Source organism: Pseudomonas sp. 57B-090624, from assembly GCF_003234055.1.
In the GTDB taxonomy this organism is placed as follows: domain Bacteria; phylum Pseudomonadota; class Gammaproteobacteria; order Pseudomonadales; family Pseudomonadaceae; genus Metapseudomonas; species Metapseudomonas tohonis.
The window spans coordinates 1-54,707 of the sequence record NZ_QKRU01000016.1 but is presented as its reverse complement, the minus strand read 5'-3'; the positions used below and the strand labels follow the sequence as shown (position 1 = coordinate 54,707).

At 67.3% G+C, this 54,707-nt stretch carries 54 protein-coding genes, 1 pseudogene and 1 riboswitch (1 of these 56 running past the window's edge); of the genes and pseudogenes, 28 read left to right on the top strand and 27 right to left on the bottom strand.

The annotated features are described in order from the left end of the window. From trbF to DMX10_RS32385, 5 genes are all read left to right on the top strand, one after another. Positions 1-152 carry the 3' portion of a conjugal transfer protein TrbF gene (gene trbF / locus DMX10_RS10200; protein WP_019043469.1) on the top strand. 553 nt of this gene lie to the left of the window's left edge, so 152 of the gene's 705 nt are visible here — the last part of the coding sequence; its start codon lies off the left edge, out of view; the stop codon is at positions 150-152. Next, complete coding sequence (trbG, locus tag DMX10_RS10195) at positions 149-1,153, top strand: P-type conjugative transfer protein TrbG (RefSeq protein WP_023083099.1); 1,005 nt, start codon at positions 149-151, stop codon at positions 1,151-1,153. The genes trbF and trbG overlap by 4 nt, the downstream gene beginning before the upstream one ends. 2 nt (positions 1,154-1,155) lie before the next feature. Beyond that, positions 1,156-2,433: a TrbI/VirB10 family protein gene (locus tag DMX10_RS10190; RefSeq protein WP_019043471.1), complete on the top strand. Its 1,278-nt coding sequence runs from the start codon at positions 1,156-1,158 to the stop codon at positions 2,431-2,433. Beyond that, the gene (locus DMX10_RS10185; protein ID WP_019043472.1) at positions 2,430-2,675 is read left to right on the top strand and encodes a DUF2274 domain-containing protein; all 246 of its coding nucleotides are present in this window, start codon (positions 2,430-2,432) and stop codon (positions 2,673-2,675) included. Before DMX10_RS10190 ends, DMX10_RS10185 begins: the two co-directional genes overlap by 4 nt. Before the next feature lie 93 nt (positions 2,676-2,768). Next, positions 2,769-3,296, top strand: a complete 528-nt coding sequence (locus tag DMX10_RS32385; protein WP_146602996.1) for a hypothetical protein — start codon at positions 2,769-2,771, stop codon at positions 3,294-3,296. A 128-nt stretch (positions 3,297-3,424) separates the two neighbouring features. Here the strand turns inward: DMX10_RS32385 and DMX10_RS10180 are convergent, their stop codons facing one another. From DMX10_RS10180 to DMX10_RS10130, 11 genes are all read right to left on the bottom strand, one after another. Further along, positions 3,425-3,748 (bottom strand): YkgJ family cysteine cluster protein, encoded by a 324-nt coding sequence (locus DMX10_RS10180; RefSeq protein ID WP_111260982.1) that lies wholly within the window; start codon positions 3,746-3,748, stop codon positions 3,425-3,427. A gap of 47 nt (positions 3,749-3,795) precedes the next feature. Beyond that, positions 3,796-4,305, bottom strand: a complete 510-nt coding sequence (locus DMX10_RS10175; protein ID WP_111260981.1) for a DUF2878 domain-containing protein — start codon at positions 4,303-4,305, stop codon at positions 3,796-3,798. Next, positions 4,298-5,569: a cyclopropane-fatty-acyl-phospholipid synthase family protein gene (locus DMX10_RS10170; RefSeq protein WP_111260980.1), complete on the bottom strand. Its 1,272-nt coding sequence runs from the start codon at positions 5,567-5,569 to the stop codon at positions 4,298-4,300. Before DMX10_RS10170 ends, DMX10_RS10175 begins: the two co-directional genes overlap by 8 nt. Continuing rightward, positions 5,556-6,356 (bottom strand): DUF1365 domain-containing protein, encoded by an 801-nt coding sequence (locus tag DMX10_RS10165; RefSeq protein ID WP_111260979.1) that lies wholly within the window; start codon positions 6,354-6,356, stop codon positions 5,556-5,558. The genes DMX10_RS10170 and DMX10_RS10165 overlap by 14 nt, the downstream gene beginning before the upstream one ends. Beyond that, entirely contained in the window at positions 6,353-7,600 is a 1,248-nt protein-coding gene (locus DMX10_RS10160; protein WP_111260978.1) for an NAD(P)/FAD-dependent oxidoreductase, read from the bottom strand. Before DMX10_RS10160 ends, DMX10_RS10165 begins: the two co-directional genes overlap by 4 nt. Next, positions 7,597-8,361, bottom strand: coding sequence for an SDR family oxidoreductase (locus DMX10_RS10155; RefSeq protein ID WP_111260977.1), 765 nt, complete (start codon positions 8,359-8,361; stop codon positions 7,597-7,599). The genes DMX10_RS10160 and DMX10_RS10155 overlap by 4 nt, the downstream gene beginning before the upstream one ends. Beyond that, on the bottom strand, positions 8,358-8,780 hold the full coding sequence (locus tag DMX10_RS10150) for a nuclear transport factor 2 family protein (protein WP_111260976.1): 423 nt from the start codon (positions 8,778-8,780) through the stop codon (positions 8,358-8,360). The genes DMX10_RS10155 and DMX10_RS10150 overlap by 4 nt, the downstream gene beginning before the upstream one ends. Then, the gene (gene phrB, locus DMX10_RS10145) at positions 8,777-10,207 is read right to left on the bottom strand and encodes a deoxyribodipyrimidine photo-lyase (RefSeq protein ID WP_111260975.1); all 1,431 of its coding nucleotides are present in this window, start codon (positions 10,205-10,207) and stop codon (positions 8,777-8,779) included. Before phrB ends, DMX10_RS10150 begins: the two co-directional genes overlap by 4 nt. Continuing rightward, positions 10,195-11,154, bottom strand: a complete 960-nt coding sequence (locus DMX10_RS10140; RefSeq protein ID WP_111260974.1) for a MerR family transcriptional regulator — start codon at positions 11,152-11,154, stop codon at positions 10,195-10,197. The genes phrB and DMX10_RS10140 overlap by 13 nt, the downstream gene beginning before the upstream one ends. Before the next feature lie 2 nt (positions 11,155-11,156). Then, complete coding sequence (locus DMX10_RS10135; RefSeq protein WP_111261005.1) at positions 11,157-12,122, bottom strand: 2-thiouracil desulfurase family protein; 966 nt, start codon at positions 12,120-12,122, stop codon at positions 11,157-11,159. A 194-nt stretch (positions 12,123-12,316) separates the two neighbouring features. Beyond that, the gene (locus tag DMX10_RS10130; protein ID WP_111260973.1) at positions 12,317-13,306 is read right to left on the bottom strand and encodes an NAD(P)/FAD-dependent oxidoreductase; all 990 of its coding nucleotides are present in this window, start codon (positions 13,304-13,306) and stop codon (positions 12,317-12,319) included. Positions 13,307-13,506: 200 nt separating this feature from the next. Here DMX10_RS10130 and DMX10_RS10125 point away from each other — a divergent pair, with 200 nt between their 5' ends. The 3 genes from DMX10_RS10125 to DMX10_RS10115 all read left to right on the top strand — a co-directional run bounded on the left by DMX10_RS10125 (position 13,507) and on the right by DMX10_RS10115 (position 16,924). Next, positions 13,507-14,418 (top strand): TIGR01777 family oxidoreductase, encoded by a 912-nt coding sequence (locus DMX10_RS10125; RefSeq protein WP_111260972.1) that lies wholly within the window; start codon positions 13,507-13,509, stop codon positions 14,416-14,418. Continuing rightward, entirely contained in the window at positions 14,415-15,440 is a 1,026-nt protein-coding gene (hemH, locus tag DMX10_RS10120) for a ferrochelatase (protein WP_111260971.1), read from the top strand. The genes DMX10_RS10125 and hemH overlap by 4 nt, the downstream gene beginning before the upstream one ends. 125 nt (positions 15,441-15,565) lie before the next feature. Next, a complete protein-coding gene (locus DMX10_RS10115) occupies positions 15,566-16,924 on the top strand; it encodes an MFS transporter (protein ID WP_111260970.1) in 1,359 nt (452 codons plus the stop codon). A gap of 56 nt (positions 16,925-16,980) precedes the next feature. Here DMX10_RS10115 and DMX10_RS10110 read toward each other — a convergent pair whose 3' ends face one another. Next, positions 16,981-18,258, bottom strand: a complete 1,278-nt coding sequence (locus DMX10_RS10110) for a uracil-xanthine permease family protein (RefSeq protein WP_111260969.1) — start codon at positions 18,256-18,258, stop codon at positions 16,981-16,983. A 3-nt stretch (positions 18,259-18,261) separates the two neighbouring features. Then, complete coding sequence (gene upp / locus DMX10_RS10105) at positions 18,262-18,900, bottom strand: uracil phosphoribosyltransferase (RefSeq protein WP_111260968.1); 639 nt, start codon at positions 18,898-18,900, stop codon at positions 18,262-18,264. A gap of 269 nt (positions 18,901-19,169) precedes the next feature. Between upp and DMX10_RS10100 the strand changes: the two genes are divergently transcribed. Both DMX10_RS10100 and DMX10_RS10095 read left to right on the top strand, forming a co-directional pair. After that, the gene (locus DMX10_RS10100) at positions 19,170-19,727 is read left to right on the top strand and encodes a hypoxanthine-guanine phosphoribosyltransferase (protein ID WP_021222255.1); all 558 of its coding nucleotides are present in this window, start codon (positions 19,170-19,172) and stop codon (positions 19,725-19,727) included. A 4-nt stretch (positions 19,728-19,731) separates the two neighbouring features. Next, positions 19,732-20,202 carry a WbuC family cupin fold metalloprotein gene (locus DMX10_RS10095; protein ID WP_111260967.1) on the top strand — a complete coding sequence of 157 codons (471 nt, stop codon included), beginning with the start codon at positions 19,732-19,734 and terminating at the stop codon, positions 20,200-20,202. On the opposite strand, the gene dauA is transcribed toward DMX10_RS10095, so the two are convergent. Further along, positions 20,190-21,914, bottom strand: coding sequence for a C4-dicarboxylic acid transporter DauA (gene dauA / locus DMX10_RS10090; RefSeq protein ID WP_111260966.1), 1,725 nt, complete (start codon positions 21,912-21,914; stop codon positions 20,190-20,192). The genes DMX10_RS10095 and dauA overlap by 13 nt on opposite strands. A 129-nt stretch (positions 21,915-22,043) precedes the next feature. Between dauA and DMX10_RS10085 the strand changes: the two genes are divergently transcribed. The 3 genes from DMX10_RS10085 to DMX10_RS10075 all read left to right on the top strand — a co-directional run bounded on the left by DMX10_RS10085 (position 22,044) and on the right by DMX10_RS10075 (position 24,324). Continuing rightward, the gene (locus tag DMX10_RS10085; protein WP_111260965.1) at positions 22,044-22,565 is read left to right on the top strand and encodes a hypothetical protein; all 522 of its coding nucleotides are present in this window, start codon (positions 22,044-22,046) and stop codon (positions 22,563-22,565) included. A gap of 63 nt (positions 22,566-22,628) precedes the next feature. Next, positions 22,629-22,916, top strand: a complete 288-nt coding sequence (locus DMX10_RS10080; protein ID WP_111260964.1) for a PA4642 family protein — start codon at positions 22,629-22,631, stop codon at positions 22,914-22,916. A gap of 100 nt (positions 22,917-23,016) precedes the next feature. Further along, entirely contained in the window at positions 23,017-24,324 is a 1,308-nt protein-coding gene (locus DMX10_RS10075; RefSeq protein WP_111260963.1) for a WD40 repeat domain-containing protein, read from the top strand. A gap of 137 nt (positions 24,325-24,461) precedes the next feature. Here the strand turns inward: DMX10_RS10075 and mqo are convergent, their stop codons facing one another. Further along, on the bottom strand, positions 24,462-25,985 hold the full coding sequence (gene mqo, locus DMX10_RS10070; protein WP_111260962.1) for a malate dehydrogenase (quinone): 1,524 nt from the start codon (positions 25,983-25,985) through the stop codon (positions 24,462-24,464). A 341-nt stretch (positions 25,986-26,326) separates the two neighbouring features. Next, positions 26,327-26,563: a hypothetical protein gene (locus DMX10_RS10065; protein WP_309296188.1), complete on the bottom strand. Its 237-nt coding sequence runs from the start codon at positions 26,561-26,563 to the stop codon at positions 26,327-26,329. A 170-nt stretch (positions 26,564-26,733) separates the two neighbouring features. Here DMX10_RS10065 and DMX10_RS10060 point away from each other — a divergent pair, with 170 nt between their 5' ends. Together DMX10_RS10060 and DMX10_RS10055 are read left to right on the top strand one after the other, a co-directional pair. Beyond that, the gene (locus DMX10_RS10060; RefSeq protein WP_111260961.1) at positions 26,734-27,318 is read left to right on the top strand and encodes a YajG family lipoprotein; all 585 of its coding nucleotides are present in this window, start codon (positions 26,734-26,736) and stop codon (positions 27,316-27,318) included. 179 nt (positions 27,319-27,497) lie between these two features. Beyond that, positions 27,498-27,785, top strand: a complete 288-nt coding sequence (locus tag DMX10_RS10055; RefSeq protein WP_111260960.1) for a hypothetical protein — start codon at positions 27,498-27,500, stop codon at positions 27,783-27,785. Positions 27,786-27,860: 75 nt separating this feature from the next. On the opposite strand, the gene DMX10_RS10050 is transcribed toward DMX10_RS10055, so the two are convergent. After that, a complete protein-coding gene (locus DMX10_RS10050; RefSeq protein WP_111260959.1) occupies positions 27,861-29,024 on the bottom strand; it encodes a 1-acyl-sn-glycerol-3-phosphate acyltransferase in 1,164 nt (387 codons plus the stop codon). A gap of 104 nt (positions 29,025-29,128) precedes the next feature. Between DMX10_RS10050 and DMX10_RS10045 the strand changes: the two genes are divergently transcribed. Genes DMX10_RS10045 through DMX10_RS10035 form a run of 3 tightly spaced genes read left to right on the top strand, consistent with a single transcriptional unit; the run spans position 29,129 to position 30,208 of the window. Continuing rightward, positions 29,129-29,311, top strand: a complete 183-nt coding sequence (locus tag DMX10_RS10045; RefSeq protein ID WP_021222266.1) for a CPXCG motif-containing cysteine-rich protein — start codon at positions 29,129-29,131, stop codon at positions 29,309-29,311. Continuing rightward, entirely contained in the window at positions 29,311-29,571 is a 261-nt protein-coding gene (locus tag DMX10_RS10040) for a putative signal transducing protein (protein ID WP_021222267.1), read from the top strand. Before DMX10_RS10045 ends, DMX10_RS10040 begins: the two co-directional genes overlap by 1 nt. A gap of 22 nt (positions 29,572-29,593) precedes the next feature. Beyond that, positions 29,594-30,208 (top strand): SOS response-associated peptidase, encoded by a 615-nt coding sequence (locus tag DMX10_RS10035; RefSeq protein ID WP_111260958.1) that lies wholly within the window; start codon positions 29,594-29,596, stop codon positions 30,206-30,208. 201 nt (positions 30,209-30,409) lie between these two features. On the opposite strand, the gene DMX10_RS33575 is transcribed toward DMX10_RS10035, so the two are convergent. Both DMX10_RS33575 and DMX10_RS33570 read right to left on the bottom strand, forming a co-directional pair. Beyond that, on the bottom strand, positions 30,410-31,252 hold the full coding sequence (locus DMX10_RS33575; protein WP_371877108.1) for a methyl-accepting chemotaxis protein: 843 nt from the start codon (positions 31,250-31,252) through the stop codon (positions 30,410-30,412). Positions 31,253-31,267: 15 nt separating this feature from the next. Further along, a pseudogene (locus tag DMX10_RS33570) lies at positions 31,268-31,468 on the bottom strand (HAMP domain-containing protein); the annotation flags it as partial. Positions 31,469-32,718: 1,250 nt separating this feature from the next. On the opposite strand from DMX10_RS33570, the gene DMX10_RS10025 reads away from it, so the two are divergent. Together DMX10_RS10025 and DMX10_RS10020 are read left to right on the top strand one after the other, a co-directional pair. After that, entirely contained in the window at positions 32,719-33,534 is an 816-nt protein-coding gene (locus DMX10_RS10025) for a M48 family metallopeptidase (RefSeq protein ID WP_111260956.1), read from the top strand. An 85-nt stretch (positions 33,535-33,619) separates the two neighbouring features. After that, positions 33,620-34,603: an NAD-dependent epimerase/dehydratase family protein gene (locus tag DMX10_RS10020; RefSeq protein ID WP_111260955.1), complete on the top strand. Its 984-nt coding sequence runs from the start codon at positions 33,620-33,622 to the stop codon at positions 34,601-34,603. Positions 34,604-34,644: 41 nt separating this feature from the next. Here the strand turns inward: DMX10_RS10020 and DMX10_RS10015 are convergent, their stop codons facing one another. The 5 genes from DMX10_RS10015 to DMX10_RS09995 form a co-directional block, all read right to left on the bottom strand. Beyond that, positions 34,645-35,091, bottom strand: coding sequence for a ketosteroid isomerase-related protein (locus tag DMX10_RS10015; RefSeq protein WP_111260954.1), 447 nt, complete (start codon positions 35,089-35,091; stop codon positions 34,645-34,647). A 113-nt stretch (positions 35,092-35,204) separates the two neighbouring features. Beyond that, positions 35,205-35,783, bottom strand: coding sequence for a TMEM165/GDT1 family protein (locus tag DMX10_RS10010; protein WP_111261003.1), 579 nt, complete (start codon positions 35,781-35,783; stop codon positions 35,205-35,207). Between the two features lie 81 nt (positions 35,784-35,864). Next, a riboswitch (yybP-ykoY riboswitch) is annotated at positions 35,865-35,996 on the bottom strand. A 50-nt stretch (positions 35,997-36,046) separates the two neighbouring features. Further along, positions 36,047-37,519, bottom strand: a complete 1,473-nt coding sequence (locus tag DMX10_RS10005; RefSeq protein WP_111260953.1) for an amino acid permease — start codon at positions 37,517-37,519, stop codon at positions 36,047-36,049. Positions 37,520-37,607: 88 nt separating this feature from the next. Beyond that, positions 37,608-38,603 carry a class I SAM-dependent methyltransferase gene (locus DMX10_RS10000; protein WP_111260952.1) on the bottom strand — a complete coding sequence of 332 codons (996 nt, stop codon included), beginning with the start codon at positions 38,601-38,603 and terminating at the stop codon, positions 37,608-37,610. A 49-nt stretch (positions 38,604-38,652) separates the two neighbouring features. After that, entirely contained in the window at positions 38,653-39,618 is a 966-nt protein-coding gene (locus DMX10_RS09995; protein WP_111260951.1) for a 2-hydroxyacid dehydrogenase, read from the bottom strand. Positions 39,619-39,695: 77 nt separating this feature from the next. Between DMX10_RS09995 and DMX10_RS09990 the strand changes: the two genes are divergently transcribed. Beyond that, positions 39,696-40,325 carry a LysE family translocator gene (locus tag DMX10_RS09990; protein WP_111260950.1) on the top strand — a complete coding sequence of 210 codons (630 nt, stop codon included), beginning with the start codon at positions 39,696-39,698 and terminating at the stop codon, positions 40,323-40,325. Between the two features lie 78 nt (positions 40,326-40,403). Here DMX10_RS09990 and DMX10_RS09985 read toward each other — a convergent pair whose 3' ends face one another. Further along, positions 40,404-41,186 (bottom strand): helix-turn-helix domain-containing protein, encoded by a 783-nt coding sequence (locus DMX10_RS09985; protein WP_111260949.1) that lies wholly within the window; start codon positions 41,184-41,186, stop codon positions 40,404-40,406. An 89-nt stretch (positions 41,187-41,275) separates the two neighbouring features. Between DMX10_RS09985 and DMX10_RS09980 the strand changes: the two genes are divergently transcribed. Continuing rightward, on the top strand, positions 41,276-42,460 hold the full coding sequence (locus DMX10_RS09980; protein ID WP_111260948.1) for an MFS transporter: 1,185 nt from the start codon (positions 41,276-41,278) through the stop codon (positions 42,458-42,460). A gap of 76 nt (positions 42,461-42,536) precedes the next feature. Here the strand turns inward: DMX10_RS09980 and DMX10_RS09975 are convergent, their stop codons facing one another. Then, the gene (locus tag DMX10_RS09975; protein ID WP_111260947.1) at positions 42,537-43,712 is read right to left on the bottom strand and encodes an acetyl-CoA C-acyltransferase; all 1,176 of its coding nucleotides are present in this window, start codon (positions 43,710-43,712) and stop codon (positions 42,537-42,539) included. A gap of 181 nt (positions 43,713-43,893) precedes the next feature. Here DMX10_RS09975 and DMX10_RS09970 point away from each other — a divergent pair, with 181 nt between their 5' ends. From DMX10_RS09970 to DMX10_RS09955, 4 genes are all read left to right on the top strand, one after another. Next, positions 43,894-45,576 (top strand): fatty acid--CoA ligase, encoded by a 1,683-nt coding sequence (locus tag DMX10_RS09970; protein WP_111260946.1) that lies wholly within the window; start codon positions 43,894-43,896, stop codon positions 45,574-45,576. 244 nt (positions 45,577-45,820) lie between these two features. Then, positions 45,821-47,689 (top strand): DUF1302 domain-containing protein, encoded by a 1,869-nt coding sequence (locus tag DMX10_RS09965; protein ID WP_111260945.1) that lies wholly within the window; start codon positions 45,821-45,823, stop codon positions 47,687-47,689. A gap of 25 nt (positions 47,690-47,714) precedes the next feature. Next, positions 47,715-49,082: a DUF1329 domain-containing protein gene (locus DMX10_RS09960; RefSeq protein WP_111260944.1), complete on the top strand. Its 1,368-nt coding sequence runs from the start codon at positions 47,715-47,717 to the stop codon at positions 49,080-49,082. 148 nt (positions 49,083-49,230) lie between these two features. After that, positions 49,231-51,969, top strand: a complete 2,739-nt coding sequence (locus DMX10_RS09955; protein ID WP_111260943.1) for a LuxR C-terminal-related transcriptional regulator — start codon at positions 49,231-49,233, stop codon at positions 51,967-51,969. Positions 51,970-51,973: 4 nt separating this feature from the next. On the opposite strand, the gene DMX10_RS09950 is transcribed toward DMX10_RS09955, so the two are convergent. Further along, a complete protein-coding gene (locus tag DMX10_RS09950) occupies positions 51,974-52,828 on the bottom strand; it encodes a hypothetical protein (protein WP_111260942.1) in 855 nt (284 codons plus the stop codon). An 89-nt stretch (positions 52,829-52,917) separates the two neighbouring features. Between DMX10_RS09950 and DMX10_RS09945 the strand changes: the two genes are divergently transcribed. Then, positions 52,918-53,583 (top strand): TetR/AcrR family transcriptional regulator, encoded by a 666-nt coding sequence (locus DMX10_RS09945; RefSeq protein WP_111260941.1) that lies wholly within the window; start codon positions 52,918-52,920, stop codon positions 53,581-53,583. Positions 53,584-53,653: 70 nt separating this feature from the next. After that, complete coding sequence (locus DMX10_RS09940; RefSeq protein ID WP_111260940.1) at positions 53,654-54,595, top strand: alpha/beta fold hydrolase; 942 nt, start codon at positions 53,654-53,656, stop codon at positions 54,593-54,595. Positions 54,596-54,707: the final 112 nt, after the last annotated feature.

Sequence of the window (54,707 nt, the reverse complement as noted above, 5' to 3'; positions counted from 1 at the left end):
CGACCGGGCTGGAGCGATGGACGGCGGTGGTGTCCATCGTGCAGCAGACCCCGCGCACCGAAGAACGCCTGCGCCGCAACCCGCTGGGCATCTACGTCAATGGCTTGTCGTGGAGCCGTGAACTGGATTCTTCTGAAGGAGCCAAACCATGAATGCACGTTTCCGTAAAACCGCATTGCCGGTGATCCTGCTGGCATCGACTGTCCTGTTTGCGGGCTGCGCCACGCAGGGCAAGCCGCCGCCGGTGATCTCGCTCGATGAGCCGGTGCAGGCTCAGCCATTGCCCGAGCCGCCCACGCCCATCGAAGTGGTGGCAGTGCCCGAACCGTTGGCATTGCCCGGACAGTTGAAACCGCTGCCGGACGTTGATGCGACCCCGGCTTCACCGGAGCCTGCCGACGAGAAGGTGCGCGTTTCGCGTGCCAATGCCGAGGCGCGCATTGCGCCGACCCGTGAGGGCTACGTCAATGCGATCCAGGTCTGGCCCTTCACTGACGGCGCGCTGTATCAGGTCTATGCGTCCGTGGGCCGCGTGACCGTGATCGCGCTCCAGCCCGGCGAGGAACTGGTGACGGTCGCTGCGGGCGATACCGTGCGCTGGATCGTGGGCGACACCTCCAGCGGCAGCGGGGCCGATCTGCGCGTCAATGTGCTGGTCAAGCCTATCCGTTCCGGGTTGAAGACCAATCTGGTCATCACCACCAGCCGCAGGACGTACCTGCTGGAACTGACTTCGACCGACAAGGCATGGATGGCGTCCGTGTCCTGGGACTATCCCAAGGATCGAATGCTGGCCTTGCAGCGCCAGGCCCAAGCCGCCAACGCTGCCGCGCCGGTCGATGCAGGCTTGTCGCTGGAGAACATCCGGTTTCGCTATGCAATCAGCGGCAGCAATCCACCGTGGAAGCCGCTGCGCGCCTTCGACGATGGCGAGAAGGTCTATATCCAGTTTCCTGCAGGCATCGCCCAGGGCGAGCTGCCGCCGCTGTTTGTCATCGGCGCGCAGGGCCATGGGCAACTGGTGAACTACCGCTTCCGCTCGCCGTACTACATCGTGGATCGGCTGTTCGGTGCGGCCGAACTGCGCCTAGGGGCCGACAAGGGCGACGTGGTGCGCATCGAGCGCACGGATGGCATTGCTGGGAGGAACTGAGCATGAGCCAGGACGATACCCCCGACCTTGACGCGCCGCAGGCGGACAAGGTGGCACCCGAGGCGGTGGCGCTGCGCGCCCAACCGCGCCCGGTCACGCGCCTGAACCGGCGCACGCTGGCCATCCTCTCCGGCGGGCTGTCGGTCGGCCTGATGGGCGCACTGATCTGGTCGCTGCAACCGCAGCAACGCAGCGCGAGCGAGTCTACCGAGCTGTACAACGTGGATCGCGTGTCCAAGTCGGAAGGGCTGGATGCGCTGCCGACGGACTATTCCAAGCTGCCAGCGCTGCCGCCCGACGTGCCGGAGCTCGGGCCACCGCTGCCGGGCGATTTAGGGCCAGCCATCGTCAATTCGCAGCAGCCAGTTGCCGCCACCTATGCCGCGCCCGGCTACGACCCCAACGATGCGCTACGCAAGGAAGAAGAAGCAGCGGCAGCTTCATCGGTGTTCTTCCGCACGGGTTCCCCGCAGGCTGCGCCCGTGGCGCAGTCGCAGGTCGCTGCCGCGGCAGGCTTCGCTGCCAATGCCGCTTTCGATCCGCTGGCCGCTGGCCCAGCCTCGACGGCGGCCCAGCCTGCTGATCCGACTGCCGTGCAGAACCGGCAAGACCAGAAAGAGGCGTTCCTGACAGGCGGCTCTAGGGAAACCCGTAACTCCGGCAACCTGCAAATGCCCGCATCGCCGTACCAAGTCATGGCAGGAACGGTGATCGCAGGTGCGCTGGTGACGGGCATCAAGTCAGACCTGCCGGGCGACGTGATCGCCACGGTGACGGAGCCGATCTACGACACGGCCACAGGCAAGTTCCTGCTGATCCCGCAGGGTTCGCGCATCCTGGGCAAGTACAACAGCCAGGTCAGCTACGGCCAGAGCCGCGTGCAGGTGGTGTGGAACCGCATCATCCTGCCGGACACGTCTTCGCTCACGCTCGACAACCTGATCGGCACCGACCCGGCGGGCTATGCCGGTCTGGAAGACGACGTGGACTGGCATTGGGATCGGATTTTTGCCGGTGCCGTGCTGACGACGCTGCTGGGCGTCGGTGCCGAACTGGCCGCACCCGAGAACCGCCAGGACGGTGATCGCGTCATCATCGCCGGGCGCGACAGCCTGCAGGACACGGTGAACCAAGTCGGCCAGGAAGTGACCCGGCGCAACCTCAACATCCAACCCACGCTGACCAGCCGTCCCGGCTTGCCAGTGCGCATCATCGTGAACCGCGATCTGGTGCTGCGGCCCTATCAGCCGCTGTTCTTCAACAAGGGGACTTCGCGATGAGCTCGACCAGGAAACTGCGGCTGGGGCCGCTGCCCAAGACCGAAAGCGTCAAGCTGACCTTCGCTTGCTCGGCCAGCTTGAAAGCCGATCTCGACCGCTACGCCGCGCTGCATGCGCAGGCGTATGGCGAGGCGGTCGATGCCTCGACGCTGATCCCGCACATGCTGGAGGCGTTCATGGCGGGGGATCGGGGATTCAGGAAAGGAAACGCCAACAAGTCCTTGCCGCCGAACCCAAGCTGAAGGTGCACCGGAACCAGATTGACCATCACTCGAACGCGCAGCCCAACGCTGCGCGTTCTTCGTTCTGGATAGGCTGCGAGGGAATGGGCTAAAGTGACCGAGCAGGCCTGCCAGTTCTTGGCAATCTCCATCGCTACAACGCGACTCGGCTTGCTTTCTACAGGCTCTTATGTGGCCCCCAGTCCACAACACCGCATCCCCTGCAAGCGGCATAAAACAGAGCTAACCTATTGCCCCATATATGGTTTCAAGCCTCCCGTGTTTTGCACGAAAGGCTTGACGCTGGCCATTTTTTATGGCCTGTGGATAACCCAGCACCTTGCCGGGCGAGTCCCTTTTAACAATCGCCGCAATGCCCAACCGCTTGAAAGGAACCCAAAGCGCTCGCCCCTGCACACGGGTCTGGCTTCGCCAGACTTCCCTCGCTCCATCGTCGTCACAGGTGCCCGGCGTGCCATCCCTGGCCTGCAGCGCTCAACCCCTGCAACGACGATTGCGCTCGGCCTCCTGAAAGGGGCGTTTGTCGTCGCCGGAGTCTTCATCGATGTGCGCTATACCCTCGGGCACAGTGGCTTGCGTAGGGTGGCGCAGAGCGAAGCGAAACCCACGCGGTGGGCGTGACAGGAGGTCATAAATACCCGGAAGGACCGAGGCTTCGCCTCACGTTCACATCAGCTAACCCAGGCAGAGCCAACACATTCGCGATTGTCCTGCTGCAGCCCGGAACCCTTCCGGGTGCCAGGTACCGGTCAGACCGCGCGCCCATAGGCGCTGTCGATGCCCCTGCGTTCTTCCAGGCAATCGGCCTCGCCCATCTCGAACTCGCGGCAGATCAGCGGGCGGTTCTCGTAGATGCTGCAGAGCATGGTGTCGCGGTCCAGCGCGGCGCACCAGCCGTCGTCCAGGCGCGCCATGACGTCGCCGCCCCACTCGTCCGTCTCGATGAAGCGCTCGGGCACGCCGGTGTCGGTGATCAGCATCACTTCCAGCTGGCAGCAGCACGCGGCGCAGGTGGAGCAGGTGACGGCGGGGGTGGCAGGCAACTGCCTGAGGGGAATGTGCGAGGAATTCATGGGCGCGCAGTCTACGGCAAAGGCGCCCGGCACGGTGGCCGGGCCGATCAGTTGCCCGCGTCGGGTCGTCCCAGGCGCCTCGCCAACTGGTGCAGCAACGGCAGCAGCGCCGCCCAGATCAGGGCCAGCACCAGCAGGCTGGGCAGTGTGCCGAATGGCAGGCCGACCCCCGCCAGGCGCGCGCCAGCCAGGTACGACAAGGGCCCGGCGATGGCGCCCAGCAGGGCGGCGAGCCACCAGGGGCGTGCGGTCCAGGCCAGGCAGTGGTTCAGCGTGGTGCCCAGCAGCGCCCAGAGCAGCGCCAGCCAGGGCGGGATCAGGCGCCCGCCATGGCCGAAGTCGAAGACCCCCAGGTTGAGCAGCAGGCAGTCCAGCAGGCTGCCGAGCAACGCCACCGCGATCACCAGACGCCCGTCCGCGGCCCAGCTGCCGATGCAGAGGAAGTGCAGCACCAGGATCGCCGGCGCCACCAGCAGCAGGAGCGGCTGCTCGGCGGCGAACAGGCAGGCGAACCAGCCCGCCTGGAACAGCACCGCATTGGCCAGGCGCCTAGGCATCCAGTTGGCCGAGCAGGGGCGAGGGGCGAGCGCCGGGCTTGGCGAGCAGCAACTGGGCGGTACCGATGGCGCGCTCCAGGAAGCCGCCCTCGCAGTAGCACAGGTAGAACTCCCAGAGCCGGTAGAAGGTCTCGTCGTAGCCCAGTTGCTCCAGGCGGCCCCGCGCCGCGCGCAGGTTGTCGTGCCAGTGGCGCAGGGTGCGCGCGTAGTGCAGGCCGAAGTCCTCCATGTGCAGCAGGTTCATGTCGCTGTCGCGGGTGATCACCTCCAGCATCTTCTGCACCGAGGGCAGGGCGCCGCCGGGGAAGATGTAGCGCTGGATGAAGTCGACGCTGCGCCGGGCCTGCTCGTAGCGCTGGTCGCGGATGGTGATGGCCTGCAGCAGCATCAGGCCGTCGTCTTCCAGCAGGCGCGCGCACTGGCTGAAGTAGGTGGGCAGGAAGCGATGGCCGACCGCCTCGACCATCTCGATCGAGACCAGTTTGTCGAAGCGCCCGTCGAGGTCGCGGTAGTCCTGCAGCAGGACGGTGACCCGCGACTGCAGGCCCTGCTCTTCGACGCGCCGGCAGGTGTATGCGTACTGCTCGCGGGACAGGGTGGTGGTGGTCACCCGGCAGCCGTGGTGGGTGGCGGCGTAGAGCGCCATGCTGCCCCAGCCGGTGCCGATCTCCAGCAGGTGGTCGTCGGGCTTGAGTTCGAGCTTGCGGCAGATGCGCGCGAGCTTGTTCAGCTGCGCCTGCTCCAGGCTCTGATCGGGGCTGGCGAACTGCGCGGCGGAATACATCATGGTCGGGTCGAGCATCTGCTCGAACAGGTCGTTGCCCAGGTCGTAGTGGGCGGAAATATTGCGCCGCGAGCCGGCCCGGGTATTGCGGTTGAGCCAGTGCAGGCCCTGCACCAGCGGCCGCCCCAGCGATGCCAGGCCGCGCTCCATGCCGTCGAGCACATCCAGGTTGGCGACGAACACGCGGATCACCGCGGTGAGGTCGGGGGTGGTCCAGTAGCCGTGGATGTAGGCCTCGCCCGAGCCGATGGAGCCGTTGGCCGCCACCAGCGGCCAGACCGCCGCGTCCTGCACCTCGATGCGCGCCCGGAGCTCGGCCTGGGCGTCGCCGTAGACCCGCTCCTCGCCGTCCTCCAGGATCGTCAGCTGGCCGTGGCGCAGCTGCTCCAGCTGGGCCAGCACCAGTCGGCGCAACAGACCGCCGGCCAGGCCGGTATTGCTGAACAGGCCCGGCTTGATGCCGAGGCTAGGGCTCTTCATGGATACGCTCCTTCGAATACGTGGTGGCGACGCGGTAGGCGCCGTCCGCCGCCTGGTGGGAGAACAGTGGCAGGCGTTTGAGCAGCAGGCGCAGGGCCTGCCAGTAGATGCCCAGGACGGTCTTGGCCGTCATCCAGGGAAAGCTGGCGAGGTAGCGGTGCAGGCTGGCGCGGTCGAGTTCGCAGCGCTCCAGGTCGAGGGTCGCGTCGAACAGCCGCGTCTCGCCCTGCCAGTCCTCCATGTGCACCGCCAGGCGCTGGCCCACCGGGCTGAAGGCCATGCGGTACTCCAGCTCGCGGGGCAGGAAGGGCGAGACGTGAAAGGCCTTGTCGACCCGCACCCGCTGGTGCGCCTCGCCCTGCACCGGCACCACGTAGTGGTAACGCTCGCGCCAGGGTGTATTGGTGACCTCGCAGAGGATCGCCATCAGCCGCCCCTCGGTGTCATGGCAGTAGAAGAACGTCGCCGGGTTGAAGGCCAGCCCCCAGCTGCGTGCCTGGGCCAGCAGGCGGATGGCGCCTTCGGGGCGCCGCCCCAGGGCCTCGCCCACGCGCTGCCGCACCGCCTCGGCGAGGCGCATGCCGGTGCGGGTGAACTGCGGCAGGAAGTCGCGCTCGCGAAAGGCGAAGGGCTTGAAGCGGCCGTGCCCGGCCAGGGGCGAGAGGCCGAGCACCTGCTCCTGTTCGTCCAGGTCCAGGTACAACAGGCCGATGCGGTAGCGGAAGGCGTGGGCCCGGGGCTGGTGCCGCCGGTGCCTGACCCAGCCGCTGTAGAGGGCACTGTTCACAGGGATTCCCCGAACTCTCGGGCCACGCGCAGGGCGCTGACCACGCCGTCCTCGTGGAAGCCATTGCCCCAGTAGGCACCGCAGAAGTAGCTGTGCTGCTTGGCGTTGATCTCCTCCCAGCGCGCCTGGGCGCGGACGCCCTCGAGGCTGAACTGCGGATGGGCGTAGCTGAAGCGGGCGAGGATGCGCGCGGGGTCGATGGCTTCGCCCTGGTTGAGGCTGACGCAGAAGGTTTCCGGCGCCTGGATGCCCTGGAGGATGTTCATGTTGTAGGTCACGGCCGCCGGACGCTGGCGGGGGCCGCCCAGGCGGTAGTTCCAGCTGGCCCAGGCCAGTGGCCGGCGCGGCAGCAGGCGGGTGTCGGTGTGCAGCACCACCTCGTTGTCGGCATAGGGCAGGGCGCCTAGCACCTCGGCCTCGGTTGCGCTCGGCTGGGCCAGCAGGGCCAGTGCCTGGTCGCTGTGGCAGGCGAATACCACCTTGTCGAAGCGCTCGCTGCCGGCGGCGCTGTGCAGGGTCACGCCCTCGGCGTCGCGCTCGACCCGGGTCACCGGGCAGGACAGGCGGATGCGGTCGGCGAAGCTGGCCGTCAGTGGCGCCACGTAGCTGCGCGAGCCCCCGCTGATCACCCGCCACTGCGGGCGGTCGTTGACCGAGAGCAGGCCGTGGTTCTTGAAGAAGCGCACGAAGAACTGCAGCGGGAAGGCCAGCATGTCGTCCAGCGGCATCGACCAGATCGCCGCCCCCATCGGCACCAGGTAGTGATCGCGGAAGCGCTCGCCATAGCCGCCCAGGCGCAGGTAGTCGCCGAGGGTGATGGCCGGGTTGATGCGGCCCGCGTCGAGGTCCGCCTGGGCGTCGTGGTTGAAGCGCAGGATCTCCCGCAGCATGCCCCAGAAGCCTGGGGAGAGCAGGTTGCGCCGCTGGGCGAAGAGGCTGTTGAGGTTGTTGCCGTTGTACTCCAGGCCGCTGGCGGGATCGTGCACCGAGAAGCTCATCTCGGTGGGCTGGCTGGCCACGCCCAGGCGCTCCATCAGGCGGATGAAGTTGGGGTAGGTCCAGTCGTTGAAGACGATGAAGCCGGTGTCCACGGCGTAGTCACGCCCGTGCAGGTGCACGTCCACCGTGTGGGTGTGGCCGCCGATCCAGTCGCTGGCCTCGAACAGCTGGATGTCGTGCCGGCGTGCCAGCAGCCAGGCGCAGGTGAGGCCGGAAATGCCGCTGCCGATGATGGCGACTTTCATTGGGGAGCTCCGTTACGGGCCAGGCGTCGGCCCAGGGCCAGGCGCAGCCGCGCCGGCAGTCGGGCGAGCAGGCGCAGGGCGAGGATGAAGGGGCCCGGGAAGGCGATTTCCAGCGGCCGCCGTGGCAGCCGCTGGACGATGTGGCGCGCGGCGCGTTGCGTCGACCAGCGCAAGGGCATGGGGAAGTCGTTGCGCTGGGTCAGCGGTGTGTCGACGAAGCCGGGGCTGACCAGGGTGACGTCGAGGCCTTCGTGGGCCAGGTCAACGCGCAGGGATTCCAGCAGGTAGCGCAGGCCGGCCTTGGAAGCGCCATAGGCTTCTGCGCGAGGCAGGGCGAAGTGGGTGACGGCGCTGACCACGCCGACCAGGTGCGGCCGTTCGCCCTTGCGCAGCAACGGCAGGGCGACCTCGATGCAGCGCGCCGGGGCGAGCAGGTTGGCCGCTACCACGCGCTCGACCAGGTCGGCGTCGAACTGCCCGGCCTCCAGGTATTCGCAGGTGCCGGCGTTGAGGATCGCGCAATCCAGCGCGCCCCAGTGCCGGGCGATGCGCTCGGCCATGGCCGTGACCTGGGCGGCGTCGGTCAGGTCGCCCGGTACCAGCAGCACCTGCTCGGGGAAGCGTTGCTGCAGCGCTTCGAGCGGGCCGCTGCGGCGGGCGCTGAGGGCGAGCCGGTGCCCGTCGCGGAGCAGCAGTTCGGCCAGTTCGGCGCCTATCCCGCTGCTGGCGCCGGTCAGCCAGATGCGTCGGGTCGTGTTCATCCCAGTCGCCTCTTGAGCAGTGCAATGGCCCCGCGCAGCAGCGGCACATGCTCGTAGAGCAGCGCGCCGGCATCGAAGTAATCGCGGTGGTAGTGCACCCGTTCGCCCCAGCGCAGGTGCGAGCAGCCCTCGACCGCGATGGGGCGGCCACCGTCCAGTCGCGGGTGGCGGTAGGTCATGGTCCAGCGCAGGTAGCCCTCGCCCTCGCCGACCGGATCGTAGCCATGGAAGCGGAAGCTCAGGTCGCTGACATTCTCGTAGAGCCCGGCGAAGTACCGGCGGATGGCGGGCAGGCCTTCGACGTGGTGCAGCGGGTCGGTGAACTGCGCGTCCTCGCTGTACAACGTGTCGAGCAGCGCGAGGTTGTCGCGACCCAGGCGGGCGAAGTCCTCGGCGAACCGGTGGAGGAAGGTGCTCATGCGGCCACCTTGGGCAGGTTGCGGAAGGCGGCGATGGCACGGTCGCGGCTGGAGGAAAGGTCGACCACGGGCTGTGGATAACCTGCCGGCAGGAACAGCCCGCCACGGGCCGCCGGGTCATGGATGTCCTTGGCGTCCAGGCCGGCCAGCTCCGGCACCCATTGGCGGATGAACACGCCTTGCGGGTCGAAGCGCTGGGACTGGCTGACCGGGTTGAAGATGCGGAAGTAGGGCGCTGCGTCGGTGCCGGTGGAGGCGCTCCACTGCCAGCCGCCGTTGTTGGCGGCCAGGTCGCCGTCGATCAGGTGGCGCATGAACCAGCGCTCGCCCTCGCGCCAGTCGATCAGCAGGTTCTTGGTGAGGAACATGGCCACCACCATGCGCAGGCGGTTGTGCATCCAGCCGGTGGCCAGCAACTGGCGCATCGCCGCGTCGACGATGGGGATGCCGGTGCGCCCCTGTTGCCAGGCGTGCAGGTCTTCTGGCGCGTCGCGCCAGCGCAGCGCCTCGGTTTCGGGGCGGAAGGCACGATGGCGGCTGACGCGCGGGTAGCCCACCAGGATGTGCTTGTAGAACTCGCGCCAGAGCAGCTCGTTGATCCAGGTGACGGCGCCGGCGTTGCCCGATTCGAACTCGCCCCGATTGCTGCGCAGCGCGGCATGCAGGCATTGGCGCGGCGACAGCACGCCCGCGGCGAGGTAGGGCGACAGCTGGCTGGTGCCGGGGCGGGAGGGGAAGTCACGTTCGTCCTGGTAGTGCTCGATCTGCTGGTCGGCGAAGGCTTCCAGGCGCTGGAGGGCGCGCGCCTCGCCGGCCGGCCAGAGTGCCTGCAGCGCGGTGGCCGGGGTGGCGAAGCCCTGGACCGAGGCGGGCATGGCGTCGCTTTCGATCCCCAGCGGGGCCTGCACGGCGGGCGTCGGCGCGGAGCCGGGCAGGGCGGCGTGCAGCCGTGCGTAGCAGACCTTGCGGAACTGGCTGAAGACCTGGAAGTAGCCGTCGCTCTTGGTCAGCACGCTGCCGGGCTTGAACAGCAACTGGTCGAGGTGGCTGCGCAGGCGCACCTCGTCCGCCTGCAGCCGGGCCTTCACCGCCGCGTCGCGGGCGCTCTCGTGGATGCCGTACTCCTCGTTGACGTGGACGGCGCCGACCTGGTGTTCATGACAGAGGCGGGCGACGGCTTCCGCGGCCTGGTCCCAGCGCTCGGCGTGGCGCACCAGCAACGGCACGTTGAGGCGTGCCAGCTCGGCCTGGAGCGCGACGAGGTTGCGCAACCAGAAGTCCACCTTGGCGGGGGCATCGTCGTGTTCCAGCCACTGCCCGGGGGTGATCAGGTAGAGAGCGAGGGTCGGCCCGGCCGCCATCGCGGCGGACAAGGCGGTGTTGTCCTGGACGCGAAGGTCGCAGCGGAACCACATCAATTGGCGCATGGAAGATCCTCATGCCTGGCCAGCAGTCCGAGGCTGGTCAGGGTTTGCAGGGCCGCGACCGGGTCGTCGGCGAGATGGGGGCGGATGCCCTGGCTGGCCAGTTCCTCCAGCTCGCGCTGATGGATGTGCACGGCGGGCCCGGCCAGTACCAGCGGGCAACCGGGGTCGGCCAGCAGGCGGGCCAGGCTCGTGCCGTTCAGGGCCTGCTCGGCATAGAGCAGCAGGGCGCGGGGTTCGATGCGGGCGATGGCCAGGGGCAGCTCGGCCGGTGGTATCGGCCATTCCAGTACCTCCACGGCGCAACCGGCGTTGCTCGCCAGCCAGGCGCTCAGCCACAGGCCGGGCGCCATGGGCTGTTCGCAGGGGTTCAGCAGCAGCAGCGGGGCACCGCCATGCTGGCGGTTGTTGTGGTAGATGCGGGCTCCCAGCTTGCTGCGCAGCCAGGCGTTGAAGAACACCCGCTCCAGGCGTGCGCCGTAGGCATCGCGCCAGCGCTCTTCCAGCGCTTCGAGCAGGGGCAGCAGCAACTGCAGGCAAAGGGTGAGCGGCGGGTAGATGGACAGTGCCGCGTTGAAGCGCTCGTCGAGGCGCCGTTCGGCCAGGGCGGCGATGGCTTCCAGCAGCTGGTGGCGCTGCTCGTCCCACAGCGACGAGGGGGCCAGGGCGGCATGCTGGCCACCACGCAGCAGGCCCTTCACCTGGCCCACGGGGACGCCGCGGTCGAGCCAGGTGAGCACCGCACGGATGCGCGCCACGTGCTCGGGCGCATAGAGGCGGTGGCCCTTGGCGGTGCGCTGGGGCAGCACCAGGCCGTAGCGGCGCTCCCAGGCGCGCAGGGTCACCGGGTTGACGCCGGTGAGGCGCGATACGTCGCGGATGGGCAGCAGGCCTCGGGCCAGGGCTTCCTGGAAGTCGCCGTCGAGTGGGGTGTCGTCGTGTTCGTCCATGGCTAGATGGCGTTGCGCAGGCTGAGGTCTTCGGGGTGCGGTTGCAGGTAGGCCTGCTGCGCGATGTAGGGGTCCGGATGGCGGGCGAAGTGATGCTTGAGCAGGGTCAGCGGCACCACCAGCGGCACGATGCCGTTGCGGTACTGCTCGATCAGGCGCTGCATCTCGGCCTTCTCGTCCCGGCCCAGGCTGCCCTTGAGGTAGCCGCTGATGTGCTGCAGCACGTTGCTGTGGGTGCCCCGGGTGGCGCAGCGCGCCAGTGCGGCCATGAGCTGGCGGAAGTAGGGCGGGCCGAACGCCTCCGGCGCGTGCTTGCCGATATCGCCCAGCAGGCGGCCGAGGGCGCGGTACTGCTGCGGGTCGTGGGCCATCAGCTGATACTTGTAGCGGGCATGGAATTCGAGAATGCCGCGACGGGTCAGGCCGCTGGCGCAGAGCGCCCGCCAGCGCGCGCAGGCGAATACGCGGGTGAGGAAGTTCTCCCGCAGCACCGGGTCGCAAAGACGGCCTTCCTCTTCCACCGGCAGCTCCGGGTGGCGCTTGCAGAACGCGTCGGTGAACAGGCCGCGCCCGCCTTCCTCGGCGGGGATGCCATTGGCCTGGTACACCTTCACGCGGTGCAGCCCGCAGGAGGGGGACTTCTGCATGAAGATGTAGCCGCACAGGTCGTCCAGCTCCCCGGCCATGCGTTCGCCGTAGGCGGTCAGCGGCTCGCTCAGGTCACGCGAGCCGTCGCGGTTGACGGCGCGCGGCAGCGCCGGATCACCTACCAGGCGAATGGCCTCGCGCGGCGTGCCCAGGCCGATGGCGACTTCCGGGCAGACCGGCACGAAGTCGAAGTAGCGGGCCAGGGTGCGGGTGCACAGGCGGGACTCCTTGTGACCGCCGTTGAAGCGCACCGGCTCACCGAGCAGGCAGGCGCTGATGCCGAGCCGGGGCTTGGGGGTTGCTGGGGCGTCCTGTGACATGAAAATGACCTCGGATGTTTTCTTGTACAAAGTGATGTTTATGTACAGGTAATTCCATCTTAGGCATGTAGTTGTACAAGTCAAATATCTTGTACAGGTTTTTGCGAGGGATCGAAGTCGGCTGTGGCCAGGGGAGGGGTCGGGAAAGGCAAGATATGCGCCAGGCCCCGCAGGCATCCGGCCTGGCGCGGGGGTTATCTACCGAGGTGTTCGATCAGGCGCCGGGCCGCTTCCTGGCCGCTCAGCCAGGCCCCTTCGACACGACCGGAACTGCACCAGTCGCCGCAGGCGTAGAGCCCCAGGTCGGCATCGGCCAGGGCGCCCCATTCGTGGCCCTGGGCCGGCCGTGCGTAGAGCCAGCGGTGCGCCAGGCTGAACACGGGAGCCGGTACCGCGCAGCCGATGAGTTCGGCGAAGGCGCCATGCAGCTCCTCGATCACCGCCTCCTTGGGCAGGTCCAGGTGCTGCTTGCTCCACGCGCTGCTGGCGTGCAGCACCCAGGTGTCGAGAGTGGTCTCGCGACCGGGCTTGGTGCGGTTGCGGGCCAGCCAATCCAGGGGGCTGTCCTGGACGAAGCAGCCTTCCACCGGGGTGTCCAGCGGTCGCTCGAAGGCCAGTGCGACGGCCCAGGTGGGCTCCATGGCGACGCTGGCTGCGGCGCCGGCGAGCTTGGGGGCCGCTGCCAGCAGGGCCGTGGCCTGGGGCGCGGGGGTGGCGATGATGACGTGGCTGAAGGGCCCGTGGCTCAGCCCCTCGGCATCCTGCAGGCCCCAGTGCTGCTCGCCACGGAAGACTTCGGTGATGCGGCAGGCGAAGTTGACCGGCAAGGCGCCGAGCAGGGCACGGGTGATGGCACTCATGCGCGGCGTGCCGACCCAGCGCACCTGCTCGTCCGGCGAGGGCGTCAGGCCGCCGTTGCGGAAGTTGTACAGGGTGGGCGTCCACTCGGCGACCCAGCCGCGGTCGCGCCATTGCTGGACGACTTCGGTGAAGCGGCGGTCGCGGGCGGTGAAATACTGCGCGCCGAGATCGAGCGAACCGGCGTCGCTGCGCTTGCTGGCCATACGACCGCCACTGCCGCGGCTCTTGTCGAAGAGCTGCACGGCATGCCCGGCGGCATGCAGCGCCTGGGCGGCGGAAAGGCCCGCGAGGCCGGTTCCGATGATGGCGATGGGAGTGCTCATGGTTACCTCTTTACCTTGTGCTGTGGCGACTGCTGATCAGGTGTTCGATAAACCTATACACTTTTGTTGCGTTGTACAGGGCTATCGGTTCCAATTCGAGTGCCGCTCATAAAGGTGTGACCATGGCGGACTCAACCCGTGCCCTGTCTTGATTCAGACTAGGGCGATATCTCCACTTAGCACCATGCGAGGAGGATGCCATGCACATATTGCTGACCGGCGGTACTGGCCTGATCGGTCGCGAACTCTGCCGGCTGTGGAGTGGGCAGGGCCACCAGGTCACCGTGCTCAGCCGCACACCGCAGCGTGTGGCCGGGCTGTGCGGGCCCGCAGTGCGGGCCATCGGCAGTGTCCATGAATATGGCGACGGCCCCTTGGACGCCCTGGTCAACATGGCCGGCGAACCGGTGGCCGGTGGGCTCTGGACCCGCGCCCGCAAGGCGAAGATCCTCGACAGCCGGGTAGCCTTCACCGAGCGCCTGCTGGCCTGGCTCGAGACCCGCGAGCAACGCCCGGCGCTGTTGCTGTCCGGCTCGGCGGTGGGCTGGTACGGCGATGCCGGCGAGCGCGAGGTGCGCGAGGATTCGGCTCCCGGCAACGGCGATTTCGCCAGCGCGCTGTGCATCGCCTGGGAGGAGACCGCGCAACGTGCCGAGGCATTGGGCATCCGCGTGGTGCTGCTGCGCACCGGCCTGGTGCTCGCCGAGCACGATGGCTTCCTGCGGGACATGCTCCGACCCTTCCGCCTCGGCCTGGGCGGGCGCCTGGGCAGCGGCCGCCAGTGGATGCCGTGGATTCACCTGCAGGATCAAATCGCCGCGATGGATTTTCTTTTGCATCAGGAGGGGGCCAGCGGTCCCTATAATGCGTGCGCTCCGCACCCCGCGCGCAATCGTGACTTCACTCGCAGCCTGGGCCGCGCGCTCGGCCGTCCGGCCATCCTGCCGGCGCCGGCATTCGCCCTGCGCCTGTTGCTGGGTGAGATGTCGATCCTCCTGCTGGGTGGCCAGCGCGCCTTGCCGACGCGTTTGCTGGAGGCGGGGTTCACCTTTCGTTTCACCGATCTGGATACGGCGCTCGCCGATGTGCTGAGGCCTAAGGACGTTGCATGACTGATCACGCGCTGCTGCTCGCCAACCTGGGTTCTCCGTCGTCCACTTCGGTGGAGGACGTGCGTCGCTACCTCAACCAGTTCCTCATGGACCCCTACGTCATCGACCTGCCCTGGCCGCTGCGTCGCCTGCTGGTCTCGCTGATCCTGATCAAGCGTCCGGCGCAGTCGGCCCATGCCTACGCCTCCATCTGGTGGCCCGAAGGCTCGCCGCTGGTCGCTCTCAGCCGCCGCCTGCAGGCCGCCACCCAGCCATTCTGGCCCCATGGCCCGGTGGCCCTGGCGATGCGTTACGGCGAGCCCTCCATCGAAAACACCTTGCAGGAACTGGTGCGCCAGGGAGTCAAGCGCGTGACGCTGGCACCGCTCTACCCGCAGTTCGCCGACAGCACCACCACCACCGTCGAGCAGGAGACGCGCCGGGTCATCGCCGCCCATGGTTTCAAGCTCCAGGTGCAGGTGCTCGACCCCTTCTACGACCAGCCCGAGTACCTCGACGCCCTGGTGGCCAGCGCCCGCCCGCACCTGGAGCAGGGCTTCGACCACCTCCTGATGAGCTACCACGGGCTGCCCGAGCGTCACCTGCACAAGGCCGACACCAGTGGCAGCCACTGCCTCAAGGGCGCGGATTGCTGCCAGCGTGCCGAGGGCCAGGTGCTCGCCCGCTGCTACCGTGCCCAGTGCTACCGCACCAGCGAAGGCTTCGCCGCGCGCATGGGGCTGCAGCCGGGGCAGTGGTCGGTGTCCTTCCAGTCGCGCCTGGGGCGTGCCAAGTGGATCGAGCCCTACACCGAGAGCCGCCTCGACGAGCTGGCGGCCCAGGGGGTGAAGAAACTGCTGGTGATGTGCCCGGCCTTCGTCGCCGACTGCATCGAGACCCTGGAGGAGATCGGCGACCGCGGGCGCGAGCAGTTCATCGCCGCTGGCGGCGAGGACCTGGTACTGGTGCCCTGCATGAACGACCACCCGCAATGGGCCCAGGCCCTGGCCAGCCTCTCCGGCAAGGCCCAGCGCCTGCTCTGAGCATCAGCCCGGGGACAGCCCGGGCATTCGCCTGGCCTATAAAGCCGCTGCTTCACCCCGCCTGCACCTAAGCTGGGCGCTTCTTCCACCGTCGTGCGCCGCACCGGCGGCGCCGAGGAGAGCCCATGCAGAACAACAACAATGGCTATCCCTCGGGCCTGCGAGCCTGGACCACCGTCGCCATCCTGATGGTGGCCTACGTGCTTTCATTCATCGATCGGCAGATTCTCAACCTGCTGGTGGAGCCCATCCGCCGCGACCTGGTCATCAGCGACACGCAGATGAGCCTGCTGATGGGCCTGTCCTTCGCACTGTTCTACACCGTCTGCGGCATCCCCCTCGGGCGCCTGGCCGATACCCGCAGCCGCCGCGGGCTGATCGCCATCGGCGTACTGTTCTGGAGCGCCGCCACCGCCGCCTGCGGCATGGCCAAGCTGTACTGGCAGTTCCTCGTCTGCCGCATCGGCGTGGGTGTGGGCGAGGCGGCATTGTCGCCGGCGGCCTATTCGCTGATCGCCGACAGCTTCCCCCAGGAGCGCCGCGCCACTGCCATCAGCGTGTATTCCATGGGGGTCTACCTGGGTTCCGGCCTGGCCTTCCTGCTCGGCGGGCTGGTGATCAAGTTCGCCTCCGCCCAGGGCGACGTGCACCTGCCGCTGCTGGGTGACGTGCGCCCCTGGCAATTGATATTCCTCATCCTCGGCGGTGCCGGCGTGCTCTTCACCCTGCTCATGCTGGCGGTGCGCGAGCCGGCCCGGCGCGGCGTGGGCGCTGGTGTCGCGGTGCCTTTCTCTGAAGTGGGGCGCTACATCCGCGCCAACCGCCGCACCGTGCTCTGCCACAACTTCGGCTTCGCCGGCCTGGCTTTCGCCGGCTATGGCAGTGCGGCGTGGATACCCACCTTCTTCATCCGCACCTATGGCTGGGATGCCGGCCACGTGGGCGTGGTCTACGGCAGCATCGTCGCGGTGTTCGGCTGCCTCGGCATCGTCTTCGGCGGCCGCCTGGCGGACCGCATGGCCAGGCGCGGGCGCTGCGACGCCAACATGCGGGTCGGGCTCATCGCCGCGCTCGGCGCGCTGCCGCTGGTGCTGGTGTTCCCGCTGCTGGACAACGCCAACTGGGTGACCGTGCTGATGGCACCGACGGTGTTCTTCCTCAGCATGCCTTTCGGCGTGGCGCCGGCGGCGATCCAGGAAATCATGCCCAACTCCATGCGTGGCCAGGCCTCGGCCATCTACCTGTTCGTCATCACCCTGATCGGCCTGGGCCTCGGCCCCACCGCCGTGGCGCTGGTGACCGACTACGTGTTCGCCGACGACAAGGCGCTGCGCTATTCGCTGCTGATCGTCACGTCGCTGGCGGTGGCAAGCTCGGTGGTGCTGCTGTGGATGGGCCTCAAGCCGTATCGCGAGAGCGTCGAGCGCCTGAAGCAGTGGGTGGCGCCGAGCCCGCTGACGGGCGCCAAGCTGGTAGATGCCTGATCGGCGGCACCAATGAAAAAGCCCCGCGATCGCGGGGCTTTTTCGTGGAGCGGGACTCAGATGTCCGGCGCGTCGTCCGCCGCCTTGTGCTTCCAGGCGTCGTGGCCGGGAAGGATCAGGTTGAGGGCGATGGCGACGATGGCGCAGAGGGCGATGCCCTTGAGGCCGAAGTCGTCCGGGCCGGTGCCGGTGCCGATCAGCACGCCGCCGATACCGAATACCAGGGTCACCGAGACGATCACCAGGTTGCGCGCCTCGGCCAGGTCGACCTTGTGGCGGATCATGGTGTTCATGCCCACGGCGGCGATGGAGCCGAACAGCAGGCAGAGGATGCCGCCCATGACCGGTACCGGGATGCTCTGCAGGATGGCGCCGAACTTGCCGATGAAGGCCAGGCCGATGGCGAACACCGCTGCCCAGGTCATGATCTTGGGGTTGTAGTTCTTGGTCAGCATCACCGCGCCGGTGACTTCGGCATAGGTGGTGTTCGGCGGGCCGCCGAACAGGCCGGCGGCCGAGGTGGCCAGGCCGTCGCCCAGCAGGGTGCGATGCAGGCCAGGGGTCTTCAGGTAGTTCTTGCCGGTGACGCTGCCCACCGCGATCACGCCGCCGATGTGCTCGATGGCCGGGGCCAGGGCCACGGGGACGATGAACAGGATGGCCTGCCAGTTGAACTCGGGGGCGGTGAAGGCCGGCAGTTCCAGCCAGGGCGCGGCGAGGATCCTGGCGGTGTCGACCACGCCGAACCAGAACGACAGGGCGAAGCCCACCAGCACGCCGGAGATGATCGGCACCAGGCGGAAGATGCCCTTGCCGAACACAGCAACCACCAGGGTGGTCAGCAGCGCGGGCATGGAGATCCACATGGCGGTGGCGTAGGGGATCAGCTCGGTGCCGTCGCCGGCCTTGCCCATGGCCATGTTGGCGGCGATGGGGGCCATGGCCAGGCCGATGGAGATGATCACCGGGCCGATCACCACCGGGGGCAGCAGGCGGTCGATGAAGCCGGTGCCCTTGATCTTCACCGCCAGGCCCAGGAAGGTGTAGACGAAGCCCGCCGCCACCACGCCGCCCATGGTCGCCGCCAGGCCGAACTGGCCCTTGGCGAGGATGATGGGGGTGATGAAGGCAAAGCTCGATGCCAGGAACACCGGCACCTGGCGCCCGGTCACCAGTTGGAACAGCAGGGTGCCGACACCGGCGGTGAACAGCGCCACGTTCGGGTCCAGGCCGGTGATCAGCGGCATCAGCACCAGGGCGCCGAAGGCCACGAAGAGCATCTGCGCGCCGGACAGCACCTGGCGCCAGAGCGGATCGTTGTAGTCATCGCTCATCGATCAGGTGTCCTTCTGCTTGGTGCCGAAGATCTTGTCACCGGCATCGCCCAGGCCCGGGATGATGTAGCCGTGTTCGTTGAGCTTTTCGTCGATCGAGGCGGCGAAGATCATCACGTCCGGGTGGGCGTCGTTGACCACCTTGATGCCTTCGGGCGCCGCCACCAGCACCATGGCGCGGATCTCCTTGCAGCCGGCGCGCTTGAGCAGCTCGATGGTGGCGACCATGGAGCCGCCGGTGGCCAGCATCGGGTCGATGATCAGCGCCAGGCGCTCATCGATCTCGGGGGCCAGCTTCTCCAGGTAGGTGTGCGCCTCGAGCGTCTCCTCGTTGCGGGCCACGCCCACGGCGCTGACCTTGGCGCCGGGGACCAGGCTGAGCACGCCGTCGAGCATGCCGATGCCGGCGCGCAGGATGGGCACCACGGTGATCTTCTTGCCGGCGATCTTCTCCACCTGCACCGGGCCCGCCCAGCCCTGGATCTCGTAGTTTTCCAGGGGCAGGTCGTTGGTCGCTTCATAGGTGAGCAGGGCGCCCACTTCCTGAGCCAGTTCGCGGAAGTTCTTCGTGCTGATGTCGGCGCGGCGCATCAGGCCGATTTTGTGGCGGATCAGCGGGTGGCGGATCTCTCGGATAGGCATGGGGTGTTACTCCGGCGGGCTGGCAAAAAAATTGCGTTAGATTAAAGCATTGCCCGTGCCATGTCGTGACTGACTGGCGGGTCGCACGACGTTCGGGGCGGCACATCAGCAGGCTCCCGGCGCTGCGACAAACTATCCTCCGACACTCGTCCGGCGGGGCTTGCTCCGGGACAGGCGGATGAGTACCTTTGCCGACTTTTATCTTGACGCCCCGATCAACTTCCCTCGGGAAGACAGGGCCAACGCCGCTCAAAAACAGAGGAAAAGCCATGCCCGCCGATCTCGCCCACATCCGCCAGGTAATGGCCGAAGCCGACTGCCTGTACACCGATGCCCAGGTCGAAGCCGCCATCGACCAGATCGCCGGCGCCATCAATGGCGAGCTGGCCGAGCGCAACCCCGTGGTCTTCTGCGTGATGAACGGCGGCCTGATCTTCGCCGGCAAGCTGCTGCCGAAGCTGGATTTCCCGCTGGAGCTGTCCTACCTGCACGCCACCCGCTACCGCAACGAAACCAGCGGCGGCGAGCTGTTCTGGAAGGCCAAGCCGGAGATCTCCTTCATCGACCGTGACGTGCTGATCATCGACGACATCCTCGACGAAGGGCACACCCTCGCCGCCATCATCGACTTCTGCAAGCACGCCGGCGCCGCCCACGTGCACACCGCCGTGCTGATCGACAAGACCCACGACCGCAAGGCCCGCCCGGACCTGAAGGCCGACTACGTGGGCCTGCCCTGCGTGGACCGCTACATCTTCGGCTACGGCATGGACTACAAGGGCTACTGGCGCAACGCCGCCGGCATCTTCGCCGTCAAGGGACTCTGAGCCCGTGGCCGCGCGCTTCCTCGACCAGTCGCTGTTCACCCAACTGGCCGCAGGGGCCGCAGCCAGCCCGCGCCAGCGGCTGCACCACAACTTCCACGAGATGGAAGAGCCCTGCCACCGCATGGCGGTGGGGCTGCAGCCCGGCACCTACCTCGCGCCCCATCGCCATCTCTCTGCCGACAAGGCCGAGACCCTGTTGGTCCTGCAGGGCCGCCTGGGCCTGCTGCTGTTCGCCGAAGACGGCGAGCTGGAGGCGACCCGTGAACTGGTCGCCGGGGGCGAATGCGTCGGTGTCGATCTCCCGCCCGGGCAGTACCACGCCCTGGTGGTGCTGGCGGCCGACAGCCTGCTCTTCGAATGCAAGGCCGGCCCCTATCGCGCGCTCGTCGAGGCTGAGTACGCGCCCTGGGCGCCACGCGAAGGCGAGCCCGCCGCCCTCGACTACCTGGCCTGGATGCGCGCTCAGTTCGACTGAGGCTCCAGCCAGCGCAGGGCCTTGGCGCGCGCCTGCTCCAGGTCGCGCACATAGGCCAGGCGCCCTTCCTCGCGGAGGATGCCGGCGCGGCGCAGCTTCAGCCGCACCCGCGTGGTGGTGCCCACCAGGACCAGGCCGATCCCCTGCCTGCGGTAGTCACCCAACAGGTTCTCGATGGCCGCCAGGGCGGTCATGTCCAGCAGCGGCACCGCGCTGATCTCGACGATCACCACCTTCACCTGCGGGTTGAGCCGGCGCAGCACGCTCAATGCCTTCTCCGCCACGCCGAAGAACAGCGGGCCGCGGATCACGTAGGGCATCACCTGTTCCGGCAGGCCGTCCAGCGCCTGGTGGAAGCGCGGCGGCAGCGGCAGGGCATCGGTCAGGTCGCTCATGCGCTTGATGAACAGGGCGGCGGCCAGCAACAGGCCGACGCCCACCGCCAGCACCATGTCGAAGAGCACCGTCAGTACCAGGCAGGTGAGCAGCACCAGCACGTCGTTGCGCGGGGCGATGCGCAGCGTGTGGGCGACGTGGCGCGCCTCGCTCATGTTCCACGCCACCATCAGCAGCAACGCCGCCAGGGCGGCCATCGGCAGGTAGCTGAACAGCGGCGCGAGCAGCAGCATGGCCAGCAGCACCACGCCGGCGTGGATCACCGACGCGATGGGCGATACGGCGCCGGCGCGCACGTTGGCGGCGCTGCGGGCGATGGCGGCGGTGGCGGTGATGCCGCCGAACAGCGGGGCGACCAGGTTGCCCAGGCCCTGGCCCAGCAGCTCGGCGTTGGGGTCGTGGCGGGTGCCGGCCATGCCGTCTGAAACCACGGCGCAGAGCAGCGATTCGATGGCGCCGAGCATGGCGATGGCGAAGGCCGGTGCGAGCAGCTGGCGCACCAGTTCGAAGGACAGCACCAGCGGCGCGCCGCTGGCCCCTGGCAGTTGCCAGGGCCAGGCGAAGCTCGGCAGGAATGGCGGGATGCCCGGGTGCACCACGCCGTCCAGTTCGTAGGTGAAGCGTTCGCCCAGGGTGGCCACCGGCAGGCCCATGCCTTCGAGGGCGAGGCCCAGCAGGGCGCCGACCGCCAGGGCTACCAGGTGCCCCGGCACCTTGGGCACCAGGCGCGGCCACAGCAGCAGGACGCCGAGGCAGGCCAGGGCCACCAGTGCATCGCCAAGGTGCGCACCGGGCAGCGCCCGGGCCAGCAGGCCGATCTGCTCGACGTAGTTCTGCGGTGGGTGCGCCAGTTGCAGGCCCAGCAGGTCCTTGACCTGCAGGGTGGCGATGACGATGCCGATGCCGGCGGTGAAGCCCAGGGTCACCGGGTAGGGGATGAACTGGATCAACCGGCCGAAGCGCGCCAGGCCCATGGCGATGAGGATCATCCCGGCCATCATGGTGCACAGCAGCAGGCCGCCGAGGCCGAACTGCTGGGTGATCGGCAGGAGGATGACCACAAAGGCGGCGGTGGGGCCGGAGACGTTGAAGCGCGAGCCGCCGGTGAGGGCGATCAGCGGGGCGGCCACCAGCACCGTGTAGAGGCCGTGCTGCGGGGCGACCCCAACGGCGATGGCCAGGGCCATGGCCAGCGGGATGGCGACTATGCCCACCGTCAGCCCGGCACCCAGGTCGTTGCGCAGGGATCTCCAGGAATAACCGCTGCGCAGGCTCTGGCGCAGGGCGGCGAACAAGGGCGGCAGGGGTAGTGACATGGCGGGCTCCTCGGCGGAAGGCACCGAGTATAAGGGCTGCACGGCGCCAGGCACCTTGACCTGAGTCCAATGACCAAGGGCCAGGAGCCCGTGCTAGAGTGCTGCGCTCGTTCGTACCGGGAGTTGCCGATGTCTCGCCGTAGCCGTTTCGCCGCCGTCCTCCTGCTCGCCGCCAGCCTGCCCCTGGCTGCCGCCCCGGGCGAGGCACCCAAGGGCACAGCCACGCCATTGCACGCCGAGTTCCTGCCGCCGGACGAGCAGGGCCTGCGCCAGGAACAGCCCGAACAGGTGTTGCTGCTGAAGGTGGCCAGCTACCGCGTCACCCTGGGCAACCAGCGCCAGTCCAACCAGCAGCCGATCCCGATCACCACGCCGATGCTGATCCAGCTGCGTGCCACGCCCGTAGGCAAGGCGGTCGGCAAGGGCTCGGAGGCGGTCGATGTGCAGATCGATTTCGAGGTCGACGGCAAGAGCCTGAAGAAGGCGACCTACGACGAGGCCGCCCGCAAGCTGACGCTGCACTATCCACAGTCCCAGTACCGCGCGGTGCTCGATCTGCTGCGCAACGGCGCGGTGTTCTGCCAGTTCGCCGCCTACCCCAATGGCCATGTCTGGGCCGACCTGCACCAGGGGCCCGTACGCCTGCGTTGAGCCGCGTCGGCCTGCGGGGGTAAACTTCGGGCCCCGTGTGTTCCGGCCAGAGAGTAGTGAGCGATGCGCAAAGACAAGAAGCAGGTGATCGGCGAAGAAATCACCGAGGACTCGATCAAGCTGTTCCTCGAGGTGGAGCCGGCCGATGACACGCCGCCGTCCCTGCACAAGCTGGTCAAGGCCTACCGTGGCCTGCGCATCGACGACTTCGAGCGTTTCCTGCAGTTCTTCCTCGAGGCCGGCTACGACCTCGCTGCAAAGGACGCCCAGGGCAACGACTTCATCGCCCTGATCAAGGACCAGCGCCTGGCCGAGCCCTACATCGAGGCGGTACAGGCCGCCCGGGGCTGATCCGGCACGAACCCATCCACAGGAACCCGCCTTCGAGCGGGTTTCTGCTTTTCTGGGCCTGGCGAAAACAGTGACCCAGCGCACGCACGAGGAGGTGCACATGAGCAAGGAAGACGCATCGCAACGCTGGCAGCGGCAGACCATCGCCTATGCCCGCGCGATCAACGCCTATGTCGAGAAAGGCCTGCGCGAGGGCTGGGACAACGTGGGCGACGAACCCAGTTCCGCCGGGCGCGAGAAGCTGGTCCCGGCGCTGCTGGAGGCGCTGCGCGAGGCCAACCGCAACGGCCGGCTGGACGGGCTGCAGGCGACCTGGCCGCCGGCCCATGCGCCACTGCACGAGGTGCTCGACGAGAAGGGCCAGGCGATCCCCCTGCTGGCGCTGCTCGATGATGGCTCCATCGTCGCGCGCATCGGCGCCACCTGGGAGCCGGGGCGGGTGGTGCGCATCGTCGGTGATCGGGTCGAGGAGGTGCCTGGCCTGGCGTTCTTCGGTGCCTGCCCCAACCGCCGTTTCTACGCGCTGGCGCGGGAGACGGGTGTGGAGGTGCATGACGGCTGGGACGGCCCGGTCGTGCTGCGCTGCCCCTGGCCGCGAGGTGATGAGGACGCGCCCGAGGGCGTGGCGCTGGAAGCCTTTGCCGAGACGCCGCGCCCCACGCGCCTGCAGCCCTTCCCGGACGGCCGCCGGGTGCTGCTGGTGAGCGGCTCCGGCATCTTCGTGCTGGAGCCGGAAGGCGCGCGCCGCCTGTACCCGGACAACGCATCGCTCAGGGAATACGCCGAGAGCACCGACTACGAGCCGCCGTATTCCACCGGCCTGAGCATGGAGCACGGCGCGGTATCGGCGGACGGACGCTGGATCGCGGTGGGCGCCCAGGACGGACGTCATCACCTGTTCGATGCCGACCTGCAGCCCGTCGCGGCCATCGGCCCCCATGGCGAGTACCCGCACTTCGCGCTGTTCAGCGGTGATGGCCGCAGCGTCGCCTTCAACGCCTGTCACTTCTACAACGGCGGCACCATCGCCGTGGACCTGGCCCGGGCGCCGGGCCTGGATTCGGACCACTACGAGGAGGTGGACGGGGTGACGCTGGTGGAGGCGGGCGCGCGGGTCTACGCCGGCGCCTCCCAGGGTGACCGATTCATCCTTGGCGACGCCTACGGCTACCTGCGCTGCGTCGATGCGGCGGGTAACCCCGTCTGGCAGCACTTCCTCGGCTCGACCCTCTGCGCCATCGACCTGTCCGCCGATGGCCGCACCCTGGTGGCCTCCAGCTACGCCGGGATCATCGCCATCATCGACCTGGACGCCGGCCGCCCCGAATGGCAGATCGGCACCGGCGAACACCACGAGCGCCGGCGCTGGCTGTTCTGGAAGGGCGAGGAAACACCGTTGGCCTGGTGAGTGGCGTTGTGGGGGCGAATTCATTCGCGATCAGGGTGCCCGGACCTTCGCGGTTGAAACCGCTCCCATATGGCCTGGAGGCTCAGCCCAGAACGAAAAAACCGCCCCGAGGGGCGGTTCTTTCATGGCGCTGAAGCTCAGCCCGCAGTGGCGGCGCTGGCTTCGGCCGGCTTGGCGGTCGCGATACCCAGGCGGGCGTCCGACTCCTGGCTGACACGGTGGTAGAGCTCGGCGTCGACTTCCAGCTCCTTCTCCCGGGCGGGGAAGATTTCCTTCAGCTTGGCGCTCCACTCGGCCGAGCGGGCCTGCTCGGCGAAGCAGCGTTCGATCAGGTTGAGCATGATCGAGACGGTCACCGAGGCACCCGGCGATGCGCCGAGCAGGGCGGCGATGCTGCCGTCCTCGGCGGCCACCAGCTCGGTGCCGAACTGCAGGATGCCGCCTTTCTTGGCGTCCTTCTTGATGATCTGCACGCGCTGGCCGGCCACTTCCAGGCGCCAGTCGGCCGGATCGAGCTCCGGGTAGAACTTGCGCAGGGCATCGAGGCGCTGTTCCTGGGACTGCATCACTTCCTTGATCAGGTAGCGGGTCAGGTCCATGTTGTCGCGCGCCACGGCCAGCATCGGGCCGAGGTTGCTCGGGCGGACCGACAGCGGCAGGTCGAGGAAGGAGCCGTGCTTGAGGAACTTGGTGGTGAAGCCGGCGTAGGGTCCGAACAGCAGGGACTTCTTGCCGTCGACCACGCGGGTGTCCAGGTGCGGCACGGACATCGGCGGGGCACCCACTTCGGCCTGGCTGTAGACCTTGGCCTGGTGGTGCTTGACCACCTCGGGGTTGTCGCAGCGCAGCCACTGGCCGCTCACCGGGAAGCCGCCGAAGCCCTTGCCTTCCGGGATGCCCGACAGCTGCAGCAGCGGCAGCGCGCCGCCGCCGGCGCCGAGGAACACGAAGCGCGCGGAGACTTCACGGCTGGCGCCGCTCTGGGTGTTCTTGATGCTGACCTTCCAGCCCTCGTCGGTGCGCTTGAGGTCGGTGACCTTCTGGAAGTAGCTGACGCGGGTATCCGCCTGGGTGGCGAGGTACTGCAGCAGCTGGTTGGTCAGGGCGCCGAAGTTGACGTCGGTGCCATTGGCCGCGCGGGTGGCGGCGACCGCTTCGTCCGCAGGGCGGCCGGGCATCATCAGCGGCATCCATTCGGCCAGGGTGGCTCGGTCTTCCGAGTACTCCATGTGGGCGAAGGCGTGGTGCTTGGTGATGGCCTCGAAGCGCGTCTTGAGGAAGGGGATGTCCTTGCCGCGCACGAAGGACAGGTGCGGCACGGCGTTGATGAAGTCACGCGGCGAACCGAAGCCTGGCTTGCCGCTCAGGTAGGACCAGAACTGCTTGGAGACTTCGAACTGGGTATTGATGAGGACCGCTTTCTTGATGTCGATGGAGCCATCGGCGGCCTGGGGGGTGTAGTTCAGCTCGCACAGGCCGGCATGGCCGGTGCCCGCGTTGTTCCAGGGGTTGGAGCTCTCGATGGCACCGGATTCGCGGAGTTCCGCGATTTCCAGTTTGATGCCCGGATCGAGTTCCTTCAGCAGGACCGCCAGTGTGGCGCTCATGATGCCGGCCCCGACCAGCAACACGTCCACTGCTTGGTAATCGTCTTGCGCCATTTGCTCGCCACTCTCTCGTGAAGTAGTGAAAAACCGTCATCTCACGCTCTTTTGGAGACGTGAACCTCAAAAGAATCGCCTACCGGGGGCAGGCCGCTTCCATCAGCGCGGAGTTGCGCTGCGTCCATGCAAAAGAATTGCACTTCGGGCGGAAGGTGCGGCAGGCCAGCAATGGCAGCGCGAAAGTGGACGGCTCTCTGTGGGGCTGTGCGGGTGCCGAGCGAGTGCATCGGCCGGTGTTGCGAGGCCCGATCAGGAGACGACCTTATAATCGGGGGGCGATTGTAGCGAAGAAATCGTGGGAAATGAGCGTTTGTACGTGACTTTTATTCATCCATCGGTCAGGCCGCCAACGCTCGCGCTCCGCGCGCCTGCCGGACGACCCGCTTGAGCGGGGCGGCGGCCGGAAGGGGCTGGCCGATCCAGGACAGGCGAGGCTCGCGGACCTCGACCCAGTTGCCACGGGCGGGGGCTTCGGCGCTCTGGTGGAAGCCACGGCAGGCGCCCTTGTCGTCGAGCAGGGCGAAGCAGCGGATCTTGGGGCGGGGGGCGAACAGGGACCAGAGCAACATCATCATGGCTTTCTCCTTGGTTACGCCGCTTTATCCCACCCCCGCGTGACAGGGGCATTACAGGAACCCGGCAAGCTTCCCGGCGGTCTCAATCCAGGCCACTGGCAGCGCTCTGTCAGTAGGCGTGCCGGCTGGTTATACTCCCGGCCTTCCGCGTCCAACCTGGAGAAACAAGCATGCTGAATCGCGCGTTGCTCGGCCTGCTGGCCGGCCTCAGCCTGACCCTGGTCGGCTGTGCCCTCAGCCCGCAACAACTCAGCCCGCAACCCAAGCTCACCGGCCCGCTGACCCCCGTCGGCCAAGGCCAGCCGGTGGTGGTTCGTGTCGCCGATGGCCGTTCCTCGCCCATCCTCGGCACCCGTGGTGGCCTCTATGCGGACACCAGCAACATCACCGTGCAGGGCCAGGACATCCTGCCGCGCCTGCAGACCGAGGCCGAAGCCGCCGTGCGCCTGCTGGGCTTCACGCCGTCGCCCAACGCCTTCAACGCCCCGCAGCTGACCCTGACCCTGGCCGACCTGAAATACCAGTCGCCCAAGGAAGGTGTCTACGTGACCAAGGCCGACATCAGCGCCACCTTCCGCGTCGACGTGCAGAACGCCAGCCGTCGCTACAGCGGCCGCTACAGCGCCTCGCTGGCCCAGCAGTTCGGCACCGCGCCGAACCAGGAAACCAACACCAAGCTGGTTTCCGGCGTGCTCAGCGATGCCCTGACCCGCGCCTTCAAGGACCCGACCATCGGGCAGATGCTGGCGCAGTAAGGCGCTTCCCGTTGTGAAGGAGCCCGGCCCTCGCGCCGGGCTTTTTCTTGCCCGCGCGATTCGTCGGAAACGCAGCAGGGAGGCGGGGTGCTCGGGTAGACTCGCCGCCGAATCCGGATGGCCCGCTCCCCGCGCGGCCGTATTTCCACCTCGCAGGCCGCGCCTGCTCGGAGTTGAAGATGTCCCTGCAGGACCTCTGGTCTGCCTACCTCGTCCATCCCCACCAGGTGGTCAACGCCCTGGCGCTGTTCTTCGCCCTGGTCGGTGCGTGGCTGCTGGTTGCCACCCGCCTGCGCGAACAGCGTGTCGCCGGCCGCCTGGCTGCCGACAGCGAACTGGAGGACGTGGCGCAGCCAACGCTGATGCCGGACGAGTCCACCCTGCGGCTCAACCGCTTCTTCTACGCCTTCGGCTATTTCAGCCTGGCGGTGGCACTGGGCGTTTCCTGGGCCAGCACCCAGCTCTGAGGCCAAAGCGGGCAATGCCCCGATGCACATGAAAACGGCGACCCTGGGGTCGCTGTTTTGCATGGCGCGGAACGATCAGAGCGGCAGGCCGGCCTTGATGCGGTACTGGTTGCGCACGGGCGTCGCGTACTGCAGTACCAGCCAGGGGCGCTGTTCCTCGGGGCAGGCATCGAGGCGCTTCTGCCATTCGGCACGGGCGCGGGCGATCTCGTCGCTGCCGAACAGGCTTTCCAGTTTCGGCACCGCCAGCGCCGGGTCGCGCTCGCTCCACAAGGCATAGGCCAGGTAGTGCACGGGGAACAGGCGGTAGCCGCCGAGGATGCGGCGATCCATCTCCGCGGCCAGCAGCTTGGCGTCGCCGATGTCCTCGCGGATCTCGTCGTTGAAGGCGATGTGTACCCGGCCTTTGTAGCCGGTGATGCCCAGGGCGATGCTGGTGTCGTCCTCGCCCGGTGCCTTCTCGTAGCTGCCGGTGGTGGCGCGGATGTAGAGCTCGCGAGCCTTGGCCAGGTCGCAGGGGTCGTATTCGTAGCTGATCGACACCGGCACCACGTGCAGGTCGTGGATCACCGCCGCGAAGGGCTCGTCCTTGCGGCTCATGTGGAACATCTTGAGGATCGCCGAGTCGGTGCGGTCGTCGCCGTCCTTCGCGCGGCCCTCGGCCTGGGCGATCCAGATCGACTGGCCGTCCACGCGGATCGAATGATTGATGTAGGCGGACAGCAGCTGGAAGGCCGCCAGCTTCTCGCGCCGGCCCGCCAGGTTGCGGTGCACGATGAAGCTCTTGTTCAGGCGCATGAGGTCGCTGACGAAGGGCTTCTGCAGCAGGTTGTCACCGATGGCGATGCGCGGCGTGGGCACCCCGGCGTGGTACACGGCGTAGTTGACGAAGGCCGGGTCCATGACGATGTCGCGGTGGTTGGCGACGAACAGGTAGGGGCTGCCCGGTGTGAGCTTGTCCACGCCCGAGTAGGTCACGCCGTCGGTGGCGCGCTCGATGGTGCGGTCGACATAGGGTTCGATCTTGTCCTGCAGCGCGGTGACCGAGGCGATGCCACGGAACTCGCGGCGCAGGCGATGAGCTATAACAGGCTTGAGCAGCCAGCCGAGCGGGCCTGCCAGGCGGGGGAAACGAAAACGGGTGAGGGCGCCGAGAAAGGCCGGGTCGGCGGACAGGCGCGCGAGCACCTCGGCCACCTCGGCATCGTCGTAGGGTCGGATGGCTTCGAATTCGCCCATCGTGTTCTCTTGTTGTGCTGCGGCTGGAGATAAGGGTGGAGCCCCGAATCACGGGGCCTGAAATAGACCGGCGATTATACAGCCAAGTCACACGGGAGTTTCGCATGCTGGAAACCCAGGCCTATGAATGCCCCTATTGCGGCGAACCGGTGGAAGCGCTGCTCGACCTTTCCGCGGGCGACCAGCAGTACATCGAGGATTGCCCGGTGTGCTGCCGGCCCATCGTCTTCGCGCTGGCCACCGACGGCGAGGACTGGAGCCTGGACGTACGCCGGGAGGACGACTGATGCAGCGCATCTACGAGCCGGGTGATCTGATCGAGGCGCAGCTGTTGCTGGGCATGCTCGCCAGCGAAGGCGTCGAGGCCCACCTGGCGGGCGGGCACCTGCTGGGCGGTATCGGCGAACTGCCGCTGATGGGGCTGCTGGGCCTGCTGGTAGAGGACGAGGACGCCGAGCGGGCACGGCTGCTGATCGCCGCGTACAATGCCGCGCAACCCGTGCCGGGCGACGAGCCCGACAGCTACCCCGGCACCCTGCTGTGCTGAACCTGCCCGAGTCCCTCGCCCCATGTCCGGACGCTTCGCCCTGTTCCGCTGGTCGCCCGCTTTCGCCGCGCTGCCCGGCTTCCCTGCCGAGCAGCAGCCGCACTGGAACCTGGCGCCCGGCGCGCGGGTGCTGATGCTGCGCGAGCAGGCCGGCGAGCGCCGCCTGGACCTGGCCCGCTGGGGCCTGACCCCGGCCTGGCTCACCGATCTTTCGAAGACCCCCGCCCACGCCCGCGCCGAAACCCTGGTCGAGCAGCCGATGTTCCGCGATGCCTTCCGCCAGCGCCGTTGCCTGATCCCGGCCAACGGCTTTTATGAATGGCGTGGCGTGCGCAAGCGGCCGTACTGGGTCAGCGGCGAGACCTCGCTGCTGCATTTTGCCGCGCTCTGGGAGCCCTTTCCGGTGGGTGATGCCGAGTACCTGAGCCTGGCGATGATCACCCGCCCCGCCGCCGACCTGCGCCGCCCGCTGGTGCTGGACGAGGCCGGCCAGCAGGCCTGGCTGGCCGCCGATACGGCCCCCGGCGACCTGCGCGCGCTGCTCACCGCCGCCTCGCCAGCCCTGCGCGAACGGGCGCTGGCCACCCTGGTCAACGACCCCAAGCTGGATGGTCCGGAGTGCCTGACACCAGCGTGATCGGATCTTCCCGGGCTGAAGCCCGGGCTACAGGGCGTGCCTTGCTGGAGCGAATTCATTCGCGAATGAACGGCACGGACCCGGAGGGCTGCTCAACGGAGTCATGCGGGACAGGCGAATGGAAGGGGGCGACTGAAGTCGCCCCTACAATCCATTCTCCCTGCGTCATCCCCGCGGGCGCGGGGCCCCGACCGAGTAGATCTACACCCTGAACTGATTGATCAGCCGGCGCTGCTGCTCGGCCAGCTTGGTCAGCTCGGCGCTGGCCTGGGAGGCCTCGTCGGCGCCGCCGGCCACTTCGTTGGCCACCTGGCCGATGTTGGTGACGTTGCGGTTGATGTCCTCGGCCACCGCGCTCTGTTCCTCGGCGGCGCTGGCGATCTGGGTGTTCATGTCGTTGATCACCGATACAGCCTGGGTGATGGATTCCAGCGCATGGGCCGCCTCGCTGGCGGACTGCACGCTGGTGTCGGTCTTGTCCTGGCTGTCCTGCATCACCTTGACCACGTCCCGCGTGCCCTGCTGCAGCTGCTGGATCATGGTCTGGATCTCTTCGGTGGCCTGCTGGGTCTTCTGCGCCAGGTTGCGCACCTCGTCCGCCACCACGGCGAAGCCGCGGCCCTGCTCGCCGGCGCGGGCGGCCTCGATCGCGGCATTCAGAGCCAGCAGGTTGGTCTGCTCGGCGATGCCACGGATGGCGACCAGGATGGCGTTGATGTTCTCGCTGTCCTTGGCCAGGTTCTGCACCACGCCCACGGCGCGGCTGATCTCGCCGGCCAGGGCGGTGATGGCCTCGGTGGTGCTCTGCACGATGCGCTTGCCGTGGTTGGCGGCCTGGTCGGCATGGCTGGCGGCCTCGGCGGCGAGCGTGGCGTTGCGCGCCACGTCCTGTGCGGTGGCGGTCATCTCGTGGACGGCGGTGGCCACCAGCTCGATCTCCGCCAGCTGTTTCTGCACGCCCTGGTTGGTGCGGATGGCGATGTCGGCGGTGTGCTCCGAGGAGTCGCTGACCTTCTGCACCGAGCTCACCACCTGGCTGATCATGGTCTGCAGCTTGGCCAGGAAGGTGTTGAAGCCGCTGGCGATGGAGCCCAGTTCGTCGGCGCGATCGGAGTGCAGGCGGCGGGTGAGGTCGCCTTCGCCCTGGGCGATATCGTCGAGCATGGTCACCATCTGCCGCAGCGGGCTGGCGATGCCGAAGCCGACGAACCAGATCACCACCAGGCCGAGGGCGGCGATCAGCAGGCCCACCACCGTCATGCCGAAGATGTCCTCGTCTCGCTGGGCGGAAAGATCCGCTTCCAGTTTGTGCAGGTCCGCCATGACGGTTTCCAGCGGCATGTTCAGGCTCAGCGTCCAACTGGCATCGGTGCCCGCTACTTTGAAGGGGACCAGCAACAGGATGCGGCCACTGTCGCGATCGACGCGATAGACGGGCTGGTCGCCCTGCAGGGACTTGAGGCTCTCCGCCACTGCGCTGCCCAGCACCCGGTCGGCCGGCTCGCTGTTCTTGCTGGCATCGGCGGTGTAGGCCACCAGGCGCCTGTTGCTGGAGAGCAGGGCCATCTCGCCGACGCCGCCGTAGAGTTTCTGGTTGGCGCTGGTGAGCAGTTGCTGGATGAAGTCGAGGGAAAGGTCGGCGCCGGCGATGCCGCGGAACTGGCCTTTGACCATGATCGGCGCGTTGAAGGAGGCCAGCATGACCATCTTCCCGCCCATCTCGTAGGGGGCCGGGTCGACGACGCAGGGGCGCTTGGTGTCGCGCGGGCACAGGTAGTATTCGCCCTCGCGTACGCCGGTGGGCAACACCTTGGTGCTTTCCAGGGTGTCCCCCATGGGCTCCATCACCAGCTTGCCGGTGGCGTCGCGGTACCACCAGGGCATGAAGCGGCCGCCCTCGTTCTGCCCGGGCTGGCCGATGGAAGCGGCGTCATCGCCGAAGGCACTGGGCTCCCAGCCGATATAGGCGTCCAGCAGCTTGGGGTTGTTGGCGAGGATGTGCTGCAGCAGGTTGATCATCTCCTTGCGGCTGCTTTCCATCGCCACGGCACCGCTCTCGTCGGTCTCGCCGGCCAGGGCGTTGGTCTGCGCCAGGCTGCTGGCCACGGTCATCGGGTAGGCCAGTTCGCGCTGGATGTCCGCGACCTGGGAGGCGGCCAGGCTCAGCAGGCGTTCGCTGATGATCTGTTCCAGCAGTGACTGGGTGCGTGTCTGTACCAGCTCCTGGGTCCGTGCACCGGCGAACAGCGCATAGAGCACGAGGGCCACAACCACGGCGAGCACGCTGGCGCCGGCCAGCGTCGCGACCGAAAACTGGATCGATCTGAATTTCATGGGAACTCCCGGAGTCTCAGGTACAGCCTGTGTCCATGGCATATCGGCCGACAGTCGCCGAAGCATGAGCCTGCTTCACAAGAAAAGAACGCAAGTCGCTGGATGGCAAGGGATGCGGTTGCTCCGGGTCGTGGCGCGGGCATAGAGTACGGCGCAGTTTTCAAAGGAGAGTCACAGTGGCGAAGTCTCACATCATCGGCAGCCTTGCACTGCCCCTGCTGCTGGCGGGATGCCAGGCGGTCAATACCACCAGCGGCGGTGCGGTCGGCGTCGAGCGCAAGCAGTACATGTTCAGCATGCTGTCCGAGCAGCAGGTCAACCAGATGTACGCGCAGTCCTACCAGCAGACCCTGTCCGAGGCCTCGCAGCAGGGCGTGCTGGACAAGGACAGCGCGGACGCCAAGCGCGTCTCGGCCATCGCCAAGCGACTGATCGCCCAGACCACGGTGTTCCGTCCCGATGCCGGCAGCTGGGCCTGGGAAGCCAACGTGATCGACAGCGAGGAGCTCAACGCCAACTGCGGCCCGGGCGGCAAGATCATCGTCTACAGCGGCCTGATCGATCAGCTCAAGCTCACCGACGACGAGCTGGCGGCGGTGATGGGCCACGAAATCGCCCACGCCCTGCGCGAGCACGGCCGCGAGGCGATGTCCAAGGCCTATGGCGTGCAGATGGCCACCCAGCTCGGCTCCCTGCTGGGCGCCGGCGACCAGAGCCTGCAGATGGCCAACCAGGGCGTCGAGTACCTGATGACGCTGCCCAACAGCCGTGGCAACGAGAACGAGGCGGACCTGATCGGCCTCGAACTGTCCGCCCGTGCCGGCTACAACCCCAACGCCGCCATCACCCTGTGGCAGAAGATGAGCAAGGCCAGCGAAGGCGCACCGCCGGAGTTCATGAGCACCCACCCGTCTTCCAGCTCGCGCATCGCCTCCCTCCAGGCGTCCATTCCCAAGGTCATGCCGTTCTACCAGCAAGCCAGGGGCAAGTGACGCTGGCGGCCCTGCAGAGGCCGTCCTAGACTGCTCGCCGCCGCCTGCATGATGCAGGCGGCGTGCTTCGGATCGAGGGGTTCCCGTGAAGATCGCAGTCCTTGGCGCCACCGGCCTGCTGGGCCACCATACGGCCCGCGCCATCCGCGCGGCGGGCCACGAGCTGGTGCTGATCCATCGCCCCGCGTCGCGCATCGAGCGCCTGGGCTATCTCCACCCCCAGCTTCGCTCGGTCGAGCCCCTCGACCATCCTCAGCTCACCCGTGCCCTGGCCGATGTGGATGGCGTGGTCTTCTGCCGCCAGGATGCCCCCATCCGCCCTCGACGCTGGCAGGACGTCGTGGCCGGCGCGCTCGAGGAAACCAACCACTTCTATGCCGCCTGCCTCGCGGCCCATGTGCCGCGCATCCTGCTCGTCGGTGCCTCGGTCGTGCTGCCGCGCAATCCCGATGGCTCGCCGGGCCACGAAGGGTTGTTCTACGACGAGATGCCGCGCTGGAAGAACCCCTACCTGCTGAGCCAGTGGGCCCTGGACCGACAGGCCCGCGAGCAGGCCCGCGCCGGGTTGCCGGTGGTGATCGGCATCCCCGGCATGGCGTTGGGCGAGTTCGACGCCGGCCCCGGCCCGGGGCGCATCGTCACCGCCATCGCCAGCGGAGCCATGAGCCGCTACGTGGTGGGCCGGCGCAATGTCGTCGATGCCGCCGAAGCGGGGCGCGGGCTGTTGCTGGCGCTGGAGAAGGGAAGGGCTGGCGAGCGCTACCTGATCACCGGCCACGACATCGAGATGGCCGAGCTGACCGCGCACATCGCACGCCTGCTGGAAGTGCCGGCACCGACACCGATGCCGCTGGCGGTCGCACGGGGCATGGCGGCCCTGCAGCGCCTGCGTCAGCGCATGAGTGGCGAGGCTGCGAAAATCGACCCGACCAGCATCGCCGTGATGGCTGGCGGGCAGTTCCTCGACGGCACCAAGGCCGAGGCGGAGCTGGGCTTCAGGGCCGAGGTGGCGCTGGACGATACCCTGCGCCGGACCATTCGCTGGTTCGGTGAGAACGGCTATTTCTGAGGGCGTGCGGTGACGCGTTCCGGGCTGCGGGAGGCCGGGGATCAGGGCAGTGCCTTCTCCGCGTAGGCGCGATTGCTCAGGCCGAGCTGGGCGCGGAAGCTTTCCATATCGAACATGGTGCAGATCTCCTGCACCTCGCCCCGGCTGTTGAAGGTCCAGAAGGCCATGGCGGAAATGCTGAGGATGCGGTCGCTGGGCGGGTAGCCGAGGGCCGGCTTGTGGATGCTGCCGATCAGGGTGCACCAGGTGAAGACGTGGCTGTCCTCGGCGATGCACTCCTCCACCACCACTTCCAGGTCGGGCATGGCGTCGCGGATCTTCAGCACCATCTCGCGGTAGCCCTCGCCGTCCAGCGGGCCGGGCATGAACGAACTCTTGTAGAGGAAGTCCTTGCTCTGCAGCTGCTCGGCCAGCGCCACGCGCCCCTTGTTCCAGGACAGGTCGATATGCTGGCGCGCCACGCGCTTGCGGTCGTCGGTCGACGTCATCTGCTTTTCCTCCTCCCTGGCCGGGCCGGCAGTAGGGCGAGAAATCTACCAGTTGGCGCGGCGCTGCCATTGGCCGAAACGCCAGCGAACTGGCGTCAGGCCGGTGACGCGGCTCAGGCCGCGCCGAGGGTCAGCGCCTTGTACACGGCGTAGAGGGCCAGAGCACCGAAGGCAAGGGCGGCGAGGCGGCGGATCAGGGTCAGCGGCAGCTTGTCGGCGGCGAAGTTGCCGGCCAGCACCACCGGCACGTTGGCCAGCAGCATGCCCAGGGTGGTGCCCGCCACCACGAGGATGAAGTGCGGGTACTGCGCGGCCAGCATCACCGTGGCGACCTGGGTCTTGTCGCCCATCTCGGCGAGGAAGAAGGCGATCAGGGTGGTGAGGAAGGGGCCGTATTTCTTCAGGCCGGATTCCTCGTCGTCGTCCAGCTTGTCGGGTACCAGGGTCCACAGCGCCACGGCGACGAAGGAGGCGGCGAGGACCCAGCTCAGGGTGGCGGCGGAGAAGAAGCTGGCGACCCAGTTGCCCACGGCGCCGGCGGCGAAGTGGTTGGCGAGGGTGGCGGCGACGATGCCCCAGATGATCGGCCAGGGCTTGCGGAAGCGCGCGGCCAGCAGCAGGGCGAGCAGCTGCGTCTTGTCGCCGATTTCCGCCAGGGCGACGATCAGTGTGGGGACGAACAGGGATTCCAGCATCGGGGTTCCTACGGGGGCGGGTCGACTAATCACCATGACACACGCAATCTGCCCGCCCCGGGTCAGGTTGTGTGTGTCATAGGTCTTGTCAAACCGCTGGCCTGTCTAGGCAGGCTTGGGTCGCACGCGCCATGGTCTGTGGACCAAGTATGTTGACGCGTGCCTGGCGAGCAGGGCGCTCGCGGGAGACTACTCCCCTAGGACGGGGCGCATTCTGCACAAGGCGGGCGTGCCGGGCAAGCCCGCCGTTGCGCTGTTCGTCAGTTGTCCGTGGCGCGCACGTCCATCTCGGCGTAGCGCACGGTGCGGCTGCCGTTCTTCAGGCGATAGCCGAGCCAGATGGCGAGGAACAGCGGCAGGCTGATGTAGGTGGCGGTCAGTCCGGCCCAGTCGATGCGCTCGCCCACCAGGGCCTCGTAGTTCTGCCCGAGGGTGATCACCAGGCACAGGGCGAAGGCGAACAGCGGGCCGAAGGGGAACAGCTTGGCGCGGTAGGGCAGGTCTTCCAGGCGGCCGCCCTGCAGCAGGTAGCCCTTGCGGAAGCGGTAGTGGGAGATGGCGATGCCCAGCCAGGCGATGAAGCCGCACATGCCCGAGGTGTTGAGCAGCCAGGTGTAGAGGGTCGACTCGCCGAAGGCGGCGGTGAAGAAGCACAGCGCGCCTACCAGGGTGGTGGCGTAGAGGGCGTTGCGCGGCACGCCGCTGGCGGAGACGCGGGCGAACAGGCGCGGCGCCTTGCCCTGCGTGGCGAGGGTGTAGAGCATCCGCGTCGAGGCGTACATCCCGGAGTTGCCGGCCGAGAGGATGGCCGTGAGGATCACCGCGTTCATCACGCCGGCGGCCGCGGCGAAGCCGGCGCGCTCGAACAGCAGGGTGAAGGGCGAGACGCTGATGTCGCTGGCGTCGTTCTGCAGCAGGCTCGGGTCGGTGTAGGGGATCAGCATGCCGATCACGAAGATCGCCAGGATGTAGAACATCAGGATGCGCCAGAACACCTGGCGGATGGCGATTGGGATGTTCTTGCGCGGGTTCTCCGACTCGCCGGCGGCGATGCCGATCAGTTCGGTGCCCTGGAAGGAGAAGCCGGCGATCATCGCCACCCCGACCATGGCCTGCAGGCCGCCGACGAAGGGCGCCTCGCCCTGGGTGAAGTGGCTGAAGCCAGGGGACTGGATGCCGCTCATCACGCCGAAGATGGTGGCCAGGCCGATGATGATGAAGATCACCACCGTGACCACCTTGATCAGCGCGAACCAGAATTCGCTCTCGCCGAAGCCCTTCACCGAGATGACGTTGAGCAGGAACATCAGCGCCAGGAACAGCCCGCTCCAATAGATGCCCGGCACGTCGGGGAACCAGAAGCTCATGATCAGTTGCGCGGCCACCAGCTCGGCGGCAATGGTCACCGCCCAGTTGTACCAGTAGTTCCAGCCCAGGGCGAAACCGAAGCCATCGTCGACAAATCGGCTGCCATAGGTGCTGAAAGAGCCGGAAACCGGCATGTGCGCGGCCATTTCGCCGAGGCTGGTCATGAGGAAGTACACCATCACCCCGATCAGCGCGTAGGCGAGCAGGGCACCGCCCGGGCCGGCGTTGGCCACGGTGGCGCCCGAGGCGACGAACAGGCCCGTGCCGATGGAGCCGCCGATGGCGATCATGTTCAGGTGGCGGGGCTTCAGCGAGCGGTGCAGGCCGCTGCTGGCGGTGGGGGCGGCAGTGTCGAGGTCAGTCAAGAAAAACTCCAGGTGCCCGGTTCTTCGCCGGGCGTGTTGCGGCTAACGGGGGCCGCTCGAGTATGGATGGTGCGCGAGTGCCCGCCTGTCAGCGGCGGGCGCTGTAGATGCGGAAACCCTCCCCTTCGGCCAGGGTGCGGCAACCGCCGAACGCCTGTTCGATCAGGGGTTGGTACTTGAGGAAGCTGTTGGCCACCAGGCGCAGTTCGCCCCCCACCAGCAGGTGGCGTCCGGCTTCGCGCAGCAGCGTCTCGCTGGCCTGGTAGTCGGTGTGCACGCCCTGGTGGAAGGGCGGGTTGCTGACGATGGCCGAGAGCAGCCAGGGCGCCGCGTGGATGCCGTCTCCGGCGATCACTTCGGCTTCCAGGCCGTTGGCGGCCAGGGTCAGGCGGCTGGCGGCGATGGCGAAGGCGTCGACATCCAGCAGCACCAGCTGGCTCTGTGGATAACGGCGCTTGAGCGCGGCGCCGAGAACCCCGGCGCCGCAGCCGAAATCCAGCACCTTGCCGGTGGGCAGTTTGGCCAGGTTGTCCAGCAGCAGCGCGCTGCCGCGATCCAGGCGGCCATGGCTGAACACGCCGGGCAGGCTCACCACCTGCAACGGGCCGTCGGCCAGCTCGAGGCTGTAGCGCTGGGCCAGGGCCTCCAGCTCCGGGATCGCCGGTGCCTGTTCCACCTGCACCTGCCACAGCTGGCAGTGGCGGGCGCTGTCGAGCTTGCGCGGCTTGCCGAAGGGTTCCAGCTGGCGGGCGGCGCGTTCGATGCCGGCGCGCTTCTCGCCCACCAGGTACAGCGGCTTGCCGGGCAGGCGCGCAGCCAGGGCGGTGAGCAGGTAGTCGGTCAGCTCGCGGGACTTGGGCAGGAACAGCACGGCGGCTTCGAAGGGGGCGTCGGGGGCGTTGACGGTGAATTCGCAACGCCCGGGGAAGCGGGCTTCCAGGGCGGCCTGCTCACCGGCGTGCCAGGTCCAGCCGCGTGCCTGGGGCAGTTCGCCCAGCAGGTCGTCGGCGGGAAGGCCCGCCAGGAGCAGCGGGCCGAGGAACAGGTCAGCCTGTCGAAGCAGTACTTCGCTGCGCGGGTCCATGGGGTAGATCCTGATAAAAGCCGCGCATTTTATCAGAATCTTGTAGGCCTTAGCTTACCGTGCGGCGAGGCGTTTCCTTCAGCCACGCATCAAGGTTTTCCGCCATCTGTACGACGATGCGCTGGCGCGCCTCCCGGCTGCCCCAGGCGTTGTGCGGGGTGACGATCAGGCGCGGGATGTCCACGGCCAGCAGTGGGTTGCCGTCCTTCGGTGGCTCCTGGGTCAGCACGTCGGTGGCGGCACCGCCCAGGTGGCCGCTGCGCAGGGCGTCGGCCAGGGCATGTTCGTTGACCAGGCCGCCGCGCGCGGTGTTGACCAGGAAAGCGCCGGGCTTCATCAACGCCAGTTGCTCGGCGTCGATCAGGTTGCGGGTGTGCTCGTTGAGCGGGCAGTGCAGGGTCAGGGCGTCCACCTGGGGCAGCAGTTCCGCCAGGGGCAGGCGGTCGGCGCGAGGCGGGCGGCCGGGCAGGGCGCCGAGCAGCACGCGCATGCCGAAGGCCTCGGCCAGGCGTGCCACGGCGCTGCCCAGTTCGCCGTGGCCGAGCAGGCCGAGGGTCTTGCCCTCCAGTTCGACGATGGGAAAGTCCAGCAGGCAGAACTGGGTCGCCTTCTGCCAGTGGTCGTGGCGCACGGCTTCGCGGTAGTCGACGAAGCGGGTGGCCAGGTTGAGCAGAAGCATCAGGGTGTGCTGGGCCACGGACGGGGTGCCGTAGCCCTGGCAGTTGCACACGGTGATGCCACGGGCGCGGGCGGCGGCGAGGTCGATGTTGTTGGTGCCGGTGGCGCTGACCAGGATCAGCTTCAGATCCGGCAGCTCGGCGATGGCGGCGGCATCGATGGTCACCTTGTTGCTGATGGCGACCTGGGCGCCGCGCAGGCGTTCGACGACGTCGCGGTGGCCGGTCTGGTCGTGCAGTTCCAGTTCGGCGAACTGCTGGCACAACGGCCTGAGGTCGAGATCGCCGAGATCGAGGGAGGCGTGGTCGAGGAAGACCGCGCGGAGGCTGTTGGTCATCAGCTGTACCTTTTTCCGAGACAGATGTAGGCGTAAGGTTGCCAGCCTATCAGCTCAACCCATTCTCAGGAGGTCGCATGTACTGGGCGGAATTCCTCACCGTTGCCTTGATCCACCTGCTGGCCGTGGCCAGCCCCGGCCCGGATTTCGCCATCGTGGTGCGCGAGAGCGTCGCCCATGGTCGCGGTGCCGGCACCTGGACGGCGATCGGCGTGGGCACCGGCATTTTCGTCCACGTGGCCTATTCGCTGCTGGGCATTGGCTTGATCGTTTCCCAGTCCATCGTGGCCTTCAACGCCCTGAAATGGCTGGCGGCGGCCTACCTGCTGTACATCGGCATCAAGGCGCTGCGCGCCAAGCCGGCTGACCCGGTCGCCACCGAGGCCGAGCCGACCGCCGCCGAGCGCAGCCCGCGCGGCGCCTTCGTCACCGGTTTCATCACCAATGGCCTGAACCCCAAGGCGACGCTGTTCTTCCTCTCGCTGTTCACCGTGGTGATCAACCCCCACACCCCGCTGGCCATCCAGGCCGGCTACGGCCTCTACCTGGCCTGCGCCACGGCCATCTGGTTCTGCCTGGTGGCGATGCTGTTCAGCCAGCAGCGCGTGCGCAGCGGTTTCGCCCGCATGGGGCACTGGTTCGACCGGTTGATGGGCGCGGTGCTGGTGGGGCTCGGGGTCAAGCTGGCGTTCACCTCGATGAAGTGAGGGGCTGCGCTTCGCAAACCCATCACCGCAACGCAGGGCACAGGTATACGTAGGATGGGTAGAGCTCCGCGAAACCCATCACGCCTTCTCCAGTGTCGCCAGCAACCCCAGGCTGGCGACGTATTCCCTCGGGTTCTCCCCCAGCAGGCGGCGGAACATGGCGCTGAAGGCGCGGCCGCTGCCGTAACCCAGGTCGCTGGCGACCTTCTGCACACTGTGCCCGGCCAGCAGGCGCGGCAGGGCTTCGGTGAGGCGCAGTTGCTGGCGCCAGTCGTTGAAGCTCATGCCCAGCTCCTGGGCGAACAGCCGGCTCAGGGTGCGCGTGCTGGCGCCCACCTCCAGGCTCCAGTCGTCGAGGGTACGGGTGCTCTCCGGGGTTTCCAGCAGGGCCAGGCAGATGGCTTGCAGGCGTCGGTCCCGGGGCATCGGCAGGTGCAGGGGCATGCGCTCCAGGGCGGCGATCTCATGAAGGATCAGGCGCTGCACCAGGCTGCGGTGTTCGTCATCGGTATCGCCGGCCTCCAGCGCCACCAGGCGCAGGATCAGCTCGCGCAGCAGCGGCGGCACCGCCAGCACGCAGCAGGCGGCCAGGGCCGGCGGTGCGGCTTCGGCGGCGATGAACAGGGTGCGCATCTGCACCTGACCTGACATGAAGATCTGGTGCTCGATGCCCGGTGGGATCCACACCGCGCGGGTCGGCGGGATGACCCAGGCACCGGCCTCGGTGACCAGGCGCATCAGCCCCTGCGCCGCATAGAGGAATTGCGCCTGGCTGTGCAGGTGCAGGTCGACATGGGCACCGTCGGGGTAGTCGAGGGCGACGGCGCCGATCCGGCCCAGGGGTAGGTGGTCGATGAGCATGGCTGTTCCGATGATCTTTTTGGCAGAACGTTGCTGGGCGGCCAACCTAGCATGGCGGTCCACAACAACCAAACAGCAGCGAAACTGCCATGAACCGACCGCGTACCGTCATCCGTTTCATCAACGCCGCCCACATCATCGACCACATGTTCATGCTCATCTTCCCTGCCGCCGTGCTGGGCATGACCGCTACCTTCGAGCTGTCCTACGCCGAGCTGATCGGCCTGTCCCTCGGCGGCTTCATCGCCTTCGGGGCCTGCTCGCTACCGGCCGGCTGGCTGGGTGACACATGGAGCCGCCGCCACATGATGCTGGTGTTCTTCCTCGGCATCGGCGGTGCGGCGATCTTCACCGGGCTGAGCCGGAGCACGCCGATGCTGGTGCTGGGGCTGACGCTGATGGGCGTGTTCGCCGCCATCTACCACCCGGTGGGCACGGCGATGCTGGTGGCCCATGCGCAGAACCGTGGCCGCGAGATCGGCATCAACGGCATGTGGGGCAACCTGGGCGTGGCGTTCTCGGCGCTGGTCACGGGTTTTCTCACCGCCCACTTCGGCTGGCGCGCGGCGTTCATCCTGCCGGGCGCGCTGTCGGTGGCCATTGGCGTGTGGTTCGCCCTCTGCGTGCGGGATGAGGCATCTCCCGTCGCCGCGGCCGGCACCCATCGGACTGGCGGAGCGGGGCAGGTGTCGATGCGCCTGGTGTTCGGTGTGCTGGCGCTGGTGACGGCCACGGGCGGGGTGATCTTCAACGCCTCGACCATGACCTACCCGAAGCTGTTCCAGGAGCGCCTGGTGGACCTGTTCGCCTCGCCGGAAAGCCTCGGCATCGTGGTCAGCATCGCCTACGCCTTCGGTGCCGTGGCGCAGTTGCTGATGGGCCGCGTGCTGGATCGCTACAGCCTGAAGCTGCCGTTCGTGGTGATGACCCTCTGCCAGGGGCCGTTGCTGGTGGCCATGGCCTATGCCGATGGCTGGGTGGTGATCGCCCTGGGTGCCGCTTTCATGTTCGCGGTGTTCGGCCAGGTGACGGTGAATGACGCGATGGTGGCCAATTTCGTGGCGCCGCAGTGGCAGGCGCGGGTCTTCGCGCTGCGCTACTTCCTGTCCTTCGGCGCCAGTGCGGCGGCCATCCCGATGATCGCCTTCATCGAACCGCGCCATGGGCTGGTGGGGCTGTATCTTGTGCTGGCGGTGTTCGGTGCGCTGACCTTCGCGGCGGCGCTGGCCTTCCCGAGGACGCCGGCCCACGCGCCCAAGGCGGTGCCCGCCTGAGGAGCGCCCGGGCGGAATGAAAAGGGGCTCCCGGACGTTGGTCCGGGAGCCCCTTTTCATTGGCCGCGCGGGCGGGTTACAGCAGTTCCACCGCCACCGCAGTGGCTTCGCCGCCACCGATGCACAGCGAGGCGACGCCACGCTTGCCACCCTTGTTACGCAGGGCGTTGATCAGGGTGAGGATGATGCGCGAGCCGGTGGAACCGACCGGGTGGCCCTGGGCGCAGGCGCCGCCGTAGACGTTGACCCTGGCGTGGTCGAGGCCATGTTCACGCATGGCGAGCATGGTGACCATGGCGAAGGCTTCGTTGATCTCGAACAGGTCCACGTCGTCCTTGCTCCAGCCGGTCTTCCTGAACAGGTTGGTCATGGCGCCGATGGGGGCGAGGGTGAATTCGCTCGGGTCCTGGCTCTGGGTGGCGTGGCCGACGATCTTCGCCAGTGGCTTGAGGCCACGGCGCTGGGCTTCCTCGGCGGTCATCAGCACCAGGGCACTGGCGCCGTCGGAGATGGAGCTGGCGTTGGCGGCGGTGATGGTGCCGTCCTTGCGGAAGGCCGGGCGCAGGGTCGGGATCTTGTCGAGGTTGGCGGTCAGCGGCTGCTCGTCGTCCTTGACCACTACCTCGCCCTTGCGGGTGGTGACGGTGACCGGGACGATCTCGGCGGCGAGGGCGCCCTCGGCGATGGCGGCCTGGGCACGCTTGAGGGACTCGATGGCGTAGGCGTCCATCTCCTCGCGGGTGATGCCGTGCTTGTCGGCGGTCTCCTGGGCGAAGGAGCCCATCAGGCGGCCGGTGCGGGCGTCTTCCAGGCCGTCGAGGAACATGTGGTCCTTGATCTCGCTGTGGCCCATGCGCAGGCCGGTGCGGGCCTTCTCCAGCACGTAGGGGGCGTTGGACATGCTCTCCATGCCGCCGGCGACCATGACGCTGTTGGTGCCGGCCTTGAGCAGGTCGTGGGCCAGCATCACGGCCTTCATGCCGGAGCCGCAGAGCTTGTTGATGGTGGTGCAGCCGGTGGCAGCGGGCAGGCCGGCGTTCAGCGAGGCCTGGCGGGCCGGGCCCTGCTTGAGGCCGGCGGGCAGCACGCAGCCCATGATCACTTCCTGCACGTCGGCGGCGTCGATACCGGCGCGGGCCACGGCTTCGCGGATCGCCACCGCGCCCAGGTCCACGGCGGAAACGCCGGAAAGGCTGCCCTGGAAACCGCCCATCGGGGTGCGGGCGCCGCTGACGATTACGATCTCAGACATCTTGTTCCTACCTCTTCGGGTGATGGGCCGAGACTGGCCGATGGGGTGGATTCTATCTCGTGACCGAAAGTGGCCAAAGGGTCACGTGCAAATCATTCTTTTGACTGATTTATGCCTGGACGCAGGGCCCTAGAGTGCGGAGAAATCAATAACTACATCCCTCGCGCGCAGGTGCATTTCCATGGTGCAGACCCGAGTCATCAAACCGGCCGACAACGCCTACCAATATCCCTTGCTGATCAAAGGCCTGCTGCTTTCCGGCAGCCGCTACGAGAAGACCCGGGAAATCGTCTACCGCGATCTGGTCCGCTACAGCTACGCCACCTTCAACGAGCGCGTCGCGCGCCTGGCCAACCTGCTCACCGAGGCCGGTGTGAAGGCGGGTGACACGGTGGCGGTGATGGATTGGGACAGCCACCGCTACCTGGAGTGCATGTTCGCCATCCCGATGATCGGCGCGGTGCTGCACACCATCAACATCCGCCTCTCGCCGGACCAGATCCTCTACACCATGAACCACGCCGAGGACCGCTTCGTGCTGGTCAACAGCGAGTTCGTGCCGATCTACAAGGCCATCGAGGGCCAGTTGACCACGGTCGAGAAGACCCTCCTGCTGACCGACGCCGCCGACAAGAGCGCCGACCTGCCGAACCTCGTCGGTGAATACGAAACCTTGATGGCCGCCGCCTCCACTCGCTACGACTTCCCCGACTTCGACGAGAACTCCCTCGCCACCACCTTCTATACGACCGGCACCACCGGCAACCCCAAGGGCGTGTACTTCACCCACCGCCAGCTGGTGCTGCACACCATGGCCATGGCCAGCATGATGGGCTCGGTGCACAGCCCGAGCCTGATGGCCAACGACGATGTGTACATGCCCATCACCCCGATGTTCCACGTGCATGCCTGGGGCGTGCCGTACGTGGCCACCATGCTGGGGGTCAAGCAGGTCTACCCCGGGCGTTACGATCCGGAACTGCTGGTGGAGCTGTGGCGTCGCGAGAAGGTCACCTTCTCCCACTGCGTGCCGACCATCCTGCAGATGGTGATGAACGCCAAGGCCGCGCAGGGCGTGGACTTCGGTGGCTGGAAACTGATCATCGGCGGCAGTTCGCTGAACCGCTCGCTGTACGACGCCGCCAAGGCACGCGGCATCCACCTGACGGCCGCCTACGGCATGTCCGAGACCTGCCCGATGATCTCCTGCGCGCACATGAACGACGAGCTGCTGGCCGGCAGCGAGGACGAGCGCACCACCTACCGCATCAAGGCCGGCGTGCCGGTGCCGCTGGTTGATGCCGCGATCATCGACGCCGAGGGCAACTTCCTTCCCGCCGACGGCGAATCCCAGGGCGAGCTGGTGCTGCGTGCGCCCTGGCTGACCCAGGGCTATTTCCGCGAGCCGGAGAAGAGCCTGGAGCTGTGGGAAGGCGGCTGGCTGCACACGGGCGATGTCGCCACCCTCGACGGCATGGGTTTCATCGACATCCGCGATCGCATCAAGGACGTGATCAAGACCGGTGGCGAATGGATCTCCTCCCTGGAGCTGGAAGACCTGGTCAGTCGCCACCCGGCGGTGCGCGAAGTGGCGGTGGTCGGAGTGCCCGATCCGCAGTGGGGGGAGCGCCCGTTCGCCCTGCTGGTGCTGCGTGACGGCCAAGCTCTGGATGCCAAGGCGCTGAAGGAGCACCTCAAGCCTTTCGTAGAGCAAGGTCACATCAATAAGTGGGCCATTCCCAGCCAGATCGCCGTTGTTACTGAAATTCCCAAGACCAGCGTCGGCAAACTGGACAAGAAACGCATCCGCGTCGATATCGCCCAGTGGCAGGCCACGGGCAGTACCTTCCTCTCAGCTCTTTGAGCCGCTGTAGGCCGGGTCCTACAAGGCCCGGCCTGTCTACCAAGCAAACGCTTGGCTTGTTTATTGCTGGCTCCGCGCCAGCTCACCCCGGCTTTACCAATCGCCAGATCGGGCTAGTCTGCAAACCTGCGGGCCAGAGTGCTCGCCGGACTGCAAATCACACTTTAGAGGGATCAAGCACTACTACCTCCTGGCTATAGTCCGCACCAATCCATAACAAAAAAACACACATGGAGTAGCGTCGATGACAACAAGAAAACCGTTCTGGCGCCTGGCCCGACTGCCAATGGCCGTCAGCCTCGCATCCACTCTCGCCGCCCCGGCATTCGGCGTAACGTTCAATATCGGCGAGATCGAGGGGCAGTTCGATTCCTCGTTGTCGGTCGGTGCAAGCTGGTCCATGCGCGGTGCGGATGCGGACCTGATCGGCAAGAACAACGGTGGCCAGGGGTTGTCGCAGACTTCTGACGATTCCCACCTGAACTTCAAGAAAGGCGAGACCTTCTCGAAGATCTTCAAGGGCATTCACGACCTCGAGCTGAAATACGGTGATACCGGCGTCTTCGTCCGTGGCAAGTACTGGTATGACTTCGAGCTGAAGGACGAGAGCCGCCTGTTCAAGGACATCGACGACCACAACCGAAAGGAGGCCGCGCAGTCTTCCGGCGCGCAGATCCTCGACGCCTTCATCTACCACAACTACGACATCGCAGATAAACCGGGCTCTGTGCGCCTGGGCAAGCAGGTCGTAAGTTGGGGTGAGAGCACCTTCATCCAGGGCGGGATCAACTCGATCAACCCGATCGACGTCTCCGCCTTCCGCCGTCCCGGCGCCGAAGTGAAGGAAGGCCTGATCCCGGTCAACATGTTCTACGTCTCTCAGAGCCTGACCGACAATCTTTCCGCAGAAGCCTTCTATCAATTGGAGTGGGATCAGACCGTCACCGATAACTGCGGCACCTTCTTCGCCCAGCCGGATATCGTTGCCGATGGCTGCAACGGCAACCTTGCCGTTCTGACCCCGCCCAGCGCCCTTCAACTTGCCACCATCAATGGCGGTATCGCGGGCCTACCGGCTTTCCTGGGCGTTTCGCCCGTCACCGCCACCAGCGAAGGCGTGATCGTTCCTCGCAGCGGGGACCGCGATGCCCGTGATGGCGGCCAGTGGGGTACCGCGTTGCGTTACTTCTCTGAAGAACTGGACACCGAGTTCGGCGCCTATTTCATGAACTACCACAGCCGCGCGCCGATTTTCAGCGCTACAGCCGCCGGCAATGGTGTCTATACCGCCGCCCCAGGTTTTGGCGCTGCCGCTCCCCTGGTCGTGGCCGCCAACTCCAAGTACTTCATCGAGTATCCGGAAGACATCCGACTCTATGGCTTGAGCTTCTCCACCACCTTGCCCACCGGCACGGCATGGTCGGGCGAGGTCAGTTACCGTCCGAATGCCCCGGTGCAGATCAACTCCACCGACGTTCTTTATGGCGGCGTCAAACTGCTGGGTGGTGCCTACGCAAACGCTTCGCTGCTCAATGGCCAGCGCGGCCAGGATCTGCATGGCTATAACCGCAAGGAAATTACCCAGTTCCAGACGACCTTCACTCATTTCTTCGATCAGGTGATGGGTGCTGAGCGTCTGACTTTGGTCGGTGAAGTGGGCTTCACCCACGTAGGTGGGCTGGAAAGCACCAGCAAGGTTCGCTACGGACGTGACCCGATCTATGGTCCTGGTCCGCTGCCGCCGACCGCTGCGCTGGGTGGGAACACTTGCGCAGCGCTTAACGGTGCCGGGGAAAACCAGCGCAAGTACTGCGAAGACGACGGCTTCGTGACCAGCAACTCCTGGGGTTATCGCGCTCGCGCCATCTGGGACTACAACGACGCTTTCGCCGGTGTGAACCTCAAGCCGAACATCGCCTGGTCGCACGACGTCAATGGCTACGGCCCCAACGGCACCTTCACCGAGGGCGCCAAGGCCATCAGCCTGGGTCTGGACGCCGAGTACCAGAACACCTACACCGCCAGCCTGTCCTATACCGACTTCTTCGGTGGCGACTACAACACCCTGATCGATCGCGACTTCCTCGCGCTCAGCTTTGGCGTGAACTTCTAAGCGGCCCGGAATTAAGGAATCACCTATGAAAACAACAAAGAACCTGCTGCAAACCGGTGCGCTGGCGCTGTCCCTGCTGGCCACCGCCGTCATGGCGGCGGCCCCCGCCGACCAGGTGGCCAAGATCGGCACCACCCTGACCCCGCTGGGTGCGGAGAAGGCCGGCAATGCCGATGGCACCATCCCCGAGTGGACCGGCGGCCTGCCGCAGAACGCCGGCCCGGTGGACGACAAGGGCTTCGTTTCCGATCCCTTCGCCAGTGAGCAACCGCTGTTCACCATCACCGCGCAGAACGTCGAGCAGTACAAGGACAAGCTGACCCCCGGCCAGTACGCGATGTTCAAGCGCTACCCGGAAACCTACAAGATGCCGGTGTTCACCACCCACCGTACGGCCACCGTACCGGCGAGCGTGATCGCGGCAGCCAAGGAAAACGCGGCCAACACCAAGCTGGTGGAGGGCGGTAACGGCCTGGAGAACTTCAAGACCGCCAACCCCTTCCCGATCCCGCAGAACGGCCTGGAAGCGATCTGGAACCACATCACCCGCTACCGCGGCGGCAGCGTGCGCCGCCTGGTGACCCAGGCGACCCCGCAGCCGAACGGCTCCTACAGCCTGGTGTACTTCCAGGACGAGTTCACCTTCCGCGACAAGCTGAAGGACTACGACCCGAGCAAGCCGAGCAACGTGCTGTTCTACTTCAAGCAGCGCGTGACCGCTCCGTCGCGCCTGGCCGGTAACGTGCTGCTGGTGCACGAGACCCTCAACCAGGTGAAGGAGCCGCGCCTGGCGTGGCTGTACAACGCCGGCCAGCGTCGTGTTCGCCGTGCCCCGCAGGTGTCCTACGACGGCCCGGGTACCGCCGCCGACGGCCTGCGTACCTCCGACAACTTCGACATGTACAACGGTGCGCCGGACCGCTACGACTGGAAGCTGGAAGGCAAGAAGGAGATCTACATCCCCTACAACAGCTACCGCCTGGACTCGCCGAAGCTGAAGTACGCCGACATCATCAAGGCCGGCCACATCAACCAGGACCTGACCCGCTACGAGCTGCACCGCGTGTGGCACGTTGTCGCGACCCTGAAGGCCGGCGAGCGCCACATCTACGCCAAGCGTGACTTCTACATCGACGAGGACACCTGGCAAGCCGCCGCCATCGACCACTACGACGGCCGTGGCACCCTGTGGCGCGTCGCCGAGGCCCACTCGGAGTACTACTACGACAAGCAGGTGCCCTGGTACGCCGTGGAAACCCTGTACGACCTGCTGTCCGGTCGCTACCTGGCCCTGGGCATGAAGAACGAGGAGAAACAGTCCTACGACTTCAACTACAGCGCTTCGGAAAGCGATTACACCCCGGCGGCCCTGCGTCAGGCTGGCGTCCGTTGATCCTGTAATACCGCGTAAACAAGCCGGCCTTCGGGCCGGCTTTTTCTTGTCTGTACTTTCCCAAGGGACTACAAATGGGCGGACCGAAAGGCTAGGCTGCCTCAGCGCTCACGCCCCCGCGGCATAACCATTCCTAGAAGCCGGGTTGATGACCGATCTATCCAGTTCGCGTTCCTTCGCGCCCGCTGCCATCCCGGTAGCCGGCGAACGCTTTTTCCGTCCACCGCTGCCGGCCGGGCACCTTTCGCGCCCGCGCCTGTGCGACCGCCTGGCCGCAGGCCTCGGAGGGCGCCTGCTGCTGGTCAGCGCGCCCGCCGGGTTCGGCAAGAGCTCGCTCGCCATCGAGTTCTGCGAGGGCCTGCCGGATGGCTGGCAGGCGCTCTGGCTGGGATTGGGGCGACGCGACATCGACCCCGGGCGTTTCCTCGAGCGGCTGCTCGATGGCTTGCGCCAGTTCTTCCCGGGGATGGGCGAGGAGGCCATGGGCCTGCTGAAGATGCGCCAGCGCCACCAGCCCTTTGCCTTCGAGGAATGGCTCGACGGCCTGCTCGACGAGCTGGGCCAGCGCCTGGATCGCCAGCAACCGCTGCTGCTGGTGCTCGACGACTACCACCTGGCCCAGGGCGCGGTGCTCGACCGCTGCCTGCAATTCTTCCTCAACCACCTGCCCGAAGGGCTGGTGTTGCTGGTTACCAGCCGCCAGCGTCCCGACTGGCACCTGGCCCGCCTGCGCCTGTCGCGGCAACTGGTGGAACTCAATGAACACGACCTGCGTCTGACCGATGCCGAGAGCACCGCGTTGCTCCAGGCCCAGGGCGCACGCCTGGATGGTGCACACCTGGAGAACCTGCTGCAGCGCAGCGAGGGCTGGGCCGCCGGCCTGCGCCTGTGGCTGCTGGCGAGCCAGGACGAGGGCGACGCCCATGCCCTGGCGCGTGGCCCCCACGGCGACGAGGGGCTGATCCGCGAATACCTGCTGGAGGAGGTGATCGACCGGCAGAGTGCCGAGGTGCAGGCCTTCCTTTATGAAACGGCCTGCCTCGACCGCTTCTGCGCCGAGCTGTGCGATGCGGTGCGCGACGGGCACGGCAGCGCCGGCATCCTCCAGCACCTGCAGGCTCACCAGGTGTTCCTGGTGCCGCTGGACGAGCACGGCCACTGGTTCCGCTACCACCACCTGTTTTCCGACCTGCTGCGGGCCCGCCCGGCCCACGCCGCGACCATTCCCCTGGCCAGCCTGCACCTGCGTGCCTGTCGCTGGTTCAGCGCCCAGGGCCTGCTGGACGAAGCCATCGAGCAGGCCCTGCGCGCCGGCCAGCCGGACGTGGCCGCCAGCCTGGTGCAGAACCTCTCCGAGGAACAACTGCTGGCCGAGCAGAACATCGCCATGCTGCTGCGCTGGAAGATGGACCTGCCCGACAGCCTGCTGGTGAGCACGCCACGCCTGATCATGCTCTACAGCATGGCCCTGGCCCTGGCCTGCCAACTGGACGCCGCCGAGGAGCTGGGGGCCCAGCTCGCGCGCTTCCTGCCGGCGCCCAACGCCCAGGCCCAACAGGGGCTGATCGCCCAGTGGCTGGCCCTGAGCGGCGTCATCGCCCGGGGCCGTGGCGACATCGTCCTCGCCGAACGGCATTGCGCCGAGGCGCTCACCGCCCTGTCCCAGGAGCGCTATGGCCAGCGCCTGCTGTGCCTGTCCACCCTGGCCAACATCGCCGTCGCCCGTGGCGACCTGTGGCGCGCCCGTGGTCTCAATCGCGAGGCGCTGGAGCTGGCGCAGCGCATCGGCAACCCGCTGTTCGAGGCCCTGGCCCACTACGACCGCGCGCGGGTGCTGCAGGCCCGTGGCGAAATCCTTCGCGCGCTGGAGGAAGTACGCCAGGGGCAGGAGCGCCTGCGTGGCCTGCCGTCCCAGCGCTTCTACGCCGCCCGTGCGCGGCTGATGATCTACGAGGGCTACCTGCTCTGCGTACGCCTGCAACCCCAGGCCGCGCGCAGCCGCCTGCTGGCCGGGATCGCCGAGGCGCGTGCCTGCCGCGACATCAGCCTGCTGATCGGCTACAGCGTGCTGGCCAGCCTGGAGGGCCGTGAAGGGCGCCTGTCGTCGGCCTTCGCCCTGCTCGCCGAGGCGGAGCGGCTGATGCACATCTGGGATGTGCCGCCGGTGTACTACCTGGCCATGGTCACCCTGGTGAAGTGCGAACTCTGGCTGGTGCAGGGGCAGGTCGAGCTGGCCTCGGCCTGGCTTTCGCGCCTGGCGGAAACCTACAGCGGCGAGCAGGCCGCCGCTGCCCCCGAATTCCATCCGCAGCTGCCGCTGCACATCGAATTGCAGCAGGCCGCCCTGGCCCGGATCGAAGGGCGCAGCGGCGAGGCCGAACGGCGTTTGCGTGCGCTGGTGCAGCGGGCCAAGGAAAGTGGCGGCGCGCTCATGGCGCAGGTGGCACAGCTGCACCTGGCGCAATTGCTGCGTGTCGGAGGGCGCGACAAGGACGCGCTCGCATTGCTGGGCAGTGCCCTGGAATCCCTGCCCGGTGGCGCGTTGCTGCCCTTCCATGAGCTGTTGTCGCACCAAGGCCCCTGGCTGCGTGAGCAACTGCTGGTGCGCTCGGCCCCTGAGGCCGCGGCATTGCTGGCGTTGTTGCCGGAAGTGCAAGCGCCGGCTGCCAGCGAGGCGCCACTGGCCGGCAGTGATGCGTTGAGTACGCGTGAGCTGGCGGTGCTGCAACTGATCGCCCAGGGCTGCTCCAACCAGGAGATCAGCGAGCGGCTGTTCATCTCCCTGCACACGGTCAAGACCCACGCCCGTCACATCAACGGCAAGCTCGGGGTGGAACGGCGCACCCAGGCGGTGGCGCGGGCCAAGGCCCTCGGCCTGTTGCGCTGAACCGCTACTGCAGCGGAGCCGGCGCGGAGAGATCCAGCGCCGGCTTCGGCTTGCCGGCCGGCACGGGTTTGGCCAACTGCTGCTCGACGTCCTGCTGGATGGCAGCCAGTACCGGCAGCAGGTCGGCCATGCTGCTGCGCACCTCCACATAGGGGTGCTTTTCCGCCAGCTCGCCCACGCGCGCCATCAGTTGCGCGCGCACGTCGCTACGCAGGTGGATGAACAGCTCCGGCATCTGCTTGCCCAGCTCGGCGGCATAGAGCACCAGGTCCTCGCGGTTGAACTGCCTGGTCAGCCCCAGGTAGTCCAGCGCGCTGGAAGTGAGCATCGCCGCCGCCTCCTTGGTTTCCTGCAGGCCCTGCAGGCGCACCGGCTTGCTCTGCTCGCTCTCCGACAGGGTCATCCAGAACTCCACCGTGAGGGTGAAGAGGATCGCCTGCTGGCGCATCGAATAGCTCATCAGCCCCAGCGCCTCGGCGCCATAGGGTTGCTGCGCGGCCTTGAAGTCGAAGTACAGGCGCATCAGCTCCTTGAGGCGGAACAGCACCTCGCGCGCCTCGTTCTGGCGCAGCTCCAGGGGCGCGTAGATGTTCAGCTGCGGCTTGAAGTTTTCCTCGCTGACCATGCGCGTGTAGATGGGCCCGGTGAATTCGCCGCTGCGCCGGGGCAGGGCGTTGACCTGGGTGCGGTCGACCTTGTCCAGGGCTTCGATCAGTTGCTGGTAGTCGTGGCTGTTCCAGGGGCGCTGGATGTCGGGAATCTTCTGCCCCAGGTAGAACAGCTCGGCGGCCGACGCGGGCAGCGCCAGGACCAGCAAAAGGATGGCCAGCGGCCACGGCAGGCGGCGTGATAGCTTCATCGACACGGAAGATTCCAGCGGGAAGGGGCGCGCCAAGAGTAACGGGGCGGTGGCGCCCCGTCACCCGCGCCTTGGTTGGGGGACGGGTGATGGACGAGAGCGAGCGCGGGGCGATCTTTGCGGTGTTCGAGGACCTCGGCGGCTATGGCGCCGTGGCGCGCCAGCAGGCCGAGGCGGAAGGCCCGCTGGTGGGGCATCTGCTGCGCACCAATATCCAGTTGGCGGCCATCCCGGTGTTCGCCCGCAAGGGCATCGGCGAGACCACGGTGAACGACCTGCTGGACGCCGCGCAGGTATCGCGGCGCACCTTCTACAAGCACTTCTCCAACAAGATGGATGTCCTTGAAAGCATCTACCAGACCGCCGTGGTGCTGCTGCTCAACCGCTTCCGCGGCATGCGTGCCGCCTCCGGCAGCGACGAGGCCTGGCTGCGCGACATGGTGCGCTGCTTCTTCGACTACCACCTGGCCGTGGGGCCGATCATCCGCCTGATGCAGGAAGAGGCCATGCGCACCGACTCGCCCCTGGCCGCCCACCGCCAGCGCGCTCACCTGGAGATGGCCGCGCTGCTCGACGAACGCCTCCAGGCCACCGGCCAGGTGGTGGACCCGCTGACCTTCCGCGCACTGATCTGGGCCCTGGAGGCCGCCTCCATGGACCTGCTCGGCGGCGCCGCCAGCCGCCAGCGCATCGAACACGCCCGCGCGGTGCTGGGCGACCTGCTGATCGCCGCCCTGCGTCCACGCTCTACCTAGGTTGGGGCGCGTGGCACGCGACCCCGTGATCTGATAAGGCCCTCGACAATAACAATCACGAGGTGCCCGCATGTCCGCTACCAGCCTGCCGATGTCGCCACCGCTCGCGGTCGGGTTCTCCCGCCTGGGCTTCGGTTCCCTGCCCCTGGACCGCCTGAAGGCGCGCTACGCCAGCCCCGACAGCGGCTCGCGCTTCATCGAACTGGACGGCTTCAACGTCCACTACCGCGACGAAGGCAGCCGCGACAAGCCGGTGCTGGTGATGATCCATGGCGTGGTCGCGTCCCTGCACACCTGGGACGGCTGGGTGCAGGCCTTCGCCCCGCACTACCGCATCATCCGCTTCGACGTGCCCGGCTTTGGCCTCACCGGCCCCAAGCGCAGCGGCGATTACTCCGGCGAGCGGATGATCCGCATCTTCGGCCTGCTGCTGGACCACCTGCGCATCGACAAGGCCTCCATCGCCGGCAACTCCCTGGGCGGCTACATCGCCTGGAACTTCGCCCTGGCACAGCCTTCGCGGGTGGAAAAACTGGTGCTGATCGACCCGGCCGGCTACCAGATGCGCAAGGTGCCGTGGATGATCGCCTCCGCCGCACTGCCCGGCTCCACCGTGGCCATGCCGATGTGGATGCCGCGCGCGCTGATCGCCCAGGGCATCAGGGAAGTCTATGGCGAGCCCGGGCGGATCAAGCCCGGCGTCGTCGATCGTTACTACGACCTGAGCCGCCGCCCGGGCAACCGCCGCGCGATGATGGAAATCTTCCGCGTGCTGCTGAAGGTGAACAGGGACGAACTGGAAGGTACCGGCCAGCGCGTCGCCGCGATCAAGGCGCCGACCCTGCTGATGTGGGGCGAGCGCGACCGCTGGATCTCGCCCAAGCACGTCCCGCTATGGCAGCGCGACCTGCCGGGCATCCAGGTGCGCACCTACCCCGGCGTCGGGCACATCCCCATGGAAGAGATTCCCGAGCAGACGGCTGCGGATGCGCTGCGCTTCCTGCAGGGCTGACGCCCGCTAGCTAAGGCTCGCCGAACGCTGCTCCCGGCTTTGGATAACATCCCGGTGAGCAGCGTTTCTGCGTGGGCGAAGAATCGCAGTATGGTGTGGGGTGGGCGTGGGT

Bases quoted from the DNA above. Each gene is read 5' to 3' on its own strand.
- DMX10_RS33575 (WP_371877108.1), bottom strand. From the start codon at position 31,252: ATGATCAGCCAGGTGGTGAGCTCGGTGCAGAAGGTCAGCGACTCCTCG.
- DMX10_RS10075 (WP_111260963.1), top strand. From the start codon at position 23,017: ATGAGCAAGGAAGACGCATCGCAACGCTGGCAGCGGCAGACCATCGCC.
- DMX10_RS09965 (WP_111260945.1), top strand. From the start codon at position 45,821: ATGACAACAAGAAAACCGTTCTGGCGCCTGGCCCGACTGCCAATGGCC.
- DMX10_RS09940 (WP_111260940.1), top strand. From the start codon at position 53,654: ATGTCCGCTACCAGCCTGCCGATGTCGCCACCGCTCGCGGTCGGGTTC.
- trbG (WP_023083099.1), top strand. From the start codon at position 149: ATGAATGCACGTTTCCGTAAAACCGCATTGCCGGTGATCCTGCTGGCA.
- DMX10_RS10130 (WP_111260973.1), bottom strand. From the start codon at position 13,306: ATGAGCACTCCCATCGCCATCATCGGAACCGGCCTCGCGGGCCTTTCC.
- DMX10_RS09985 (WP_111260949.1), bottom strand. From the start codon at position 41,186: ATGCTCATCGACCACCTACCCCTGGGCCGGATCGGCGCCGTCGCCCTC.
- DMX10_RS10185 (WP_019043472.1), top strand. From the start codon at position 2,430: ATGAGCTCGACCAGGAAACTGCGGCTGGGGCCGCTGCCCAAGACCGAA.
- phrB (WP_111260975.1), bottom strand. From the start codon at position 10,207: ATGCGCCAATTGATGTGGTTCCGCTGCGACCTTCGCGTCCAGGACAAC.
- DMX10_RS10115 (WP_111260970.1), top strand. From the start codon at position 15,566: ATGCAGAACAACAACAATGGCTATCCCTCGGGCCTGCGAGCCTGGACC.
- DMX10_RS10110 (WP_111260969.1), bottom strand. From the start codon at position 18,258: ATGAGCGATGACTACAACGATCCGCTCTGGCGCCAGGTGCTGTCCGGC.
- DMX10_RS10080 (WP_111260964.1), top strand. From the start codon at position 22,629: ATGCGCAAAGACAAGAAGCAGGTGATCGGCGAAGAAATCACCGAGGAC.
- mqo (WP_111260962.1), bottom strand. From the start codon at position 25,985: ATGGCGCAAGACGATTACCAAGCAGTGGACGTGTTGCTGGTCGGGGCC.
- DMX10_RS10045 (WP_021222266.1), top strand. From the start codon at position 29,129: ATGCTGGAAACCCAGGCCTATGAATGCCCCTATTGCGGCGAACCGGTG.
- DMX10_RS10060 (WP_111260961.1), top strand. From the start codon at position 26,734: ATGCTGAATCGCGCGTTGCTCGGCCTGCTGGCCGGCCTCAGCCTGACC.
- DMX10_RS10150 (WP_111260976.1), bottom strand. From the start codon at position 8,780: ATGAGCACCTTCCTCCACCGGTTCGCCGAGGACTTCGCCCGCCTGGGT.
- DMX10_RS10125 (WP_111260972.1), top strand. From the start codon at position 13,507: ATGCACATATTGCTGACCGGCGGTACTGGCCTGATCGGTCGCGAACTC.
- DMX10_RS10065 (WP_309296188.1), bottom strand. From the start codon at position 26,563: ATGATGATGTTGCTCTGGTCCCTGTTCGCCCCCCGCCCCAAGATCCGC.
- DMX10_RS09975 (WP_111260947.1), bottom strand. From the start codon at position 43,712: ATGTCTGAGATCGTAATCGTCAGCGGCGCCCGCACCCCGATGGGCGGT.
- DMX10_RS10140 (WP_111260974.1), bottom strand. From the start codon at position 11,154: ATGGACGAACACGACGACACCCCACTCGACGGCGACTTCCAGGAAGCC.
- DMX10_RS10000 (WP_111260952.1), bottom strand. From the start codon at position 38,603: ATGGACCCGCGCAGCGAAGTACTGCTTCGACAGGCTGACCTGTTCCTC.
- hemH (WP_111260971.1), top strand. From the start codon at position 14,415: ATGACTGATCACGCGCTGCTGCTCGCCAACCTGGGTTCTCCGTCGTCC.
- DMX10_RS09950 (WP_111260942.1), bottom strand. From the start codon at position 52,828: ATGAAGCTATCACGCCGCCTGCCGTGGCCGCTGGCCATCCTTTTGCTG.
- DMX10_RS10160 (WP_111260978.1), bottom strand. From the start codon at position 7,600: ATGAAAGTCGCCATCATCGGCAGCGGCATTTCCGGCCTCACCTGCGCC.
- DMX10_RS10175 (WP_111260981.1), bottom strand. From the start codon at position 4,305: ATGCCTAGGCGCCTGGCCAATGCGGTGCTGTTCCAGGCGGGCTGGTTC.
- DMX10_RS10155 (WP_111260977.1), bottom strand. From the start codon at position 8,361: ATGAACACGACCCGACGCATCTGGCTGACCGGCGCCAGCAGCGGGATA.
- DMX10_RS10190 (WP_019043471.1), top strand. From the start codon at position 1,156: ATGAGCCAGGACGATACCCCCGACCTTGACGCGCCGCAGGCGGACAAG.
- DMX10_RS10085 (WP_111260965.1), top strand. From the start codon at position 22,044: ATGTCTCGCCGTAGCCGTTTCGCCGCCGTCCTCCTGCTCGCCGCCAGC.
- DMX10_RS10055 (WP_111260960.1), top strand. From the start codon at position 27,498: ATGTCCCTGCAGGACCTCTGGTCTGCCTACCTCGTCCATCCCCACCAG.
- upp (WP_111260968.1), bottom strand. From the start codon at position 18,900: ATGCCTATCCGAGAGATCCGCCACCCGCTGATCCGCCACAAAATCGGC.
- dauA (WP_111260966.1), bottom strand. From the start codon at position 21,914: ATGTCACTACCCCTGCCGCCCTTGTTCGCCGCCCTGCGCCAGAGCCTG.
- DMX10_RS10170 (WP_111260980.1), bottom strand. From the start codon at position 5,569: ATGAAGAGCCCTAGCCTCGGCATCAAGCCGGGCCTGTTCAGCAATACC.
- DMX10_RS10015 (WP_111260954.1), bottom strand. From the start codon at position 35,091: ATGACGTCGACCGACGACCGCAAGCGCGTGGCGCGCCAGCATATCGAC.
- DMX10_RS10040 (WP_021222267.1), top strand. From the start codon at position 29,311: ATGCAGCGCATCTACGAGCCGGGTGATCTGATCGAGGCGCAGCTGTTG.
- DMX10_RS09995 (WP_111260951.1), bottom strand. From the start codon at position 39,618: ATGACCAACAGCCTCCGCGCGGTCTTCCTCGACCACGCCTCCCTCGAT.
- DMX10_RS10035 (WP_111260958.1), top strand. From the start codon at position 29,594: ATGTCCGGACGCTTCGCCCTGTTCCGCTGGTCGCCCGCTTTCGCCGCG.
- DMX10_RS09945 (WP_111260941.1), top strand. From the start codon at position 52,918: ATGGACGAGAGCGAGCGCGGGGCGATCTTTGCGGTGTTCGAGGACCTC.
- DMX10_RS10100 (WP_021222255.1), top strand. From the start codon at position 19,170: ATGCCCGCCGATCTCGCCCACATCCGCCAGGTAATGGCCGAAGCCGAC.
- DMX10_RS10050 (WP_111260959.1), bottom strand. From the start codon at position 29,024: ATGGGCGAATTCGAAGCCATCCGACCCTACGACGATGCCGAGGTGGCC.
- DMX10_RS09970 (WP_111260946.1), top strand. From the start codon at position 43,894: ATGGTGCAGACCCGAGTCATCAAACCGGCCGACAACGCCTACCAATAT.
- DMX10_RS10180 (WP_111260982.1), bottom strand. From the start codon at position 3,748: ATGAATTCCTCGCACATTCCCCTCAGGCAGTTGCCTGCCACCCCCGCC.
- DMX10_RS09990 (WP_111260950.1), top strand. From the start codon at position 39,696: ATGTACTGGGCGGAATTCCTCACCGTTGCCTTGATCCACCTGCTGGCC.
- DMX10_RS09980 (WP_111260948.1), top strand. From the start codon at position 41,276: ATGAACCGACCGCGTACCGTCATCCGTTTCATCAACGCCGCCCACATC.
- DMX10_RS09960 (WP_111260944.1), top strand. From the start codon at position 47,715: ATGAAAACAACAAAGAACCTGCTGCAAACCGGTGCGCTGGCGCTGTCC.
- DMX10_RS10135 (WP_111261005.1), bottom strand. From the start codon at position 12,122: ATGTCACAGGACGCCCCAGCAACCCCCAAGCCCCGGCTCGGCATCAGC.
- DMX10_RS09955 (WP_111260943.1), top strand. From the start codon at position 49,231: ATGACCGATCTATCCAGTTCGCGTTCCTTCGCGCCCGCTGCCATCCCG.